The sequence below is a fragment of the Sinomonas gamaensis genome, assembly GCF_005876955.1.
Lineage (GTDB): Bacteria > Actinomycetota > Actinomycetes > Actinomycetales > Micrococcaceae > Sinomonas > Sinomonas gamaensis.
In genome coordinates this window covers 1-56,147 of record NZ_SSCL01000004.1, presented here as the reverse complement: position 1 = coordinate 56,147, position 56,147 = coordinate 1, and the positions used below count along the sequence as shown (strand labels likewise).

Sequence of the window (56,147 nt, the reverse complement as noted above, 5' to 3'; positions counted from 1 at the left end):
CGACGCGGCCCGCACCCGCGGAGCGATCACATACCTCCCCGGCCGCTCTGTGTGGATGGCACAGAAGCACGACGACGGCTTCACCCTCCGCACGACCCCCACCCTGGCGTCCCCCACCCCCGTAGCGACCCCCACCCTGGCGTCCCCCACCCCTGTTGCAGTGAGGGGTCGCCGCCTCGTGCTGTGCACGGGCGGCTATGACCGCCAGCTCCCCGTCCCCGGTTGGGATCTGCCCGGGGTCATGGCGGCCGGCGGAATTCAGGCATTCATCAAGGCCAATGGTTCACTGCCGGGGCGGCGCTTCGTCATCGCCGGCACTGGCCCGTTCCTGCTCCCCGTGGCCGCGGGCATCGCCGAGGCGGGCGGCACGGTTGTCGCCGTACTCGAGGCCTCGGCGCCGTCGGCGTGGCTGCCGCATCTTCGAGCGGCAGTTGGCGTACCCGAGAAGGCACTCGAAGGGGCGGGATACGCGGCGACGTTCGCCCGGCACCGCATCCCGTATCGCACGAGGAGCGTTGTCACTGAAGTCCTGGGCGAAAATCGGGCCCACGCCGTGCGCACCGCCCGCGTGGACTCGGCCGGCCGCGTGCGGCCCGGGTCGGAAAGGGTCTACGACGACGTCGACGTGGTGGGATTCGGCTGGGGCTTCACGCCGCAGCTCGAGCTTCCCGTGTCATTGGGCGTCGCGACCCGGATCGACGCCGACGGCTCGCTGGTCGGCGTCGTCGACTCGCGCCAGGAGTCGAGCGTCCCCGGGCTCTTCCTCGCCGGCGAGGTCACCGGTGTCGGTGGGGCCGCACTCGCCGTGCTCGAAGGGCTCGCCGCGGGAGGCGCGGCTGCGGACGGCACGGGAGCTCCGCCGTCGTCCGCCATCCTGCCGCCCAAGGCAGCTGCCCGCGCGGAGCGCCACCGCCGTTTCGCCCGCGCGATGCACCAGGCCCACCCGGTCCCCGCGGCGTGGTCCGAATGGCTCACGCCCGAGACCACCGTCTGCCGGTGCGAAGAGGTGACGGCGGGCGAGATCACCGCCGCGCGGAGCGAGCTCGGTGCCGCGGATTCACGGAGCCTCAAGTCGTTCACGCGTGCCGGCATGGGGTGGTGCCAGGGGCGCGTGTGCGGCTTCGCGGCGTCCTGCCTTGCCGCCGGCAACTCGCACCCCTCAGAGCCCTCCCTTGCGGCCTCGGCCAAGCGGCCCCTCGCCGCGCCCGTGAGTATCGGCGAACTCGCCGCGCTCAACGATGCCGACTACTGACCCCGTCGAAAGGAATGCACCATGACGGTCCTGTCCTCCGTCCTGCCCCCGACTGCCGAAACAGAGCTCGAGGCCGTCCTCAGCGCTGCCCACAGCGCGGCCGGGCCACTCGCCGCGCTCCGGCCCGGCGAGCGCGCCCGGCTCCTCGAAGCCGTCGCCGACGCCGTCGACGCCGCGGCCGACGACCTCGTGCCCGTGGCCCAGACCGAGACGCACCTCGCCGAGGGCCGGCTTCGCGGGGAACTCCAGCGGACCACCTTCCAGCTCCGCCTCTTCGCCGAGGTCCTGCGGGACGGCGGCTACCTCGACGCGCGGATCGACCACGCGGACCCCGAGTGGCCCATGGGAGCTCCCCGCCCCGACCTGCGCCGCGTGCGGATCCCGCTCGGGCCGGTCGTCGTCTTCGCGGCGAGCAACTTCCCGTTCGCCTTCTCGGTCGCGGGCGGGGACACAGCCTCGGCTCTCGCCGCAGGCTGCCCGGTGCTGCTCAAGGCGCACTCGGGCCACCTCCGGCTCTCCAAGCTCACGGCCGACGTCGTCTCCTCTGCCCTCGCCGAAGCCGGCGCGCCCCAAGGGACTTTCGCGCTCCTCGTGGGCACGGCCGCGGGTTCGGCGGCGCTCAAGGATCCTCGGGTCAAGGCGGGCTCGTTCACCGGCTCGATCCCCGGCGGCCGCGCCCTGTTCGACATCGCGAGCTCGCGCCCTGAGCCCATCCCGTTCTACGGCGAGCTCGGCAGCAACAACCCGGTTTTCGTGACCGAGGCCGCGGCCGCCGCGCGCGGCGGGGAGATCGCGAAGGGGTTCGTCTCGTCGTTCACGCTCGGCGCCGGACAGTTCTGCACGAAGCCCGGGACGCTGTTCGTCCCTGCGGGCTCGGGCCTCGTCGGGGCTCTCCGCCAGGCCGCCCTGCCCGACGCCGCGCCGCTGCTCAACGACCGAATCCAGAACGGTTACGTCGAGGTGCTCGGGGCCCTTGAGCGCAACCCTCGTCTGAGCGTTCTCGCCCAAGGCAGCGCGCCCCTTGCCGACCCGCCGACGCCGACACTTCTCCTGACCACCGCCGCGGACATGCTTGCCGAGCCCCACGCGCTGCAGACGGAGTGCTTCGGTCCCACCGCCGTCGTGGTGGAGTACGACGGCGAGTCCCAGCTCGTGCCGCTCGCCGAGTCCTTCGAGGGGCAGCTCACGGCGACAATTCAGGGGACCGACACCTGCGACGTGGCCGCCCTGGTCGAGGTGCTCTCGCGCAAGGCCGGCCGGGTGCTGTGGAATCAGTGGCCCACCGGCGTCTCGGTGACGTACGCGCAGCAGCACGGCGGGCCGTACCCTGCGACGACCGCCGTGGGCTCGACCTCGGTGGGCACGGCGGCGATCGAGCGCTTCCTCCGTCCCGTCGCGTATCAGGGCTTCCCGCAGCATCTCCTTCCGGAGGCTCTGCGCGACGACAACCCGCTCGGGGTGAGCCGCCTCGTCGACGGCCGGCGGGCGGACGCCTAGGGCTCCTCCCGCTAGAGTTGCGCGAATTCCGACCCGCCGGGGTTACGGCGAGGGCTTCACCACCATCGCCGAACCGCCGCCCCTCCTCACGGGCTCTGCCGCGGCGAGAGTCCGGCCGTCGGGCAGGAACTCGATCGCGGTCGCCGCGCCGATCTCGGCCGCTGAGGTGAACGCGTCGCCCGAAGGTTGGAACACATGCCCGTACGGCGTCAGCAGACTCCCGTACTTCGCGATGAAGTCGGGCTCAGCCGTGACCTTCGCGGTGTTCCTTTGTGACGCACGCGGTGCCGCGATCGCCTGCTCGATCCCCATCCCGCGGTCGATCCGGTTGAAGATGGTCTGCAGAACCGTTGTGATGATCGTCGAGCCGCCCGGCGAGCCGAGCGCGAGGAACGGCTTGCCGTCCTGGAGCAGGATGGTGGGCGACATCGACGAGCGCGGGCGCTTGAGCGGCTCGATCCGGTTGGGATCCGTCGCGCTCCACACGGCCGAGAAGTCGGTGAGCTCGTTGTTGAGGAGGAATCCGCGCCCTGGCACCACCTGGCCGGATCCACCCGTCTGCTCGATCGTCAGCGTGTATTCCACCACGTTGCCCCACTTGTCAGCGACGGTCAGGTTCGTCGTCGAAATGTTCTCGGTGTCGAGATCGCGCGCCGAAGCCGCCGTTGAAACCGGGCAAACGCCGTCGTAATTCTGCACGTCGCCCGGCGGGACGGGCTTCGTGGCCGCCTGTGTCGGATTGATGGAGCACGCGCGCTCCTTGCCGAAGATCGGGTCGAGCAGCGCCGCGGTCGGGACGTTGACGAAGGCGGGGTCGCCCACGTACTTGCTGCGGTCCGCGAACGCGAGGGCGCTCGCCTCGAGGTAGTGGTGGAGGGCGTCGGCGTCGTTCATCTCGGCAAGGTTGAAGGTGTCGAGGATGTTGAGCGATTCCCCGACCGTCGTGCCGCCGCTGCTGGACGGGGGCATGCCGTAGACGTCATAGCCGCGGTAGTTCACGTGGGTCGGAGCGCGATCGATGGTGGTGTAACCCGCGAGGTCGGCCGCCGTCATGTGGCCGGGAGGGACGGGCAGCGTGGTGGTCGGCGAGGTCCGCGGATTCTGGACGACGCTCGCGATCTCCTGCGCGAGGGGACCTTTGTAGAACGCGGCAATGCCGTCCTTGGCGAGCAGCCGGTACGTTGCGGCGAGGTCGTGGTTCTGGAAGATCGATCCGACCTTCGGGGCGTCGCCGCCGGGCAGGTACAGACTCGCGGTGGCCGGGAACGCCTCGAACCGGAGCTTGTTGTCGAGGGTCTGCTGACGGAACGTGTCGTCGACGACGAAGCCACGGTCCGCCACTTGGATCGCCGGCTTGAGCGCGTCGCCGAGCTTCAGGGTGCCCCAGCGTTCAAGGGCCCGCTGCCACGTCGCCGCGGTTCCAGGAACGCCCACGGAGATCCCGCTCGTCACAAGCTGGGGCGTGAAGTTGTACGGTTGGCCCGTCTTCGGGTCGATGAACGCGTCATGGGGCATGATCGCGGGCGCCGTTTCGCGGCCGTCAATCGTCCCCACGGTTCGGGTCTTCGCGTCGTAGTAGACGAAGTAGCCGCCACCGCCGATGCCGGCGCTGTACGGTTCGGTCACTCCGAGGGTCGCCGCGGCCGCAACCGCCGCGTCGACGGCGTTCCCCCCTTTCCGGAGCACCTCGAGCGCCGCGTTCGAGGCCTCGGGATCCACGGTGCTCACCGCACCCCCGAAGCCGACGGCGGTGGGCGTCTTGTTCGTTTGTCTCGGCTCCGCGAAGGCGGGGCTTGCGACGGCGCCGCCTGTCCCGGCGAGCGCGAGGACCGCCAGAATGGCGGCCATTCGACGTCTGAGGATGGTCATGGTCCCTCCAAGAATCCCAGCAGAATGCAAGCTGACAAGGGTGGACCCAACCTACGTCTGTCCCCTCGCAGCCGTCAGCCCCAGGAGCAATCGAGTTTCTGGCGCACCGCGGGGTGAACTGGACGCCTTTGCTGGTCGTTCTCTTCTCCGGGAGCGGAGGCAAGGCGATGAATGCCAGTCTGGACAGCATTGGCGTCACCACTCTTGACCGGAGGACGACGACGTTCGGCGAGTGGGCTGGCAAAGTCCGGCTTGTGGTGAACGTCGCGAGCCGCTGCGGCTTGGCGCCCCAGTATGAGCAGCTTGAGGCGCTGCAGAAGCGCTTCGTGGACCGCGGATTCACGGTTCTCGCCTTCCCCAGCCATCAATTCCTTCAGGAATTCCGGGACTCCGAGAAAATCGCCGAATACTGTGTGACGACCTGGGGAGTCACGTTTCCCGTGATGGAGAAGGTCCGCGTGAACGGCCGCGCCGCGCACCCCCTCTATCGGGAGCTCACGAAGACGCCCGACTCCGAGGGAAAGGCAGGCCGCATCACCTGGAATTTCGAGAAATTTCTGGTGCTCCCGGACGGAACGGTGTATCGATTCCGACCGAGGGTCCTCCCGGAGGATCCCGCCATCGTGGAGCTCATCGAAGGGGCGGTATCGGCCTGATGGCTGTCAGGCGAAGAGCCCTTCCCCGAGGTACCCGTTCGCGTCCCGGACGCCCGGAGGGACGAAGAAGTAGCCTCCGCCGAAGGGCTGGATGTAGTCGACCATGGGCTCGTTGGCCAAGCGGGTCTGCGTGGCTTCGAATTGGTCCTGGATGCTCTGCTGGAACGAGGTGAAGATGAGCCCGGCCTGCAGGTTGCCGTTGAGGTCCACCCCGAGCTCGTAGTTGTATCCGCGCCGGAGCATACGGGAGCCCGCCGTTTCCTTGGTGCGCGGGTTCGCCAGGCGGATGTGAGCATCGAGGGGAATAGTGGTGCCCTCAGGGTCGGAGGAGTAGTCCGGCGTATCGGTTTCCTTGGCCATGCCGAGCGGGGCACCGGATGCACGGTGGCGGCCGATCATGTTGTCCTGTTCGCCCAAGCCCACGCGGTCCCAGAATTCGACGAGCATGCGGATGATTCGCACGACCATGAAGGTTCCGCCCTCAGTCCACGCGGGCTGGCTGGACTCTTTGCCGATCCAGACGAGCTGTTCGGCCTCGTCGGGGTTGACGACGCCGTCCTTGTAGCCGAAGAGGTTTCTTGGGGCGCCCTCGGGGCGCGGAGCGTTGTGGAACCCATTGATCTTCCACTGGAGCTGAAGCTGACCGCGAGTGGCCTTCATGATGTCCCGGAGCGCGTAGTGCACCATGTCGCTCGAGTCCGCGCACAGCTGCAGGATGAGGTCTCCACCGATCCATGCTTCGTCGATCTGGTCATTCGGGAAGACCTTCATGTCGGTGAGGCCCCTGGGCTTCTTGGCGGCGAGCCCGTACGCAGGGTTGTCGAAGAGGCTCCCGGCCAGCCCGAGGGTCATAGTGAAGCCCGCGGCGGGAACGTCCTCGCCCATCACCCCCGAGTTCACCGGCGGGGCTCCGGTGACGCCACTGAGCTCGACGGCGGGGAGCGCATCGGAGGCTTTGTGGCCGCCCCCGAGGAGGGAAGCCTTGACGGTGAGCCGCTGCAGGAGCGATTTCAGGTCGGCGGCATCGCTGCAGAGGACCTTGAAAGCGGCGAAGCACGCAGCCTGCTGCTGGGGGGCGGGGCGATAGATGCCGGCTTGGTTCGCCCCACGGAAGGGCACCGCTGCGTCGGAGGCGAGCTTGGCCGCGGGCGGCTCGGTGGCATTGGAGGCGCAGGAAGCGAGGAGGCCAGTGGCGGCGGCGCCACCGGCGCCGACAATGAAGGAGCGTCGTTGGATTTCCACGGTGTGCTTTCGGTCAGGGGCGGCGAGGGCGGGCGCTGGATCAGTCATCGGTCGAGAAGAGAGCAGGGGCAAGCGCGAGTGACTCGAGGGCCCGCCCGATTGCCGCATTGACGCGCTGTCGCTGCGCGAGCGGGACCTCCGGATAGGCGACCCACCCCTCAGTGGTCTTCGTCGCGTCGATCGCAGCTGCCAGCTGCGAGAGTTGGGCGTCGAGGGCTGCGGGATAGCCGGCCTTGAGGCTCTCAAGCAGACCCGCGAGCATCGCCAAGACCTCCTGGGTAGCCTCAACATCCGCACGGGTGAGTGCCAAGGCCATTCCGGATCCTTGATCACCGACCCCTGAGAGGTGATCGCGCTGAGCGTCCTCGAGGATTTCATGGAGGCGCAAGGGCATATCAGCCGGGTCTACGGCGAGCTCCGGCAGCTTCGCGTCGAGGGCGTCGAGGTCGGCCAGGAGCTTCTCGACCACCGGGACAAGTTCTCCCGGCCCCTGACCGTGCCAGAGGCCGTATTCGATCCTGCGGAGTCCGGAGAACTCGGGGTCAGCCGATCCGGCCTGCAGCCCGCGGGAGCCGGGGGCGATCGCGTCGCCGAGATCGCCGAAGCTCCCATAGGCCGCGCCCACCCTCTGCCAGCACTGCTGTGCGGCGAGCCAAGCCTGGCGGGCTGAGGCGACGTCGGCATTCCCCACCGCAGCCTTGAGCGTCAGGGCATGCTGGCGGAGCTCACCCAAGCGGGCGGTGACGTAGACGTGGTAGGCGGAGACGGCGTCGTCCATGGTGGCGGGGGGTGCGGCAGTGATGAGCATGGGGCACTCCGGGGGTGGCGGGCGGACCCGAGGGGCTCGGGGCAAGGTAACCCTAACCTAAGCCATAATTAGGATGCAAAAACCTTTCGTAATCGCCCGCACGATCCCCTTCGAGCGCCTTCGGCCCGAAGCGCAGTCACCCGCCTCGCTGGCCGAGGACGCAGAACTCGTTCCCCTCCGGATCGGTGAGCACCACCCAGGATTGTTCGCCCTGACCGATATCCGCCCGCTGGGCACCGTGGGCCATCAAGCGGGCCACCTCAGCATCTTGATCATCTGGCCTGAAATCGAGGTGCAGTCGGCTCTTGCATTTCTTGGGCTCGTCAACACGGACGAAGTCCAGTCCTGGCAGCCGATCCGGCTCAGGGCGGATCTCGAACTCGTCCTCCGAGGAATAGACCACTACCCATCCAAGCGCCTCGGCCCACCATCGTCCCAAGGCCGCTGGATCCACAGAGTGAACAATCACCTGTTCCCATTCCAACGTCATCTGCCGAGCCTAGGGGACTCTGCTGGCGAGCGGCGTGAGCTGGATCTGCTGCGCGAGCCGATATGCCGCGGGAAGGTCGTTTTCGTCCTCAACGAATACCCGCCCGATAACCAGCGCAGAATCGCTCGGCGACGGAATCAAAGCCATGCCAGCGGGCATTTCTCCCTTCCGCCCGGGACCACCCAGCACATAGTCACCGGCCTTGGTTCCCGTGGCGCGTGTGCCCACGTAGGCGAAGTTCGCACTGTCCGAGGGATCGGTGAATTGCACGCTGAAATAGCGCTTGCCCATCTCCGGAACGTGGAGCACCTGCGGGCCCTCGCGCAAGTCGAGCCAACCCGCGATGTAGAGCAGGTCATCCGTACCGGTGGCCAAAAGGCTCCCCGGCGGCGCCGACGGAGAGGAAGTATTGGGCGCTGCGTAGAGGGTGTTGACCGGAATGGGGCCGCCTCCCAGCCCATGCCTCAGAATTGCACGCTTGAAGCCGTTCACGGTGAGTCGCGGCCAGAGGTAGATGAAAGTCGGGACGCCGATCACCCAGACAATGATCGCGGCGACGGCAAGGGGAGCCATATCGCTGCCCCTCGAAATGCGCTGATAGACGACCCATCCGAAAACGGCGAGGATCACGGCGGTCAGGGGGTACGCGTACTTCAAGATCAGGCGATTCATGTCAGGACGCCCTCACCACAGGGGGAACGCGATATGTCCCGTCCAGAACCGCAGCGCCCGGCAAGTAGGCGCGCAGCATGAGCTTGAAGCTGCCGGAGGGGGTTGGCAGCCAGTTCTGTTCATGCCCTGCCGGGGCGGTGTGCTGGAGGTAGATATCGACCGATCCGTCGGGGTTCTTGGCGAGATCCGACCGATCGTCGAAGCTATTGCGATTGATCGGACTGTTCACCATGTAGCCCACGACGTCCGTCACGGTGAGCGACCAGAACGCATTGTTGGGCGGGAAATGGCCCGGGGGAAAGTTCAGGACGTAATGGTTCGTGCCATTGAGCTTCTGCCCCGACCCATCCTTCGCTGCGGTCCAATACGCGGCCTCTTCGAAGACATTCACCGCGGGGAGAGCTTTGGCGCAGGCAGCCCTGAGGAGGACCCCGTTTTCGGGTTGGCCGCAGGCGCGGATCGAACTCCAGCCGTTGACCGTTATCGTGGCCGATCTGGCCACGGAGTTCATGATGAGAATGGCCGACAGGAATGCGAGGGTCGCACCGATAATGACACCCTGCACCACCCCGGATTGCGCGGCCCACGAAAGGAAACCTCCCATGCCCGCACACTAGCGCCGTCGTCTTAGAATCGCCCAGATGAACCGCGATCTCTTCCCCGGCGCCGCCGAACACTGCGCACGGGTTGTCCTCGACAACCTGCGCCGCCCCTTCCCGTATTCGGCCCATCACACGCAGCGCTCCCCGGAGGAACGGCCAACTCCGGCAGAAATCCACCCGGCGTTCCACACGTCCTTCGATTGGCACTCATGCGTCCACATGCACTGGCTCGGCGTCAGCGTTCTGTCAGAGGCGGGGATCGAGGAGCTGCGTGGACCGCTCGCCAAGAATCTGACGGCTGAGAAGCTCGCTGAAGAGGCCGAGTACCTCGCCGCGAATTCCTCCTGGGAGCGGCCCTACGGGTGGGCGTGGCTCATGCGCCTCGCAGCGACGTGCAGCGCCTCGAAAGACCGCGAGATCCGTGATTGGGGCGCGAACCTCGAAAGGTGCGTGGACGTCGTCGCCGATCTGGTGCCAGCGTGGCTCGCCAAGGTCGAATACCCCGTGCGGCATGGCGCCCACGCAAACTCGGCGTTCGGCGTCGCGCTCCTGCTTGATGCATTCCGGGCTCTCGGCCGGAGCGCCGCTGCGGAGGCGTGCGAGAGTGCCGCCCGCCGCTGGTTCGAGGGCGATGCCGGCTGGCCGGCGGAGTGGGAGCTCAGCGGGCAGGACTTCCTCTCGGCAGGGCTCAGTGAGGCCGACCTCATGCAGCGCGTGCTGCCCCCTGACGCGTTCGCGGCCTGGTTCGACCGCTTCCTGCCCGGCCTGGGCGGCGAGTCCCGCATCCTCACCCCGGTCGGGGTCACGGACGAGTCCGACGGGTACATGGTCCATCTGCACGGCCTCAACCTGAGCCGCGCCGGCCAGCTCGCGCGGGTCGCCCACGCGCTGAGGCGAGCGCCGTCGTCGTCCGCGGAGCCCGTGCTCGCTGCCGCCGTCGAGCCGCTCCTCCGGGCGGGCCTCTCCGCTCTGGACAGCGAGGACTTCATGTCCACACACTGGCTCGCGAGTTTCGCCTGGGACGCGATCAGCTCCCTTTAGCCGCGGTCAGCTCCCTCGCCAGGCCCGTGCTCCGCGGCCCAGACGGCGAGGGCGGCCCGGCTATGCAGGCCCAGTTTCATGAGGGTGTGGGCGATGTGGTTCTCGACCGTGCGGGTTGAGAGGGTCAGCCGGGCCGCGATCGAGGCATTGCCCAGACCCGCGCGCACGAGTTCGGCGATCTCAAGTTCGCGCGGCGTCAGCGCGCCCAGCTCGAGTCCTCCTCGTGCGCTACGAAGCTCGGCGGCGGCGTCGGCGAAGGAGAGCTTCTCGCCCGCCTTCCACGCGGCAGCGAACTCGAGCGGACCGAGAAGCAGCTCCCCCGTTGAACGCACTCCGGCCAGATCCGTCAGGGCGATCCGGTGGAACCTGCCCCCTGCGCCCTCCCGCCGAGTGGTTGCGGCGGCTGCCCGTACCGCCGTGACCGGGTCGCGTCTCACCGTCAGCGCCGCGAGGCGCGCGAGCGAGACGGCCCGAATGGCAATGTCGCCCACTCGTGCGAAGGCATCGATCGCTTCGATCAGCCGTGCCCGTCCGACAGCCACCCGCCCGAGATTGGACTCGGCGATGCCGAGGTAGCCGAGAATCTGTCCTTGAGCCCATGCGTCGTCGGCGTCCCTCGCGAGGGTGAGGGCCTCGCGGAAAATCCCGATGGCCTCCTCGTCGCGATGCGCCCACACAGCCGCCATGCCCAAGAGGCCCATCGACCGGCTGCGCCCGGCGGCGTCCCCCAGCTTCGTGTAGACGTCGAAAGCTGCCCGGGACGACTCGGCGGAGCCGTCGGTGTCCTCGCCGAGGCATTGCGCGATCGCCAGGTAGAAGAGCGCGGTCGCCTGCCCGGCCGAATCCTCCTCGAAGAGCCCAAGGGCCTCGGTGGCGAGGCGCTCCCCGTCCTTGGTCTCCTGTCGCGCGGTGTGGCAGTTCGACGCGGTGATGAGCCCCCACGCTCGGGCTTCATCGCCTTCGGGATGGCGCTCAAGCAGCTCAAGGCAACGCGACAGCCCCTCGTCCTGGGCATTCCAGAACCACAGCTCGCGAGTGGCCCCCATGATCCGGAGGCCTTCCGCCGGTGCGGAAGCGACCGCGAAGTCAAGGGCGGCCCGGAGATCGGGCAGGCGGGCGACCGCCTGCCCGTTGCGCGACTGCTCTATGACGGTCAACGACCTGTCCGCGCCGAATTCCTCGACCATCCACGCGAGGTGGCGTCGCTGCACATCGCGGAGCCGGCCGGCGTCGAGACCCTCGCGCGCGTACTCGCGAAGGCTTTCGAGCATCCGGAAGACCGTGTGGCCCGTAGGGTCGAGGGTGGGCTGGAGCAGGGAACGGGCGACCAGATCTTCGAGATCTTCGAGGGACGCACCGACAACGGACGCGGCGGCCCGAGCGTCGAAGGGACTCGCGAAGACCGAGCAGGCCTCGAACATCGCCCGCCCGCGGTCGTCCAACGCGTCCACGCTCGCCGCGATACAGGCTCGCAGGCTGCGATGCCGTACTGGGCCACTTGCCGGACCCGATGCGAGCGCACGGAGCCGGCGGTCCAGCATCGGCAGGATCTCGGCGGGCGTCATCACGGACATGCGCGCGGCGGCCAGTTCGACGGCCAGAGGCAGCCGGTCCAAGCGGGCGCACAATTCGCGAGAGGCGGAGCGGGAGTCGGCGGAGACGGCGAGCGACGGCCGGACCGCGAGCGCGCGCTGCCAGAAGAGAGTCTCGGCGTCGTCGTCGAGCATCGGTCCCACCGGCACGATCCGCTCGCCCAGCAGATGGAGGGGCTGGCGGGTGGTCACCAGGACAGTGCAGTCCTCGGTTCCTTCGAGCAGCTCGGCAACCACGGAGGTTGTCTCCTCGATGACGTGCTCGGCGTTGTCCAACACCAAGAGGACTCGGTCGCGGCCGTCCAGCCACCAGAGGATGACGTCGACGGCGGTCTCCCGCTTGGCGTCCCTGAGGCCAGCGGCCTCGGCCACGGCCACCGCGACCGACGCCCCCTCTGGGATACGGGTCAGGTCGACGAACACTGGGTGACCGAAGCGATCCCCGGCAGAACGCACCGCGGCCAGCGCAATGCGCGTCTTCCCGATGCCTCCCGGCCCGGTGAGCGTGACGAGGCGGTTCGAGCGGAGCGCCTCGTCGACTGCGGCCAGCTCCGCTGCCCGCCCCACGAAGCTGCTCACCGACGCGGGCAGACGCGTCCCCGTGGCCATGCCATCAGTATCGGGAATGAGTAGCGCCATGAGTAGTCCCCCGGATGTGCCGGGTCACCCCGAAACCTACCGTAGAGGACATGAACACCGCAGCACCCGCGCCCGTCCGCACCCCCGCCCCGTCGGTCCATGAGCGGGCCTTCATCACCTGGACGGCGATCTTCCCGCTCGTCGTCCTCGCCCAGCTGGCCCTAGCGCCATTCATCGACGCGTGGCCGCCAATACTCCGGACGCTCGCGATGACCCTCGTCGTCGTGCCGACCGCCGTCTACCTCGTGGTCCCGCGCCTGATGGCCGCCTACCTGCTGGTCATTCGCCCACGTCGATGAGGACCTTCCCGACCGTGCCCTGCTGCACCTCGTCGTGGGCCTGAGCCGTGTCCTCGAGCCGGAACCTCGTCAGCGGAAGGCCGTGCTCCTCGCCGACGCCCAGCGCGTCGTCGGCCAGCGCCGCGGTGACCGCGGAGATCGCCGCCGTCTTCTGCTCATCGGTGACCGTGTACGTGAGGATGAACTGAAGCCGGGCGTTCTTCGCCATGCATTGGCGCACCGGGACTGTGAGCTTCTCGTCGGAGGAATTCGCCGCGTAGATCGCGATCGTCCCTCCGGTCTTGAGCACCTTGAGATCCGCCTCGAGGTTGGCCGCCGCGTTGACGTCCACAATGAGGTCCACCCCGTCTGGCGCGAGGCGGCGCACCTCCTCGGCGACGTCTTGGCTCTTGTAATTCACGACGACGTCGGCCCCCGCCTTGCGCGCAAGCTCTGCCTTCGCGTCGCCGCTCACCGTGGCAATGACTGTGGCTCCGGCCCACTTCGCAAGCTGGATCGCGGCGTGGCCCACTGCGCCCGCTCCCCCGGTGACCAAGATGACCTGGTCGCCGAGCGTGCCGGGCGCGAGGCGAGCCGCGGCGCCGTCGTGCACTGTGAGCGCCCGATGCGCGGTGAGCGCGGGGATGCCGACGGATGCGCCGACGTCGAAGGGCACGCCCTCGGGCAGCGGGACCACCTTGTGCAGCGGCACGACGGCGTACTCCTGCGCCGTCCCCTCCGAGCTTCCGTGCGCGACGTCCCAGAGCCACACCCGCTGCCCAGGCTCGAGACCCGTTCCCTCCGCGGACGCCCCCGGGGCAGCTGGTCCGAGAGCGTCGATGATCCCGGCCCCGTCCTGGTTGGGCACATGCCACCCGTCCAGGGCACCATAGGTGCCTCCGGCGCGGGCCTTCCAGTCGGTCGGATTCACTCCCGACACCACGACCTTGACCCGAACCTCGCCCTCGCCGGGCTCGGGAAGGGGCTTCTCGCGAAGCTCCAAGACGGAGGAATCGCCCGTGCGGTTGTACATGATGGCCTTCACGAGGGCGATTCTCCCCCGGTGGCGGTCCACCAAACACCTTGCGCCTTCACCTCCGGGACGGGGCGTCAGTCCTGGAAGTACTGGATCTTCGCGCCGATGGAGTTGAGCCGCTCGGCGAGGTCCTGATACCCGCGCTCGATCACGTAGATGTTCCGCAGCTCGCTCGTGCCGCGGGCGGCAAGCATCGCGAGCAGGATGCACGCCGCGGGACGGAGGGCAGGAGGGCAGCCGACCTCGGCCGCGCGCCACCGAGTGGGTCCATTGACGTAGATGCGGTGCGGGTCGAGCAGCTGCACCTGAGCGCCGAGGCGATTGAGCTCGGTCAGATAGATCGCCCGGTTCTCGTACACCCAGTCGTGGATGAGCGTCTGGCCCATGGCACACGCAGCAATGACGGCGAAGAACGGGAGGTTGTCGATGTTGAGGCCCGGGAACGGCATCGGGTGGATCTTGTCCGTGGGCGCCTCGAGGTCCGAGGGGAGCGTCGTGACGTCCACGAGGCGAGTGCGTCCGTTGCGGGCCCGGTATTCGCCGGAAATCTCGAGCTTCTGGCCCATCTGCATGAGGGTGGCCAGCTCGATCTCCATGAACTCGATCGGCACGCGGCGAACCGTGACCTCGGAGTTCGTGACGATCGCCGCGGTGATGAGGCTCATGGCCTCGATCGGATCCTCGGAGGGCCAGTAGTCGATGTCCTGCTCGATGCGGGACTTGCCACGGATCCGCAGGGTCGTGGTGCCGATGCCCTCGATCTCGACGCCGAGGCCCTGGAGGTAGAAGCACAGGTCCTGGACCATGTAGTTCGGCGAGGCGTTGCGGATCACGGTCAGGCCCTCCCGGTGGGTGGCTGCCATGATGGCGTTCTCGGTGACGGTGTCGCCGCGCTCGGTGAGCACGAAGGTGCGGTCCTCGCGGTCGGCCTCGGGGGCCCGGACGGAGTAGAAGCCGTTTGTCGCCTCGACGGCGAGGCCGAACGTGCGCAGAGCCTGCATGTGCGGCTCGACGGTGCGGGTGCCGAGGTCGCAGCCGCCGGCGTATGGAAGCTTGTACTCGCTGCGCTCGTCCAGCAGCGGTCCGAGCAGCATGATGACGCTGCGGGTGCGTCGGGCCGCCTCGACGTCCATGGATTCGAGGCTCAGCTCCGCGGGCCGCCGGATCTGGAGATCACGCGGCTGCTGGCCGGGCGCGCCGGGGAGCCACGTGCACTCGACGCCGATGGAGGTGAGGACCTCGACGATCCGGTTGACCTCCTCGATGCGGGCGAGGTTGCGCAGCGTCGTGGTGCCGCGGTTGATCAGGCTCGCGCACAGGAGCGCGACGCCGGCGTTCTTGGACGTGTTGACGTCAACGGCGCCGGAGAGCTGGTGGCCGCCCTCGACCCGCAGGTGGGTCATCTTGGACGGCCCAATGTTGAGGATGCGCTGCCCCAGAATGTCCTCGATGCGCTGGAGCATCTTCAGACTCAGGTTCTGCTTCCCCTGCTCCATGCGCGCGACGGCGCTCTGGCTTGTCCCCAGTTCGGCAGCCAACTGCCCCTGCGTCCAGCCCCTCTCGCTGCGCACCCCGCGCAGGATCGCTCCGACGGTCTCAGCAGTCTGTTGTGCCATGCCGCGAAAATATCACACATGCGATAGGGGACCGCAAATCGACACGCGGAACGGTCTCATTCAGGTCTAGACCAACCCATAGCACAAAACCATGAGATAAAGAAGCGGTCACGAAGGGGTCACAACAGAGAGCACATTCCCCGCAGGATCCTTGAACCAAGCGATTCCGAACCCCTCGGCTCCAGCGTCGGGATCGCGGAGGATCCCGTTCTCGTCGAGCGGCATCTGTTCACTGCTCGCGTAATGGTCCGTCCGGATCCCCTGCTCGTTGAGCGAGCGGACGGCGTCGTCGACATTAGGGACCACGAGGTTGAGCACTGTGTGACTTGCGGGCACGTGGTCCGGCTTCGGGTAGACGAAAACCTGGGCTCCGCCGGGGAGGGTCAACCGCAGGCCGCCCATCTCCTCCTGCGCCTCCAGCCCCAGAGTGCCGACATAGAACTCGCGCGCCTTCGGCACATCGTCCACGCTGAAGCTCGAGAATGCGCCGACGATCTCGACCATTACTGACTCCTTCGTTCTCCGGTCCTCCCCGCGGACCACGATCGCACCCGATCGCCTCATCCGCCAGAGGCGGCGCTCTCCGCTTGCGCCGTCAGATCCGCGGGGCGCACCCTGCGGATCTGACGGTGCAACACTTAGCCCCAGACCACGTTCCAGGTCCGAAGGACGACGGCGGCCCCCACCGCGAGCGCGGCGATGGCCACCCCGCCAGCGGCCACCCAGAAATCCAAGCGGGAGAAGCTGGATTCGCGCGCCCACGTCCGAGGGGCAGGCCGGCCATCGATCATGACACCGAACCCGCGGGCCTCCATCGCCACGGCCAGTCGGGTGGCCCGGCGGATGGCCTGCACGAGGAGCGCGAACGACTGGCCCATGAACGCCTTGAAGCGTGCGACCGGATTGTGCCCGGTGCCGACGCCTCTGGCCCGCCGGGCGAGCCCGAGGGTACGCCACTCGTCCACGAGCAGCCCCACGAGCCGCATCCCGGCGAGCGCCCCGAGCACGAATCGCGCCGGAAGCCGCAGCTTCTGGGCCAGCCCGTCGGCAAGATCGGTGGGATCGGTGGAGAAAAGGAGGAAGACGCCGGGGAGCGCGATCGCGAGCCCACGGAGCCCGATGGCGATCCCGGTCAGCACGGAGCCCTGCGTGAACACCGCGGGCCCGAGCTGCAGCCAGACCGGTCCAGTCTTGGCGCCGAGCAGCGCCGTCGAGTACGCGGCCACCACCGCCGCGGCGGCCAGCGGCCACGTCCGGCGCACGAGCGTCAGCGGGCGGACACCGAGGAGTGGGACGAGGCACAGCTCGCACGCGAGGGCCACGGACGCCGAAACCCAGTCGACGCTCAGCAGCAGCGTGAGCGTGATGCACAGCGCCGCCGCGAGCTTCGCGACCGGGTTGGCCCGCGCGAGGGTGGAGTTCGCGAGCTCCGGCGTCAGGACGTCGACGCTCACGCAGCAGCACCCACTCGCGCCGCACGGCCGCCCTCGACCCTGTAGATCGAGTCGGACAGCGCCGCCGTGAAGTCCTCGTCATGCGTCACGGAGACGAGCGAGGTGCCCTGCTCGAGCAGTTCCGCGAGGAGCCGCACGAGCTCGGCCCACGTGAGCGCGTCCTGGCCGAACGTCGGCTCATCGAGCACGAGGAGCCGCGGGGTGGTGGCCAGCATCGTTGCGACAGAGAGCCGCCGCTTCTCCCCTCCGGAAAGCGTGAACGGATTCGCTTCCGCGAGCCTGTCGAGGCGCAGCCGCTGCAGGAGCCCGTCCACGAGGAGCCGGACCTCTTTCTCGGGCCGCCGCGCCACCCGCCGCGGGCCGAACTCGAGCTCGTCGAGGACGCGCGGCGTGAGGAACTGGTGCTCGGGCTCCTGGAACACCGTCCCGATCCGGCTCACGAGCTCGCTCGACCGCCACCGAGCGGGATTCTTCCCCGCCCCCCGCGCGAGCGGGGGCAGCGCCTCGAGTCGGCCCCCGACGGCGGGCAGGAGCCCCGCGAGGGTGAGGGCCAGCGTGGACTTCCCGGCACCGTTGGGTCCCGTCACACTCGCGGAGTGGCCTTCCCGGAGCACCAGATCGATGCCGCCCACCACCGGTCCGGCCTTGGGAGAGCGGCCGACGGCGAGCGCCTCCGCGGCGAGCAGCTCGCCCTCGCGCTGTGGGCGCCCGGTGCGGAGCGGTTGAGAAGCGGCCTCGCCGGTGAGCGGATGCCATCCCGGAACCCAGACGCCGGCGCCGGCCAGCCGTCGTCGTACGTCGCCATCGACGAGCACCTGCTCCGGCGGGCCGTCCGCGAGGAGGCCGCCACCGGAGTCGAGGACGACCACCCGGTCCACGAGCTCCGCCCACACCGAGACGCGGTGCTCGACCACGACGAGCGTCGCCCCGGTCCTGTCCAGGCTGCGCCGCACCGCCTCGCGCACCTCCTGGACGCCCTCGGGGTCGAGGTTCGCGGTCGGTTCGTCGAGCAGCACGAGGCCGGGCTCCATCGCGAGGATCCCCGCAAGGGCGAGTCGTTGCTTCTGGCCGCCCGAGAGCGCGGCGGTGGAGCGGTCGAGCGGGATGTCGAGGCCGACGTCGTCAAGCGCGCGGTGGACTCGCGGCCAGATCTCGCCCCGGGGGACGGCGAGGTTCTCGCAGCCGAAGGCCACCTCGTCGCCCACCCGGGCCATCGCGATCTGGCTGTCGGGGTCTTGGAGGACCAGTCCGGCGCGGCCCCGCGCGGTGGGGGCGGGAACGCCGTCGACCGTCAGCTCGCCGCGCTCCTCGCCTTCCTCTGCGGCGCCGAGGACGCCCGCGAGGGCGTGAAGGAGCGTCGACTTGCCCGCACCGGACGCGCCCAAGAGGAGGACGCGCTCGCCAGGGGCGATCTCGAGGTCGAGGCCGCTCACGGCGAAGGCCTTGCGCCCCGCGTGCCGCCACCCCCACCCGCGGGCGCGGACGCCAGCGGGCGCCGATGCCGGCATGGTCAGACGTCCGCGGCGCGTCCTGCGGCGAACGCGGACAGCGCGCCCGTCTTGGCGAGGGCCTTCACCGCGAGCCAGCTCAGAAGGCCCGCGATCACGACACCCGAGATGACGGCGAAGACGGTGTAGGCCACCTGCCAGCCGAACTCCCACTCGACGAAGAACTGCAGGCACTCGCTCACGCCGAGGGCGAGGCCGGAGACCGCCCCGGCGAGCAGAGCGACGCCGAGGTTCCACCGGCGGTAGCGGAAGGCGGCGAAGACGAGCTCGGCGCCCGCGCCCTGGACGAGGCCCGAGAGCAGCACGGTGACGCCGAACTGGGAACCCAGCAGCGCCTCCACGACGGCGGCCAGGATCTCGCAGAAGAGGGCCGCGCCCGGCTTGCGCACGATGAGCCCGCCGAGGACGCCCGCGAGGAGCCATCCGCCGGAGTACAGGCCGCTGAGCGGGGCGAAGGCGGCGGTGGCGGCGGTGACCCCCACGTACGCCTGGTCCCACAGCCAGAAGATCACGCCGCAGGCGACGGCGACGACGGCGGCAACGACAATGTCGACAACCCGCCACGTATAGGTGGGCTTCTTGATGGTAGTGCTCATGGTCTTTCTCCCCCTGGGATCAGGAGGGGCGGCAGCGCACGCTGCCTGAGAACTCGACTCCCTTCGCCGGTATTAGCCGGAGCAGGTTCGAGGGTCTGCGGTGATCCGCACTCTCAGCGCCCCTGTGCCACGGGCTCCCGATTCGGTCTCCCGCGCCACGGCGCTCCCCTGTCGTATGAAACGCAGCCAGTCTACCGCTAGGCTGGGCCGAAAGAGTCTGGCCAACTGACGCCGAACGCGAAGGAGACGGACGTGACGGTCCTCATCAAAATGCTCGGAACGGTCATCGGCATCGGATCCGGCTTCGTAGCGACCAAAGTCCTCGACAAGGTCTGGGAGAAGGGCACCGGCCACAAGCCGCCGAAGGACCCCACGAACCTTGAGGCCAGCCTGCGGGACACGCTCGTCTTCGCCCTCGTCGCCTCCGCCGTCGGCGCGATCGTCCAGGTCTTCACCCAGCGGTACACCCAGAAGGCCGTGGCGCACTTCAACAGCACGCCCGAGAAGGTCTAGGCACTTCTGCCGGCCCCTTTTTCCGCCGGCTTCCCCAGCTTCAGTTCCGGCTTCCCCACTTATGAGAGGCCCGACGGCGGCCCTCCCCTGAGTTTCCGCGGTTCCGTATCTCCGGGGCCGCCGAGAGTTGGGGAATTCGGCGCAGAAGCTGGGGAACATAGTGATGTTTCAGCGCGGCGGAGGCGGGAGCCGAAGGCTTCGACGTCGCGCAACCACCCGCTCGACCTCCGCCACCATCGCCTCCGGATGGTCCACGACGTCGCTGTACGTGTAGCGCAGCACCTCATACCCGCGAAGCTGCAATGAGCGATCGCGTCGGTAGTCTTTGGCCCTCTGCACCGGCTCGTTGTGCAGCTGGCCGTCAGTCTCCACGTCGAGGAAATCCTCGATCAGGAGGTCCATCCACCCCACGCCTTCCACCTCAACTTGAGGCCGGACGCGAAAGCCCGCCCGGCGGAGGTGTTCGCGGGCAAGGATCTCGATGAGGGAATCAGCTCCAGTGCCGACCGAATCTATGACATGGCGTGCCGGCGCATTTCGGCGGCCGGGAAGGAGCTCGAGCAGAAAGTCACGCGAGAAGCCCTGCTGGATTGCCGATTCGACGATGACCAACGCCTCGAGTTCAGGCAGGCATCTGAGCGAGTGGAGGAGGACGTCGGCCTGCGATGCGATGTGGCTTCGGGCGGGTGGTTCCACCCACGACTGCCGATGAACCACTGCCCGGTCGGAACTGAAGCGTCCGTCCGACCGCAGGATGTGGATCTCCTGCGGTTCGCGGACCACCCACAGTCCGTGCGCCCTCGCCGCCGAGACGCACGTCAAGAGTGAATCCGTCGAGGCGCAGCGGACGAGAACGGGGTCGGCGTCGGGAAGGGCATAAATCCCGCGGCGTGTTCGGACGATCAGGCCGGATTTAAGGCCTTCCTCGAGGTCGCCGCGCGACACACCGTCATGGAAGAGATCAGCGCGTCGGGCCACGCCTCCCCACCGAGCAAGCACCTTGAGAACCTTCGTCACCCCACCATCCTGCCGACGGCCAGACGGCAGACGACGGCGGAAGCCGCCTATGTGGATAACTATCGAGAGGCCATACCCGGCTTCCCCAGTTTCTCCGCCGGTCTCCCCAGCTCTCGGCGGCCCCAGCCCCGCGGAAGTGCGGAAACTCAGGCGAGGGCCGCCGTCGTACCCTCAAAAGCTGGGGAAGGGGGAAGTGAACCTGGGGAACCCGGCAGAGGAGGGCTCAGTCGTCGACGTCCTCGGCCCGCTCCACCCGCGCCACGACGTCCTCGAGCTCATCGACGGTCAGCCGGTCCTTGTCGACGTGCTTGGTCCGGTAGCCGGCACGGCCGACCATGTGGGCCGAGACCGGCACGGTCAGGAGCTGGAAGATCCAGGCCACCACGAGCAGCGGCACAAGCGCCCAGGAACGCAGCGCGAGCCCGAGGGCCGTCAGGAGCAGCAACGACCCCAGGACCTGCGGCTTCGTCGCGGCGTGCATGCGTGTGAGCAGGTCTGGGAACCGCAGCAGCCCGATCGCGGCGGCGAGGGACAGGAGGCCGCCCAGCACCAGCAGCACGCCGACCACGACGTCGAGGAACGAGTTCATGGCCGCCTCCGGTCCTGCACGAACCGGGCAACGGTCACAGACCCCACGAACCCGATCAGCGTGATGGCTACGACGAGCGCGAGGTGGTCCGTGGACCGGCTCGCCACCATGTACGCGATGAGCGCCGATGCGAGGACCACGAGCAGAACGTCCGCCGCGAGGACGCGATCGAGCAGCGCGGGGCCCTTGATCATACGGATCACCGCCCCGAAGGCCGCGAGCGCCAGGAGGATGCTGCAGATCAGGAGCGCCCCGTCGAGGAAGGTCATTGCGCCTCCTCCACGCGCAAGGCCCGCAGGTCCTCCGCGGCTCCCATGACCCGGATCAGCTCGGCCTCTGCCGCGAGGACGGACCGTCTCAGCCTCTCCGCTGCCGCGGCATCGGGCACATCGATGCCGTGGACGTAGAGGGTCGCGTTGGCCCGATCCACGTCCACGATGAGCGAGCCCGGGATGAGCGACACGACGTGCCCCGTGGCGGTGACGATGAGGTCGGCGTGGCTCCGGAGCGGCACCGCAATGACGGCGCTCGTCACGGCTGGCCCGGTCCGAACGGCGAGCCAGAGGAGCTTCACGCTCGCCACGATGACCTGCCATACGAAGACGAAGGCAAACCGTACCGCGTGGAGCACGTTGAAGCGGCCGCTCAGCTCCACGGGCGGCAGGTACAGGAACCGTGTCACGAGCAGGGCCAGCAGGAGCCCGAAGACCAGATTTCCCGGGCTGAAGTCCTGCCAGAGGGCGCCCCAGACGATGACGAGCCAGGCCAGCAGGGGCAGCTCGGTGCGGAGCGAGATGCGTGGGGCGCTCATCGCTGAGCCACCCCCGGATGCGGGGCCTGCTGGCCGAGCACGGCGGTGATGTACGGGGTGCGGTCGAGCATCTCTTTCGCGGCCTGTTCGCTCACAGTGAACAGCGGTCCGGCGAACACGGTGAGCGCGAGGCCGAGCGCCACGAGCCCGGCGGTTGCGCCGACCATCGCGCCCGGCATCGAACCTCGGTGGGTGGGGGCGAGAAGGGCGGCGTCGGGATTCTCGGCGTCGTCCGTGGATCGCCAGAAGGCGCGCGCCCACACACGGGCGAGGGCCAGCAGGGTCAGCAGGCTGACGGCGACCCCGGCGATGACGACGGCGATCGCCATCGGCGTGCCGAGCGTCACCCCCGCCTGGACGAGGCCGAGCTTCCCGAGGAAGCCCGAGAACGGCGGAATCCCGGCGAGGTTCATCGCGGGAATGAAATACAGCAGCGCGAGCAGCGGCGAGAGCTTCGCGAGGCCCCCGAGCCGATCGATCGACGCCGAGCCCGCGCGGCGCTCGATGAGCCCGGCGACGAGGAACAGCGACGTCTGGACCGTGATGTGGTGCATCACGTAGAAGACGGCTGAGGCCAGGCCGATCACCGAACTCATCGCGAGCCCGAACACCATGTAGCCGATATGGCTCACCAAGGTGAAGGACAGGAGTCGCTTGATGTCCGTCTGGGCGAGCGCACCCAGGATTCCCACGACCATGGTGAGCAGCGCCACGGTCATGAGCGGGACGTTGAGGTCCTCGCCCGGGAAGAGGAGCGTCTCGGTGCGCACCATCGCGTACACACCGACCTTCGTGAGGAGTCCCGCGAACACGGCAGTGACAGGCGCGGGCGCGGTGGGGTACGAGTCCGGGAGCCAGAACGAGAGCGGGAACACCGCGGCCTTGATCCCGAAACCGATGAGCAGCATGGTGTGCAGGAGCGTCTGCGTGCCGGGGTCGAGCTGGCCGAGCTTCACGGCGAGGTCCGCGATGTTCACGGTGCCGGTCGCGGCGTAGACCATCGCGATCGCGATGAGGAACAGGAGCGACGAGACCACGCTCACGACGACGTAGGTCACCCCGGCGCGGATCCTCGCCGTCGTGCCTCCGAGCGTGAGGAGGACGTAGCTCGCGGTGAGCAGCATCTCGAAGCCGACGTACAGGTTGAACAGGTCCCCCGCAAGGAAGGCGTCGGAGACGCCGGCGATCAGGATCAGGAAGCTCGGGTGGAACACCGAGATGGGGCCGTCCTTGTCGCCGTCGGCCATGCCCTGCGACACCGCATAGATGAGGACGGAGAGGCTCACCGCGCTCGAGACCACCAGCATGAGGGACGAGAACTGGTCCACGACGAGCGTGATCCCCCACGGCGGAATCCACTGGCCGATCGGCACCGCGATCGTCCCGCCGCCCCAGACCGAGGCCAGCAGCAGGATCTCGAGGGCGAGCGTCACCGCGACCACGCTGATGCTCACGATTCGCTGGGCGCGCTCCTGGCGCAGGAGCAGGAACGTCACCGCGGCGCCGATGATCGGGAGGACGACGGCGAGCGGAGCCAGGCTTGCCAGATTCACTCGAGCTCCCCTTCCCCAAGGGACTCCTGCCCGAGGGATTCCTGCGCGTGCACCTTCTGACGCCCACTGTGCAGGGCCGCGCGGTCGGCGGCTGCGGCTTCTTCGCGGTTCACGAATTCGCTGAGGTCCTCGGGGACGTCGGCGTCGTCCTCGGGCACCCAGCCGCTCTGGGCGGCGACGCGGCGGTCCTCGAGGTCGTCGGCCACCTCGTCGGCCCGGCCGAGCTGCCACGTGCGATAGATGAGCGCGAGCATGAAGCCGGTGACCGCGAAGGAGATCACGATGGAGGTGAGCACGAACGCCTGCGGAAGCGGGTCGCTGTAGGCCTTCGGGTCTGTCCCTTTGGCGAAGAAGGGCGCGAGGCCGGCGTAGCCGCCCGTGGTGAGCAGGAGGAGGTTGGCCCCGTTCGTCAGCATGAGCAGCCCGAGGAGCACGCGGGTGAGGCTCCGTTCGAGCAGGAGGTAGACGCCGCACGCGAACAGCACGCCCGAGATGATGAGCAGGGTCATGTTGGGGTTCATGCGCGCTCCCTCTCCCGCTGGCGGTTCTCGCGGAGAGACTGCAGGCCACGTCGGGCCTCGGTCCGTGACTGGTCCTCGATCTGCTCGTCGATATGGGAGCCGAGGCTTCGGAGGACATCGATCACGAGCCCGACGACGATGAGGTATACCCCCACGTCGAACAGCGTCGAGGTCACGAACTTCACGTCGCCGAAGACGGGCAGCCAGAGGGCGATGGTCGCGCTCTGGAGCACCTGTCCGCCCACGAGCAGCGGCACGGCACCGGCGAGCGCCGCGACCGCGAGGCCGACCCCGAGCAGCACGCCGGGGTTGAAGGGCGCGGCCTCGTGGAGCTCGAACCGGCCGCCGGCAAGGTAGCGGATGGTGAGCGCGATGCCGGCCACCAGCCCGCCGGCGAACCCTCCGCCCGGCGCGTTGTGCCCGGCGAGCAGGAGGTAGAGCGAGAACAGCACCATGCTGTGGAAGATGAGCCGGGTGATGACCTCGAAGATGATCGAACGGCGTTCGGGCGCGAGGGTGCGGCCGGCCACGAGCCAGGGGTCGCGCTCCACGCTCTGGAACGTCCGGGCGACGGCGAGCTCCGCACCGCCGCGCGAGCTCGGGTCCACGCCGCGGACGCGGCCGACGCTCCCCGTCTCGACCTCGTGCACCGGTCCTGGGCGGCGCCCCCTGTGGCTGATGTAGATGAGGCTTGCGATGCCCGTGGCCGCGAGGACCAGCACGGAGATCTCGCCGAACGTGTCCCACGCGCGGATGTCCACGAGCGTGACGTTCACGATGTTGTTCCCGCCGCCCTCCGAATAGGCGAGCTCGGGGAACTGCAGTGAGATCGGCGCGGCGTGCCGGGCACCCATCGTGAACATCCCGGCCACCACGACCATGCCGCCGAACAGCACGGCGATGATGATCCGCGCCACGCGGTATGCCCCTCCCGTCCTGTCGCGCAGCTGGGCCGGGAGGCGGCGCATGCCGAGGACGAACGCGACGAGCACGATGGTCTCGACGAGCAGCTGCGTCATGGCGAGATCGGGCGCGCCCTGGAGCGCGAAGATGAGCGCGATGCCGTAGCCCGTGACGGAGACCATGAGCACCGCGAGGAATCGCTTGTTCGCTCGGACGGCAGCGAGCGCACCGATGGCGATGGCGATGCCGACGACGGCCTGCAGCGGCGAGTTCGGGTCCAGGAAGTAGGCGCCGCCCGGGATGGCCGGGCGCGTGAGGAGGATGACGGCGAGAGGCAGGAGCGTCGCCACCGAGAGGATGACGGCGAGGTAGAAGAACAGGGACCCGCGCTGGGTTCGGCCAGTGACCCAGATCGCGGTGTCGTCGATCGCGCCGATCAGTCCGCGGTAGATTCGTTCGGCCGCTGGGAAGCCGGAGAGGGCCATCTGCGCCCGGAATACGGCGTCCCGGCGCCGGAACAGCAGCGCGCCCCCAGCCCACGCGGCCGCCGAGAGGGCCAGCGGAAGGCCGAAGCCGTGCCACGCGGACAGATGCGCGGTTAGTTCACCCGTCACTTTGGCCGCGGGAGCTGCCCACGCATCCACGGCCGCGGGCCACACGCCGTAGACGAGCCCGAGGATGGCGAGCAGCGCGGGCGGCCCCACGAAGACGGCGGTCACCGGCTTGAACGGCGTATTGGGGCGACCGGGCTTGCGGGCGAAGGCGCCCCAGATGAATCGGGCACTGTACGCGACCGTGAGCGCCGACCCCACCACGAAGACGGCGAGGATCACCACGCCCCAGACAGCCGAAAGCGGACCGTGGGCACCGAGGGCGTCCGCGAACGCGGCGAAGATGCTCTCCTTCGCCACGAAGCCTCCGAAGAGCGGGAGCCCCGCCATCGACGCCGCCGCGAGGACCGCCACAATGCCGAGCGCCCGCGCCTGACCGAAGACCCCGGACAGGCGCCGCACGTCACGCGTCCCCGTCTGATGGTCCACGACGCCGACCACCAGGAAGAGCGTGGCTTTGAAGAGCGCATGCGCCACGACCAGGGCGAGCCCGGCGAGCGCGGCCTCCGGCGTTCCAAGGCCGACGACAGCCACCATGAACCCGAGCTGGCTCACCGTGCCGAACGCCAACAGGAGCTTGATGTCCGTCTGCCGGAGGGCCCGATATCCGCCCACGAGCAGCGTCACCGCGCCGAACCCCAGGACGACAGGCCGCCAGAACGGCGTGTCCGCGAACCCTGGGGCCAGCCGGGCCACGAGGTAGACGCCCGCTTTGACCATCGCGGCGGCGTGCAGATACGCCGAGACGGGCGCGGGAGCAGCCATCGCCGCGGGGAGCCAGAAGTGGAACGGCACCAGCGCCGACTTGCTGAGCGCGCCGACGAGGACGAGGAGCGCGCCCGCAGCGACGGCGCCCGAAGTGTTCTCCGCCGCAGGTGTAGAGCCGCTGAGCTCCCCAGCCTGCCCGAGGATCTCCGAGATCCGATATGTTCCCGCGGCGTTGCCGATCAGCACGAGGCCGACGAGCATCGCCAGACCGCCCGCAGTCGTGACCACGAGGGCCTGGACGGCGGAGCGCCGGGCCGCCAGGCGGGCCCGCGCGTAGCCGATGAGGAGGAAGGAGAGGACGCTCGTGATCTCCCAGAAGACGTAGAGGGAGATGAGGTCGTCGGACGCGACGAGGCCGAGCATGGTTCCCGCGAACGCGAGGAGCTGGCCCCCGAATCCGCCCAGGCCGTCGTCGTCGTCCTTGAAGTACCGCGCGCAATAGGCGAGGACGAGCGCGCCGACGCCAAGAACGAGCAGGCCCATGACCCACGCGAGCGGATCGATCCGGAACGCGACGTCGAAATGAAGCGCGGGGACGAAGGCGTAGGTCTCCTCGAGTCCGCCGCCATAGGCGGCGTCGTGCTGGAGGATGAGCCACACGAGCGAGACGGCGGGAACTGCCGCGAGGAGGAAGAACGAGGCCCGGCCCCAGCGGCGGAAGATCCAGGGCGCACCAGCGGCCACTGCATAGTGCAGGGCCAAGACTGGTATCACGGGGCGCCTCCGCTACGTCTGTAGGCTGCGAATCACGAAAGTTGGGGTCGGGCGATCACAAGTTGGGTTCGGGAGAACAGGCGATGCGACATGGCATCATTCCCACCCTATCAAGCGCTAGCATGCGGACTATGACGACTGCCGCGCCGCAGCCATCGGAGCTCGAGCTCCATACCGCCCCCGTCAGACGCGGCCAGGTCCTTGCCTGGGCCGCGTGGGATTGGGGCTCGGCCGCCTTCAACGCGGTCATGACGACGTTCGTGTTCACGGTCTACCTGACCTCATCCGCGTTCGGCGGCGCGGACCACGCCTCCTCCGTGCTGGGCGCTGCGCTGGGGATCGGCGGGCTGCTCATCGCGCTCCTCGCGCCCGTCTCCGGGCAGCGTTCCGACGCGGGCGGCAGGCGGAAGCTCTGGCTCGGGATCCACACCGGCGTCGTCGCGCTGCTCACCGGCCTGTGCTTCTTCGCCTACCCGCGGCCCGAGCTGCTCTGGTACGGCGCGTCCCTCATCGCCGCCGGCCATGTGTTCTCCGAGCTCGCCGGCGTCAACTACAACGCGATGCTCGAGCAGATCGCGACCCCCCGCACCATCGGCCGCGTGTCGGGCCTCGGCTGGTCCGCGGGCTACTTCGGGGGCATCGTCGCGCTGCTGCTCGTGCTGGCCCTGTTCGTCCAGCCCGCGTTCCCATGGTTCGGTGCCTCCACCGCGGAGAGCCTGAACATCCGGCTCGTCGCCGTGTTCTCGATGCTGTGGATCGTGGTGTTCTCGCTCCCCGTCATGGTCGCCGTACCGGAAGTACGACGGCGGGAGGCGGCGCGGCTGGGCTTCCTCGCTTCCTATGGGCTGCTCTGGCGACGCATCGTGGCGATCTGGCGCACGAGCCCCCACACCTTGTACTTCCTTGTCGCGAGCGCGGTCTTCCGCGACGGTCTCGCGGCCGTCTTCACCTTCGGCGGCGTGATCGCCGCCGGCACGTTCGGCTTCTCGCTCAGCCAGGTCATCTTCTTCGCGATCTTCGGCAACGTCGTTGCTGCCGTGGGCGCGATCCTCGGTGGGATCCTTGATGACCGCCTGGGGCCGAAACGGGTCATCATCGGCTCGCTCGTGGGGCTGCTCATCGCGGGCGGGGCGGTCCTCGTGCTCGGCAACGCGACGTATTCGCTCGGCGGCATGACGTGGCCGGGTGCCGCGACGTTCTGGGTGTTCGGCCTCTTCCTGTGCCTGTTCGTGGGACCGGCCCAGGCGTCGTCGCGCGCCTACCTCGCCCGGCTGGCGCCAGACGGCACGTCCGGGGAGCTCTTCGGACTGTACGCCACGACCGGCCGAGCGGTGAGCTTCCTCGCGCCATCGCTCTTCAGCCTCTGCATCGCCCTCGCGACGCCGCTCGTCGCCGAGGGGCAGGCGCAGCGGTGGGGCATCCTTGGCATCCTCGTGGTGCTGCTCGCGGGGCTCCTCGTCCTGCTCCCGGTGCGGCCGCCGTCGAAGGTCGCGACCGCCGTCGTACCTGAAAGCTAGCTGAATGCGGCGGGACTAAAGTTGTTCCATGAACGTTGACGAGACCGAGCTGCCCGGTTTTGGGGTGCGCAAGGACTTCATGACGAAGTCGGGCCGCCGGATCGGGGTCGTGACCCACCGCGACGGGGAAACCGAGCTCATCATCTCAGCCTGGGACGATCCAGACACCTGCCAGGCCTCGATCCCGCTCACCGGCGACGAGGCGTCCGCCCTCGGGAACCTGCTCGGCAGCCAGCGGATCGTGATGCAGCTGACCGAGGAGCACAAGGAAGTCCCCGGGATCGTCACCCGGCAGTTCAACATCCTCCCCGAGTCCCCCTACCGCGACCAGCCCATGGGCCGCGCCGCGATCCGCACGCGGACGAGCGTCTCGATCGTCGCCATCATGCGCGAGGGCGAGGTGATCCCCTCGCCCGGCCCGGACGCGATCCTCCACGCCGGCGACCTCCTGGTTGCCGTCGGCACCCAGGAAGGCCTCGACGCCGCCGCCAAGATCCTCCGCAACGGGTGAGCATGAACCCGGTCGCGCTCACGCTCATCGAACTCGGGGCCGTCATCTTCGTCCTCGGGTTCCTCGCGCGCCTCGCCGGGCGCATCAGCATGTCCCCCATCCCGCTGTACCTCATCGGAGGCCTCGTCTTCGGGGCAGGGGGGATCGTGGACCTGGGCGGGGTGCGGGAGTTCTCCCACCTGGCAGGCGAAATCGGTGTCATCCTGCTCCTGCTGCTGCTGGGCCTCGAATACACCGCCAAGGAGCTCTTCACCGGGCTGCGGCGGTCCTGGCAGGCAGGCGTGGTGGATGCGGTGCTCAACTTCATCCCCGGCGCCGCCGTGGCCCTGCTACTCGGCTGGGGGGCGCTCGGGGCGATCGTCATGGGCGGCGTCACGTACATCTCGTCGTCCGGCATCGTCGCGAAGGTCATCACCGACCTCGGGCGGCTCGGCAACCGCGAGACGCCGACGATCCTGTCGATTCTCGTCTTCGAGGACCTCGCCATGGCCATCTACCTGCCGATCCTCACCGCCATGCTCGCTGGCGTGAGCTGGTTCGGCGGGCTTCAGACCGTGGGCATCTCGTTGGCCGTCATCACCGTGGTGCTGGTGATGGCGCTCCGGTACGGGCACCACGTGTCGAAGGCCGTGCACAGCGAGAACTCCGAGGTGTTCCTGCTGAACGTCATGGGCCTCGCCCTGCTCGTGGCGGGTCTCGCGTCCGCGATGCAGGTCTCGGCCGCCGTCGGCGCCTTCATGCTCGGGATCGCCATCTCCGGGACCACAGCTCACTTGGCTTCCCGGCTCCTGGAGCCGCTGCGGGACCTGTTCGCCGCAATCTTCTTCGTGGCGTTCGGCCTGAACACCGACCCGGCGTCCATTCCGCCCGTGCTCGGGTGGGCGCTGCTGCTCGCCGTCGTCACTGCGGTCACCAAGATCGTGACCGGCTGGTGGGCCGCGGCCCGCGCCGGCGTTGCCGTGCCCGGGCGTGCCCGCGCCGGGACCTCGCTCATTGCGCGCGGCGAGTTCTCGATCGTCATTGCCGGGCTCGCCGTCACGTCCGGGGCGGTCGCGGGCGAGCTCGCCGCCCTCGCCACGGCGTATGTGCTGATCATGGCCGTCCTCGGGCCGCTTGCTGCGCGGTTCACCGAGCCTGCGGTCAAAGCGCTCCGCGGAAGGTACTCCCGGCAGAAGGCCCCCGCCCCGGTCGCCTAGCGCCGCCGAAATCGGGTCCCCTGCCGCCGAAGTCGGGTCCCCTGCCGCCGAAGTCGGGTCCCCTGACGCCGAAGTCGGGCCGCAGCTTAAACAGCCGTGCAACCCAGCGGAAACGTCGGCCGATGAGCATGGAGCCATGGATGCCCCACGCAGCGCCACCCACCGTCACCTCGCCTGCGAAGTGTGCGGCCGCTACCCCGAACCGCCCAAGGTCCGCCTGACGATTGCCAACGTGGTCGCGATGCTGCCGATCGAGCTCGCGGTGCATGCCGCCGTCGTCGGTACCGGTTGGCCGCTCCTGCTCAAGGTGCTGCTCCTCGCGGCGACGGCCACCGCCCTCGTCATCTGGGTCGCCGAGCCGGGCGTCCGCCACCTGCTGCGCTCGTGGCTCCATGCGCCGGCACTTCGCCGGCGCCGGGCACTCGAGGTTGCCCCGGCGCTGTGGCGCGCCCGCGTCACCCTGCCCGACACACCCGGCGCCCTCGAACGGCTCAGCCGCGCGCTCGCCAAGCTGGGCGTCAACGTCCTGTCCATCCAGTCGCAGCCCGTCACGGGAGGCGTAGTCGATGCGCTGGTCCTCTCGGCGCCGGGCGGCCTCACCGACGACGACCTCCTCGACGCGATGGCGACCGGCGGCGGAGCAGCCCCCAAGGTGTGGACGACGACGCCGCTCGCCCTTGTCGACGCCCCGACCCTGGCGCTGAGCCTGGCCACCCGGGTGGTCGCCAATCCTGCCGAGCTCCCCTACGCCGCGGCCGAGCTCCTCGGTGCAGAGCGCGGCTTCGCTCACCACCCAGTGGACCCGGCCGCCGTCGCCCGCGGAACCGTGCTCAAGGTGCCGGGGAGTCCCGAGCCCCTCGTGCTCCTCCGCCCGGACGAGCCGTTCACTCCCGCCGACGTCGCACGTGTGAGCCGTCTGGCCGAACTCGCGGAGGCCGCGATGCTGCGCGCTGCTAGCGGGCGATGATGACGTCGAGCGTTCGCGGCCCGTGGACGCCCTCGACGCGCTCAAGCTCGATGTCGCTCGTCGCGGACGGGCCCGAGATGAGAGTCAGCGGGCGCGTGGGATCGAGCCGCGCGAAGCCCTCCGGCACAATCCCGACGATCGTCTGAACCGGCACCACGCACACGTGATGATCGGGCACGAGCGAGATCGCTCGCCGACCTTGGTCAGGTGAGCCATCGAGCACAATCGTCCCCGTCTCCGCGATGCTCACCGCGGACGACGTCACCACCGCGTCGAGTTCATCCAAACGTACGACGTCGACCGGCGCCTCGCGCGAGTCCGTCACCCTGCCCTCGGCGAGGCTCGGGTGGAGCCAGCTGGTGGGGAGCCCGTCGGGGGCGACGAACCGCTTGCCCTCGAGTCGGGTGCGGATCGCCTCGGCCAGTCCGTCGGACGTCACGACCTCGACCCGTGCCCTGTAGTCCAGCAAGCGGTCGACGAGGAGTTCCACGAGGGCGTCCTCGTCCAGACCCGAGGCCGTCCGGTAGCCGGGCCCGACTTCGGCGCCACCGGACCCGACTTCGGCGGCAGGGGACCCGACTTCGGCGGGGGCGAGCGCCTCTCGGACGCGGGCCAGAATCTCGTCGCGCGCGCTCATTCGTGCGTCCCCTTCTCAGCTTCCTTCTCGCGCTTCCTCCACCAGTTCCGGAACGACTCGCTCGGCGGTGCAGGAACGTCCCGGCTCTGAGTCCATCCCGCGCCGAGACCCGGGAGCCGCGAGATCTTCTCGTCGCGCCCGGCGAGCGCCCGCGCCACCGGAAGCCCCTTCTCGAGGAGCCCCAGCCGGTCGCCGGATGACAGCGCCCAAGACGCCGCGCCCAAGGCGAGGTCCATCTGCGACGGGAGGCTCCGCCGTCGTCGGCCAGTCGTCCCACCCGAGACGTCCTCGCCGCGGAGGTACACCAGGATCTCGGGGATGTTGATCTTGACGGGGCACGCGTCGAAGCACGCCCCGCACAACGACGACGCGTACGGGAGCGAGGAGTTTTCCTCCGCCTCGACTCCGGTGAGCAGCGGCGAGAGGATCGCGCCGATCGGCCCGGGGTAGGTGGAGCCGTACGCGTGACCGCCCGTGCGCTCGTACACGGGGCACACGTTCATGCAGGCCGAGCAGCGGATGCAGTGCAGGGCGCTGCGGCCGTGCTGGTCGGCGAGTGCGCGGGTGCGGCCGTTGTCGAGCAGCACCACGTGGACGTTCTGGGGCCCGTCTCCCGGGGTGGCGCCGGTCCACAAGGACGTGTATGGATTCATGCGCTCGCCCGTCGACGACCGGGGAAGCAGCTGCATGAACACCTCGAGGTCCTGGGCGCGCGGGAGCACCTTCTCGATGCCCATGACCGTGATGAGCGTTTCGGGCAGGGTGAGGCACATGCGCCCGTTGCCTTCGGACTCGACGACCCCGAGTGTCCCGGTCTCGGCGATGCCGAAGTTCGCCCCGGAGATCGCGACCTTGGCGGAGAGGAACTTCTTCCGCAGGTGGGCGCGGGCGGCCATCGCGAGGCGGCGCGGCTCGTCCGTCAGCTCGGGGTCGACGTCGGGCATCTCCTCCAGGAAGATGTCGCGGATCTCGGTACGGTTCTTGTGGATCGCTGGGACGAGGATGTGGCTTGGCTTGTCGTGGCCGAGCTGGACGATGAGCTCGGCCAGGTCCGTCTCGAACGCAGCAATGCCGCGCTCGTCGAGGTACTCGTTGAGGCCGATCTCCTGTGTCGCCATCGACTTGACCTTGACGACCTCGGTCTCGCCGGTCGCCCGGATGAGCTCTTCGACGATACGGTTCGCCTCCGCCGCGTCCCGCGCCCAATGCACCGTGCCGCCGCGCGCGGTGAACTGCTCCTCGAACTGGGTCAGGAGTTCGGGGAGCCGCGTCATGGCCTCGGTCTTGATCGCGGACCCGGCCTCGCGTAGAGCTTCCCAGTCCGGGAGCTCCGAGACCACGCGGAGGCGCTTGTCACGGATCGTGTGGGTCGCGTGACCGAGGTTCGCGCGAAGCTGGGCGTTGCCGAGCTCGCGGTGGGCCGCCTTCGGGAAGGGCTCAGTTGCTGAGATGTTGCCGAAGCCGCGGGGCGGACCCCCGGAGGGAAAACGCGGCAGTCCGAGGTTCACCGTGCTCATCGGGCACCGCCCGCCAGCGCAAGCTCCCCGTCGAAGCGGAGCGGATTTTCGTGCGTGGACGCGAGCACCTCCGCGAGGTGGACGGTCCGCACGGGGGTGCCGGCCGTCGTCGTCCGCCCTTCGCGGGAAAGCCCGCCGCCGATGTGCATGAGGCATGAGACGTCGCCGCCCGCGCACGCGCCGGCGCCGGTCCCGCAGATGTTCGCGACCTTGTCGGCGAGCATCGCCGAGGAGACGTCGGCATTCTTGATCGAGAACGTGCCGCCGAAGCCACAGCACTGGTCGGCTTCGGGGAGCGCGACGACGTCGAGCGCCTCCACGGTGCGCAGCAGGCTGAGCGGGCGGTCGCCGAGGCGAAGGAGCCGCATGCCGTGGCAGGACGGGTGGTAGGTGATGGTGCCGGGGAGGTAGGAGCCGAGTTGGGCGGCCGCGTCGGTGACGCCGAGGACGTCGGTGAGGAGCTGCGAGAGCTCGTAGGTCCGCTCGCCGACTGCCTCCGCGCGGGCTTCGAGAGTGGGATCCGCCCTCTTCTCGCCGCGTTCCAAGGCCCATCGCGCGACCATCGCGTGCTGGTGCTTCACGGAGGCGACGCAAGATCCGGAGGGGGCGACCGCGACGTCGTAATCGCCCGAGTCGAAGCCTGCCTCGAAGGCCCTCACATGGTTCTCGACCACGGGCAGCGCCTCGCGGAAGTACCCCGAGTTCAGGTGCATCTGGCCGCAGCAGGCCTGGCCGGCCGGGAACACGACCTTGTGCCCGAGCCGCTCCAGGATCTGCACCGTGGCCTGCGCGACGCGGGGGTACATCGCGTCGACGATGCAGGTCGCGAAGAGCGCGATCTTCATGGGAGTCCTCTCCGGCCCTTCGGAGCATCCGGGCCATGTGGTCTGACCATAGTGGCAGGGATTCCAGAGGACCGCAATCCCGGCTCGACGCGCGCTCCAGCCCGCCCTGCGCGTGCGGCAAGATGGACCCATGCCTGAACGCCCGAGCGAGCGCGCCCACGACGCGGTGCTGCAGCACATCGAGGACAGCCTGAGATCCGGCGAGATCAAGCTCGGGGATCGGCTCCCGGGCGAGCGGGCCCTCGCGGAGCAGTTCGGGATTTCGCGGGCTTCGGTGCGGGACGCCATCCGTGCGCTCGAGGTCATGGGCGTGGTGCGGTCGGCCACAGGCTCCGGACCGAACGCGGGCACGATCGTGGTCTCGGACCCCTCGTCGGCGCTTGGGTCCGCGCTCAGGCTGCACGTCGCAAGCCAGCGGCTTCCGGTCAAGGACATCGTCGAGGCGCGGGTGATGATGGAGACGTGGTCGCTCGCGCACGCCGCGGACGCGAACTGGGAGCCCGTACAGCTCGAAGAGGCGCGGAAACTCCTCGACGCGATGGACGATCCCGCGCTCCCCTCCCCCGCCTTCACAGCCCTCGACGCGCAGTTCCACGTCGCTTTGAGCGCTCTGGCAGGGAATGCCGTGGTGAGCACGATGATGGACTCATTGCGCGAGGCGATCCGTGAATATGTCGACGAGGCCGTGCGAACACGCGCCCAATGGGACGACATCGTGGCCGAGCTGCGACGCCAGCACCGCGAGATCCTTGAGGCCGTGGAGCGTCGAGACGGCGACGGCGCGGCGCACCTGGTCCGCGACCACATCGAGTGGTTCTACGCGAAAACCCTCTGAAGCAAGGGGCCTTTCTCCGCGAATTGTCGGTCTATGGCGAGTACTGGCCCCGTAGACCCACAGAAACCCGACAATCGGCGAACTCACCGCGACAGGTTGGACCTCCACAGCTGTGGATAACGCCTCCGCGTTGGCGCGCTTCGACAGCATGGGCTGATGAATGTGCGACGACAGCTCCCACCCGACTTGGCCCAAAGACCGTTCACGACACGCGAAGCCGCGGCACTGGGCATCTCGACGAGCAGGCTGAGAGCCTCGGACCTCGTTCTCCCGACGAGGGGAATCCGAGTTCCGTGGACGGCCGTCGAAACCGGTACTTCAGGCATCGTGCGCCCCCTGTTGGACCTCATGTCTGATGCGGTGGCCAGCTTCGCGACGGCAGCCGGAATTTGGGGCTTGCCGCTTCCCCCTCATTTCAGGGATGACTTTTCTCTGCACGTCACGAGGCCCGCGAAGACGCCGCTCAGCCTCCGGCCGGGGATCATCTGCCACCGCATGCACCTCTCGCCGCATGACGTGGTGGCCCTGCAGAACGGGATTCGCGTCACTTCGCCACTGCGCACCATGCTTGATCTTGCCGCGGTCCTACAGCGAGATGACATCGTCGCCATTGGGGACTACCTCGTGTGCGAACATCCTGAAGACTTTCCCGCTCCCCGCAACGCCTTGTATCGCTTAGACCAGATTGCGACCTACCTGGCGGCCAAGCGCCGCGTTCGCGGCCTGCCCGGGGCCAAGCGGGCACTCGAGCTCGTGCGCGTGGGAGCCGACTCGGTGCCCGAGACAAGGCTCCGGCTCGCAATCATCGACGCAGGGCTCCCGGAGCCGGTACTCAACTACGTCATCCGCGACAGCTTCGGCCGCGCCGTTGCCTGGCCCGATCAAGCCTTTGTTGAGGCGCGCCTCTCCGTCCAGTACGACGGCGAGCATCACCGAACCGCCGAACAGCAGGCTTCTGACAACTGGCGGAACCGTTTGGTCGCGGACGAGGAGTGGGACCAACTCATCGTGAGCAGCACCGACGTGAGGCGGCGGGGGTGGGATGGGGTGGCCCGACTGGTGGGCCAGCGCCTTTCTCGGCTCCGCCACAGAGCGGAATTGTCGGCCTGATGCGGGTCAGAGTCCTCACGACCCGCAGCAAACCGACAATTCGCGGTGGTAGGAGTGGGCCGGCGAGGGCTAGACCGTCGTGCGGTGGAAGTTGAGGTAGCTCCGCGAGGCCGTGGGGCCCCGCTGGCCCTGGTACCGGTTGCCGTAAGCCCCGGAACCGTAGGGATGCTCAGCGGCCGAGGAGAGCCTGAAGAAGCACAGCTGCCCGATCTTCATGCCCGGCCACAACTTGATGGGGAGCGTGGCGACGTTTGAGAGCTCGAGCGTCACGTGGCCCGAGAACCCCGGGTCGATGAACCCGGCGGTCGAGTGCGTGAGGAGCCCGAGGCGGCCGAGCGAGGACTTGCCTTCGAGGCGCGCGGCGATGTCGTCGGGCAGCGAGACGGTCTCGAACGTGGAGCCGAGCACGAACTCGCCGGGGTGCAGGATGAAGGGCTCGTCGGGGTCGACTTCTACGAGCCGTGTGAGCTCAGGCTGCTCGAGCGCCGGGTCGATGTGGGCGTATTTGTGGTTGTCGAACAGCCGGAAGAACCGGTCGATCCGCACGTCCACGCTGGACGGCTGGACCATGGCCGGGTCGAAGGGCTCGAGGGCGATCCGCTGGGCGTCGATCTCGGCTCGGATGTGGCGGTCGGAGAGCAGCACGCCTCCAAAAATACCGCCTCTACTGCTCGAGTACGGCCTTGAGCTTCGCCAGCTGCGCGACCTCAGAGTTCATCGTCTTCTGGACCATGCCGTTCATGAGCCTCATGAGCCCTTTCGTCTCCAAGGCGAGGCCGAAGGTCAGGTGCGTGCCGCCGTCGTCTGCTGGCCTCAGCGTGAAGGTGCCTTTCGGACGCGCGGGCCCGGCAATGACCTCGAAGTGCAGCGACGAGCTGGGCTGCGCCTCGGTGATGCGATAGTCGCCATCGATCTCGCGGCCGCCCGGCCCGGCAAGCCGCTGCGCGTACACGGCCCCGACTTGGCCCGCGCTGCCCGAGGCGAGGGACACCGACCGCACCGACGAGCGCCACCGAGGGTTGTTGAGCCCGTCCGCGAGGAAGGCGTAGACGTCCTCGGGCGTGCGGCGGACAGTGACGGAGTGTTCAGCGGCTGCCATGCGCTGAGACTAGGGCGATTCGCTGGATTTGGGCTGAGAGTCGTCACGGGTGCGACTTCGGGAGCGGCGTGGCGTGTGGCACACTTGCCGGTCGAAAGAGTGATCCTCTCGGGAAAGTACCCCATGTCGCAGCCACAGCCCGACCTCGACCATCTGACCGACCACGGCCACGCCCATTCCGCCGACCATGTGATCCATGCCGAAGACGCGGGCTACCACAAGAGCCTCAAAGCGCGGCAGATCCAAATGATCGCCATCGGCGGCGCGATCGGCACGGGCCTGTTCCTGGGGGCGGGCGGCCGCCTCGCAGCCGCGGGCCCCTCGCTGATCCTCGCTTACGCCGTCTGCGGATTCTTCGCCTTCCTCATCCTCCGGGCCCTCGGCGAGCTCGTGCTGCACCGGCCGTCGTCGGGCTCGTTCGTGTCGTATGCGCGTGAGTTCTTCGGCGAGAAGGCTGCGTTCGTCTCCGGTTGGTTCTACTGGATCAACTGGGCCATGACCACGATTGTGGACACCACTGCCGCAGCCCTCTACATGAACTTCTTCGGAAAGTACGTGCCTTGGATCGGCGCGGTTCCGCAATGGGCGTGGGCGCTCCTGGCCCTCCTGCTCGTGCTGGGGCTCAACCTCATCTCCGTCAAGGTCTTCGGCGAGATGGAATTCTGGTTCGCCCTCATCAAGGTCGCGGCCCTGCTGGTGTTCCTGGTGCTCGGCATCTATTTCGTCGTCTTCGGCACGCCCGCGGGCGGGACGGTCGGATTCAGCCTCATCGCCGACCACGGCGGCTTCTTCCCCACCGGAATCCTGCCGCTCATCCTGCTCATGCAGGGTGTGCTGTTCGCGTACGCGTCGATCGAGCTCGTGGGCACCGCGGCGGGCGAGACGCAGAACCCCGAGAAGATCATGCCCAAGGCCATCAACTCGGTGGTCCTCCGGATCGCGGTGTTCTACGTCGGATCGGTCGTGCTGCTCGCGCTGCTCCTGCCGTACACGTCGTATCAGAAGGGCGTGAGCCCGTTCGTGACGTTCTTCGGGCACATCGGCGTGGGCGGCGTGGACGTGATCATGAACCTCGTGGTCCTCACTGCGGCGCTCTCGTCGCTCAATGCCGGCCTCTACTCGACCGGCCGCATCCTCCGGTCCATGGCAGCCGCGGGTTCCGCCCCCAAGTTCGCCCTCCGCATGAACAAGGCCGGCGTTCCCTACGGCGGCATCGCGATCACGGCGGTGGTCTCGCTCCTGGGCGTCCCGCTGAACTACCTGGTGCCTTCCGACGCATTCGAGATCGTGCTCAACGTGGCGTCGGTGGGAATCGTCAGCACCTGGGCCACGATCGTCCTGTGCCAGCTCCAGCTCCAGCGCTGGGCCAGGAACGGCTGGACGGAGCGCCCCGCGTTCCGTATGCCCGGCGCCCCCTTCACCGGCTATCTCTCGCTCGCGTTCCTCGCGTTCGTGCTCGTCATGATCTTCATCGACTCGCCGTGGACCCTCGCGGTGACCGCCGGCGCCATCGCGGTCATGGTCGCGGGCTGGTACGCCTGCCGCAAGCGGATCCACGAGATCGCGGAGGCGCGCAGAGCACCCCGGAGGGTGTTGTAAGCTGGGTAATGCCCTCCGGGGCAACGCGGCCGTAGCTCAATGGCAGAGCGCACGCTTCCCAAGCCTGATACGCGGGTTCGATTCCCGTCGGCCGCTCCACTTGTCTCGAATTCGCCTACCGCCCTGCTGTCGGACGATATCCTCACGTCGTGGACGCTGACGATGAGCCCGCCCAGAGAAGCCGTGAAGGATGGTGGTGGAAGGCCCTCCTCTCGGGCCTTTCGCTCTGGGTGGCCACGATCGTCGTCACGATGACAACCCACAGCAACAATCTGATTCCCACGCTGATCCTCGTCGGCAGCTTCCTCGTGCCGTTCTGCGTGGTCCTCTTCGCCGTCGAACGAATCAGCGGCGCGGTCCGGTCCCTGGACGTGTTCATGGCGTTCCTCCTGGGAGGGGTCTTCGGCGTCCTCGGGGCGGCTCTCCTGGAGTCAGATCTGCACCCCTCGCCGTGGCTCGGCCTCCGCGTGGCGCTCGTCGAGGAATTCGTCAAGGCCGCGCTTCTGGTCCTTGTGGCCCGCTCGATCACGCCGAAGACGCGGATGCAGGGCGGGCTCCTCGGAGCCTGCGTCGGGGCCGGGTTCGCCGGGTTCGAGTCGGCGGGCTACGCCTTCAATGCCGCCGTGACGGCGCACGGCATCAGCTTGGGGCCGTTGCTCCAGAGCGAGGCCACGCGATCGATCCTCGCCCCGGTCTGCCATGTCCTGTGGACCGCGCTCCTCGGTGCCGTGATCTTCAGGGCGGCGGGCAGCGGGCGGTTTCGGGTGACGGCGGGCGTGCTCGGAGCCTTCGTGGGGGTCGTCGCGCTGCACACGCTCTGGGATTCTATGCAGGACCTCGCCGATGGGCTCGCGCGCGCCCTCTCTGCCGACGCATCCCTCTCGGGCGGCTTCTACGTCACGGGCCTGGTGCTCGTGGCCCTTGCGGGGCTCGCCTCGCTGGCCTTCACGCTGCGCCGAAGCCCAGCCTGATGTGACCCACCACTCTCCGGGGATTGACACGTGGATCACATCATGGTCTTCTGGAAAGCGCTTACCACCAGCGTTCCCGCGACTTTCAGTCACCGGTCGAGCGCGACAGCCACCATGACCTAGGAGGGTCTCATGCACGAAGAGGTGCGCGGGCGATCAGGCCGCGAACAGCAGCAGACGGCCGGGGGAATGCACAAGCGCGCGGCCCTGAGCGGCTTCTTCGGAAGCACGCTCGAGTACTACGACTTCTCGATCTACGCCTCCGCAGCTGCCCTCGTCTTCCCGGGGATCTTCTTCCCCAGCGGCAACGCGACAGTGGCCCTCGTGGCCTCTCTGGCGACCTACGCCGTCGGGTACGTGGCCCGCCCGATCGGCGCGTTCGTCCTCGGGAATTGGGGCGATCGGCACGGCCGCAAGAACGTCCTCGTGTTCGCGCTGCTCCTCATGGGCTTCTCGACCTTCGCGGTAGGCCTGCTTCCGACTTTCGGGCAGGTCGGCCTTCTCGCCCCGATCCTGCTCGTGGCGCTGCGGCTCATCCAGGGCTTCGCCGTGGCCGGGGAGCTGAGCGGCGCGAGCGCGCTCATCGCCGAGCACTCCCCCGCGGACCGCCGAGGCTTCTTCACGAGCTTCAGCCTCCAGGGCACGCAGGCCGGCAGCATCCTCGCCTCCGCCGCGTTCATCCCGCTCTCCGCAATGCTTCCCACCGAGGCCTTCCACTCGTGGGGCTGGCGGGTGCCGTTCCTGCTCAGCGCCTTCGTCGTCTTTGCCAGCTACCTGATCCGCCGGCGAGTCGCCGAGACCCCGGCCTTCCTCGAGGAGACCGAGCAGCAGGCCGTCCCAAAGGCCCCCGTGGTGCGGGTGCTCCGCGAGAGCGGCTGGACCGTCTTCCGCGCCATCCTCATGGGCCTGGCCAACGTCATCGGCACTACCGCCGCCGTCTTCGGCACCGCCTACGCCACCCAGCCGGCGTATGGGATCGGCATGAGCCCCGCCACGTACCTGTGGATGCCCGTCATGGCGAACATCGTCGCCGTCGTCCTGATCCCGATCTTCGGCCGGCTCTCCGACCGGATCGGCCGCCGCCCGCTCATGATCTTCGGGTCGCTCAGCGCCGGCGTGCTGTCCTTCGCCTACTTGTGGGCCATCAGCCAGAGGAACGTGGTCCTTACCGTGGTGCTCGCGATCCTCATGTGGGGCGTCCTGTACCAGATGTGGAACGCGACGTTCGCGAGCTTCTTCCAGGAGCTGTTCCCCACGCGCACCCGCGTCACGGGTTTCGCCATCTCCCAGAACCTCGGCCTGCTGATCGTCGCGTTCCTGCCGACCGTCTTCACGCTCATCGCCCCTCCGGGATCCACGGACGTCCCGCTCATCATCGGCGGCCTGACCCTCGCGCTGTCAGCAGTCTCCGCGATCGCCACGTGGATGACCCGCGAGACGTCGAAGCTGAGCCTCGACGCGCTGGACACCGCCGACCGTTCGGCTACCCGCGAGACCCACGCCGCGGCGAAGACCGTTTAGGCCCGTCCCGTCGCCTTGTGGCGCCCGTCCCCGCAAAGGGCGCCCCGACCCGCACTTCCGCGCCTGGTCCGGCGCGGATGTGCGGGGAACCCGCGGAGGTGCGGGCCAGCGCGGCGTACGTGTCAGCGCGGGGCGCCGGCCGCCGTCGTCATCCCTCCCGGCGCGTCCGCAGCCTCAGCACGAGCAAGCCACAGACGACGGCGGGCACCAGCCCCCCGAGGAACATCGCCCACGGCGTCCCGAGGGCCTGCGCAAGTCCGCCGAGCATGGGTCCCCCCAGCGCCTGGCCACCGATGAGCACCATGGTGTAGAGGCTCATGACTCGGCCACGGATAGCCATGTTCGCGCTCGTCTGCACGAGCTGGTTGGCGGACGTCATGAAGGTGAGCGCGAAGAACCCCGAGACGGCCATGAGCGCCGCGAACGCCGGGAGGGAGGGCACGAACGCGGCAAGCGCGAGCAGCGCGCCGTACAGCCCGGCGGCGACGACGACGGTCTCAAGCCTGAGCAGGCGACGGCGGGCGGAGGCAATGGCCCCGGCAAGCGAGCCGACCGCTACGAGGGCGTTGAGCAGGCCGTAGCCTCCCGCGCCGATTTTGAAGACGTGGTCCGCATAGCCCGCGAGGAGCACGGGGAGGCTCAGCGAGAAAACGGCGACGACGGCGGCCAGCGCCCACGGCCAGCGGATGGTCCGCTTGGCCATGGCGTAGCGGACGGCCTCACGCACCATGCCCTTCGACTTCGGCGTGGGGGGCGCCGTGTACAGCTCGTTGACGCGCAGCAGCGAGAGCATGATCACGGTGAGGGTGCAGGCGACGGCATTGAACACGAACGCCCAGCCACCGCCGACGGCCGTCAGCAGGGCTCCTGCGATTGCGGGCCCGATGAGCCCACCGAGCTGGAATGTCGTCGAGTTGACGCTGATCGCGTTCCGCAGGTAATTGGGCCCCACGAGCTCGTTGACGAAGACCTGCCGCGACGGCTGGTCGAGGACCGTCACGAGGCCAAGCACGGCGGCCACGGCATACACGTGCCAGACCTGCAGCGAGTGGGTGAGCGTGAGCACCCCGAGAATTGCCGCGCAGACGCCGGCGCTCGCCTGGCAGATCTGGAGCAGACGTCGCTTCGAGAAGCGGTCGGCCATGAGTCCGCCCCATGGACCCAGGATGAGCACGGGCAAGAACTGCATTGCCACGGTCACGCCGACGGCGGCGACCGACCCGGAAAGCTGGAGGACGATCCAGTCCTGGGCCACGCGCTGCATCCACACGGCGATGACCGCGATGAAATGCGACGCCGCGAAGAGCTTGAAATTGTGAACCCGGAGCGAGATGAACGTGTGGCGCCACGGGAGTCGTTCGCTGACGACGGCGATGGGACCCGTGGGAGGGATGGAAACGCTTCTGTTGTCGGACGGCGAAGAGGGCAGGGCTGAGCTGGGCGAGGTCACGTGAGGTCCTGAGTTTCGTTCTTGTGCGGCTGAGCGTTCGGTGATTCCACGCTAGACAGCAGGGAAAGCATTGCGGAAGCTTATTTGCCATATAAGAGCTATTGCATTTCGCAATTGGCTTCGGAAGGATCGGTGCCATGTTCGATCCTGTGCACCTCCGCAGCTTCCTCGCCGTAGCGGAGCATCTCAGCTTCACCCTCGCGGCGGAACGGCTGGGAATCGCCCAGCCGACGGTGAGCCAGCACGTCGCCAAGCTCGAAAAGTCCGCGGGGCGGGTGCTTCTGGTGCGCGACACCCATGGCGTGCGGCTCACCGACAATGGGGACGCCATGGCCGGCTTCGCACGGAGCATCCTGGCCGCACATGACGAAGCATTGCGCTACTTCCGTGGCTCCGCCATGCGCGGCCGTCTGCGCTTCGGCACCGCCGACGACCTCGCCATCACCGGACTGCCGAAGATCCTCCGGGAGTTCCGCCGCGCCTACCCGCAGCTCAATCTCGAGCTCACCGTGAGCCAGAGCGACGATCTGCACCGCCGTCTCAAGTCCGGCCAATTGGACCTCATCTTCATCAAATGGATCGCGGGCGCGCAGGAGGGAACGGTCGTGCGGCACGACGTCTTCTCTTGGGTCGGTGTCGAGCAGACCGTCCTCGAGCCGAACCAGCCGGTCCCCCTCGTCGTCTACCCGGCACCCAGCCTGAGTCGGACCCTCGCCATCGAGGCACTCGAGGCGAGCGGGCGGACCTGGAAGGTCACGTGCAGCACGAAGCAGATCGCCGGCGTGCTCGCGGCGGTGCGGGCGGGTCTCGGCATTGGCGTCATGCCTACCACGCTCGTACCAGAGGACCTCTCGATCATCACCCGCCGCTTCGACCTCCCGCCTGTCGGCGATGTGGACTTCACCCTGATCCGCAACCCGCTCGCCAACTCGGCGGCCGTGGACGCCCTCACTGACGCCATCATGGGACGCACTTTGAGCCGCACCTAGCAGAGCCTCTAGTGAGATGGGCCACGGCGCGCCGAGAAGGCCCGGCGTACACTGGTTTGCGATGAACCGCACAATGTTCAAGTCGAAGATCCACCGCGCCACGGTCACCCACGCCGACCTGCATTACATCGGCTCGGTGACGGTCGACCTGGACCTCCTCGAGGCCGCCGACATCCTGCCCGGCGAGCTCGTGTCCATCGTCGACGTCACGAACGGCGCCCGTCTCGAGACGTACACGATCGCGGGCGAGCGTGGCTCGGGCGTCATCGGGATCAACGGCGCAGCGGCGCACCTCGTCCACGAGGGCGACATCGTGATCCTCATCAGCTACGCGTCGATGAGCAACGAGGAGGCCCGCGAGTTCGTGCCGACCGTGGTGCACGTCAACGCGGAGAACAAGATCATCGAACTGGGGACAGACCCGGCCGAGGGCGTCACTCCTGGCCTCATGCGCCCGCCCTTCGCCATTCAGGCGCACCTCAACTAGAAAGCGGTTTCTTTCCCGCGGGTCCTCTGTTCTAGTCTGGACGCTGTGCAGCAGACTGACGTGGAACCCCGTGGAATCGTGACGTGCTAGGGGTCCTCGCCGGGTTCTTCGTGGTCTGGGCGATCATCGGCAGCGGCTGGTTCGTAGCCCGAAGGCGCCTCCTCGGAGACGGTGCCCAGACCGTGCTGAGCCGCCTTTCCTTCTTCGTCGCAAGCCCCGCGCTGCTTCTTGAAACCCTCAGCAAAGCGGACCTTCACTCGATCTTCTCCTCGCACCTGCTGGTCATCACCGTCAGTTCCACGCTGGTGGGGCTTCTTTCCATTGGGACTTTCAGGTGGCTGCGGCGCCGGAAACTCTCGGAAGCCCTCATCGCGTCGATGTGCTCCTCGGTCGCGAATTCGGCGAACCTGGGCATCCCCATCTCCGTCTTCGTCCTGGGCGACGCGAGCTATGTGGCGCCCCTGCTGATCTTCCAGCTCGCGCTGTTCACGCCGTCGTTCCTCCTCCTGCTGGACGGCACGACGGCGACCGCCAAGCCGGGCGCGGCCCGCGCCCTCCAATTCGTGCTCCCGGTGGTGACGAATCCGAACATCATCGGCTCCCTGATCGGGCTCGCGCTAGCCGCGACCGGTTGGCAGCTGCCGGAACTCATCATGCAGCCGATCCATCTCATCGGCGGCGCGGCGATCCCCGCGATGCTCATGGCGTTCGGCATCTCGCTGTACGGTTCGCGTCCGTTGAGGGCCGACGACGGACGTCGCTTCGACACCCTCCTCGCCACCTCCTTCAAGCTCGTGGTCCACCCGCTCATCGCGTTCACCTTCGCACGCTTCGCCCTCGGGCTCGACGGTCATGCGCTGTTCGCCGCCGTCGTCACCGCCGCCCTTCCCACCGCGCAGAATGTGTACGTCGCCGCGCAGCGTTATCAGCGCGGCCTGGTCGTCGCGAAGGACACAGTGCTCGTCACGACTGTCGTCGCCATCCCGGCGATGGCCGTGATGGCCGCCCTCCTCTCCTAACCCACTCCGTCTCGGGTACAAGGTAATCCCCTCCCTCAACGACTCGGGTACAGCTGGCCGCTAGGCTAGCCACATGCCTGAGCTGAGACTGACGGATGACCGCACGATCGCGCCGTGCGTGGCAGAGGCCACGACCAGCCACCGGTGAGCGTGTCCGCGCAGGAGGCCCCTCCCCAGGCTCCGAGCCTCACCAAGGCGGCGCTGCTCTGGGCCCTCGCCCTCGTTCTCGCGATCGCGGCAGCAGTCGCTGCGGTCATAGCGGTCCGCTCCGCGAGCGGGCCCGCCCAACCCGTGCGCGCGTACCTCGCCGCGCTTCAAGCGGGCGACGGCGGCCGGGCCCTGGGTGCGTTGCACGCCCAGGTGCCTGCCGGCAGCACGTCCCTGCTCGACGGCGCGCCGCTGCGCGATTCGATGGCTCGCATCCGCGACCTGACGGTAGGAACTCCCTCGGCAGCGGCGAATGGACGTGAAAATGTCCCGGTGACTTTCTCTTCCGGCGGCTCGAATTTCACCACGGACTTCCTGGTCGAGCAGACCGGGACCGATTGGCTGTTCTTTCCGCGGTGGAGCATCGTTCCGGCGGCACTGCCCAGCATTCAGGCCTCAGTGGTCAACTCCTCGCGGGCAACGATCAACGGCGTTGAAGTGAACATGCCCTCGGGCCGGAATTCGTTCCCCGTGTTCTACCCGGGCAGCTACGTCGGAGCCCTTCCCGGACAGTATTTCGCCGCCGACCCCACGACGGCCGTGGTCTCCCAGAAGTCCGGCCTCGTTCCCCTCACCCTCGCGACAAAAGCCACGCCCGCACTCGTTGCCGCGATCAATGAGAAGGCGAAGGACTTCCTCGACCAGTGCGCCAAGACCGCCTCAACGCAGCAGCGACTCCAGCCTGACTGCCCGTTTGCCTACCAAACCGACAATCGGATCGTCGACGGGACCATCGCTTGGTCGATCCCTCAATACCCAAGCGCGAGCGTCACGCCTTTCAATGGGCAGTGGACCGTTTCCCCGCTGTCCGGAAAGGCCCGGCTCACCGCTCGGCAGATTGACCTTTTCACCGGCCGGGTGAGCCAGCTGAATGTCGAACGGGATTTTCAGTTCACGGTGAACCTCTCCGTTTCAGGCTCGACCATCACCATCACGCCGGTCTTCGGCTGACGGACAGCGCCACGAGCCTCCGTGGGCTGGCAGCTCGAGCTGTCCGAGAGGCAATTAGTGCACAAACGCGCCAAGTTTGGAGCATATCGCGACCAGGGCGTTGACCGGCCCTCCGTTCCCTCAGTAGCGTCCGCGACGGGGGACGGTTCATCGTGTTCCCCGCACCCGCATCGAGGAAAGAGGGACGGGACGATGAGAGGAAAGATGGTGACGCTTGCCAGTTCCGCGGCAATTTGCGTCGCACTGGCACTGACGGCCGCACCGGCCGAAGCCTACAGTTCGCAACTATTCAGGAACGCACCATCGGGATGTTGGGGTGCGGCCCAATGGAGCGGTAGCTCTTATCGCGATGGAGCGTTGTCGTTCGCCTCAACAAGCGAGCGAAGCAATCCCTGTTGGATCCAGCAGGTAAGCGCGGCCGTGACAAACAACCACCTTCGGCCCGGAGCAGTAGTGGGCCCGAGGTTCTCCGGCTTCAATTTCGTCAGGTCATGGTATGGCGCCGCCAACCCGTACGACTGGAGCCAATTCGGAGGATCTCATTCCTTCGGGAATGCGTGGGGAAACTCCTGATGAAGAGGCGTCTGGGCCACATCGTCCAAGGGATTGCAATCATCTCAATCTTAACGGCCTGCGCCTCTGGCTCAGGCGCCTCCACAGGCCGCGCGATCACGTCTGAAGATCTCAAGGCGTCCGCTCGGCAAGAACGCAGTAGAGGGCACAGCGAATCTGCTGAAATGCTTGCGGACGGCATCGCCGACAAGGCTGATTATGACAAGGCCTTCGGCAACCTCGTGCGCTGCATGCGCGAAGGCGGATATGGCGTGTCAGACCCGGTGATGAGCCCCGCGGATGGCCTCTCCTTCACCTACGAATACGATCCTCAAGGTCGGGACCTCCAAGAGATGAGCGAGCATTCTCTTGCGTGCGAAGAGAAGTATTGGTCCGCGGTTTCCGCAGGCTATATGGCGACCAATCAGCAGCGGATGGAGGAACCACTGCGCGCCTCCATGCAGTCCTGCATGAAGGCTGCCGGGTACGATGTGCCGGACGGCGCCAATACCTTTAGGGCCATCGCCGGAGATCCCGTCGAGGAGGGGACGAGAGACCGTCACGCCACAAGTTGCTTCAGTGAAGCAATGACGCGGCTTTATCCGGCGATCAAGTCGGGTGCACTTTACGGAGGAAGGCAGTTGGGTACGCCCGTCGAATCATCACCGGCGCAGGCGCCGTCCTCTGGATCGCAGCACCGATCTTGGCCCTGACAGGCTTGCTCTTCGCAAACACCCAACTGCGGCTGTCCGAGCCCGTGGACATCTGGGTCACCGCTGAGACGGCTTCAAGCACGAGTTCAACGCCCGTAGAGCTCGCCCTCAAGTGGAGCTCTCCTTCAGCTGTTGTCGCCCCTGTCTGGGATGGGATAGTCCAGAACGTCTACGTAACGCCGGGCGGCGAGATCTCGAGCGGTCAGAAGATCGTGCGGATCAACGGAGTTGATCGCATTGCCTTCGCGGGGAAAGCCCCATTCTGGAGACCCATTGGATCGGGCATGGCCGGAGACGACGTCGAGGATCTCAATCGGCTCCTCGCTACCCTTGGCTTCCGCCACGGACCAGCGGCGACCGTGACCGCGGAAACGATGGCAGGCATCGAGCAGCTTCGCCGCTATCTGGGAGCGACAGATCATGGAGTCTTCCGACCCGATTGGAGCATCCACCTCAGCAATAGGCAACTCACAGTCGAGCAGACTGAGGTCACGGTTGCTTCCCCGGCTCCCGCGGCTGGCGCGAAGCTCTTCACGGCGGCGGCCCGCCTCACAGAAGCGCGCCTGGTCGTCAAGGGCACGCTGCCCCTGCAGAATCGGCAGCCGAAGGAGCAACCGGACAAGGCATCGCCCACAGAAGTCAGCAACACTGGCGGCAGGGCCTATAGCGTCCCAGTGCAGGGGCGCGTCCTCTCGGCGGGCACCCCCTTGCCCGTAGACGCTTCCCGTCAACGGATTGGGGCCGAAGGTCTCCCTGCGCTTCAAGCCCAGCTCGAGAGTGGTGCCTCATCCGCGTCGGCGTTCGTCGAGACGCCGGTCCCGGCGGGCTCGATCGTTCTCCCCGCCGCCGCCGTGCGCAGCGGAATCTCGGGAAACCATTGCGTCATCCGCGCGCTGGACGACGGCACAGCAAAGGTTCGTGTTGACGTCATCGGCGAAGCTCTGGGGCGGGTCATCGTCGCGGGCGAGATCCTCCCCGGCCAACCAGTTCTTGCCTCCTCTGGCAAGGCGGGGCCATGCGAGTAGAAGTTCACGACGTCACCTATTCGGTGCCGGGCCGCCAGCTCTTCTCAAGGCTGACCCACACCTTTGCGGGAACCGCAACTGTCGCAATAATGGGTCCCTCTGGGAGCGGCAAGTCTACGCTGCTGGGGCTCGTGTCGGGCCAGCTCACGCCCCAATCGGGCCTAGTGCGCATCTGCGCTGACGGAGATGGTCAGCTCAAGCCGCTGATCCCTGCCTGGATCTTCCAGAGCTCGCCGCTGCTGTCACAGCGAACAGCCCTCGATAATGCGATGACGGCCTCGCTCATGGCGGGCCACGACCCCGAGGAGTCACGACTACGAGCGAGGGAGGCACTCCATTGTCTTGGCCTCGGAGAGCTCAGGGTCGCGCGTGTGTCGGGTCTCTCAGGCGGCGAACGTCAGCGAGTGGCGGTTGCCCGGGCCATCACTGCCCGCTCGAGTCTTATTCTGGCCGACGAGCCCACCGCGTCCCTCGATCCAGACGCGCGCAGGAAGGTGATCGAGGCCCTCAAGCACGCTTCCGAGCTCGGGGCGCTCACTCTCATTGCAACGCACGACCCGTGGGTAGCCCAGCAGTGCGATGACCGGTTCTGGATCGAGGAGGGGCAGCTCGTTGGCGACGAGAAGCGCCGTCTGGGGTGAGGTCTTCGCGACCATTCGTTCGACACCGGTCGCCTCCATTTCAGTCGCCCTCCTCTCTTCCGTCCTCGGGTTCCTCGCGATCTTCGCAAGCGTCGCCGACGTCCAGCGCATCACCGATTCGTGGAATACGAAGATCGCCTCGGGGTCCAGTGTCCTGACCGTCACGACAGCGACTCCGGCCGGGCTGTCCGCAGCTCGTTGTGAGCTCCTCAACGATCTCGACTCAGTTGTGGCTGCTGGTGGGCGGACGGCGAGCTCTTCAGCCACCTCGCTGCTGCTGCCCTCTCGACGTCTCCAGATCGAGCATGTGACCCCCGGCTATCCGCGAGTTGTGTGGCCGGGTCTGGACGCCGGAACCAACCTGAGTGTCGTCGCCAGCAGCCTGCTGGCCAAGGACTTCGGGCTCGCCGCGGGACTCGTGTTCGGCATCCAGGATCAACCGCAGCCCCTCGTCGTCACCGCGGTAGCCTCGGCGGAGCCACGGATCCCGCAGCTCCAGAACTCCCTGACAGTGGCGGTCGCAGACTCCTCGACCGTCGAGGCATGCCTCGTCGAAGCAGCGCCATCAGCCGTCCGCGATGTCGAAGCGCTGTTAACCGGCTGGTTCGGCGGCCCGGATCCGGTCAACGTGTTCAGGATGGTCCCGCCGAAAGAAACCGATCAGGATCCACAGAGGGACTTGTCGCAGCGCCTGAGCATGTCAACGCCGGCCGCAGCCGGTTGCGCTGTGGCGGCCCTCGCATTCCTGCTCGTGTGGGCGCGCAGAAAGGACTTTGCGACGTACCGACTCGCAGGGGCGACACGTCGAGAGACGTGCGATCTCTTTGCCCTCGAGTTCGCCCTCCTGTACTGCGTCCCCCTGGCGGGCGGTGTCCTCGCGCAGCTCATCATCAGCGCCCGGGAACTGGGCGAGACGACGGTGGGAGTCCAAGCGATCCTCATTGACGCTGCGTCGCTGCTCGCCGCCGCCACGACAGCGATACCGGTCACGACGCTCTATCTCAGTCGCCTGGACCCAATGAGAACCCTCAAGGGTGAATAGGGGTCACCTCGAGAGCGTCAGTTCATCCCGCGGAGGTCGAGGACGAGCTCGGACTCCGCCCCCTCCTGCAGCAGCACCGGGATACCCCAGTCCTGCTGGTAGAGATGGCATGCGGCATGGTCCGGGATTTCCTCCCCAGGGGCACCATCACACGCCGCCGCTCGCGCAGTGATGTGCAGAACGCCCTCGCCCACCTCGGGATTCAGCTCGAGCGTGCGCAGGAGCCCCTGCGACGTGCCGGAGCCGGCGAGAAGCAGCTCGGGCGGAGTCGACGAGATCTTCAACTGGGTCGGATCGCCCCATCGGTTGTCGAGCTTCTGACCCGTGGGGGCCTTGAAGCGGACCGTGAGCCCGAGGGCGCCGGGCGCGAGCGGCGACTTGGGACGCTGCGTCTGGCTCGCGCCCTCGTCAACCTCCTGCGCGTCCTTCGGAATCGGCACGAGCGAGAGCTCGTGCCGATTGCTCTCCGTTACCAGCAGGAGCGGCTCGCCGTCTTCCGGCCTCATGACGACGACGTCGCTCGGCTCTGCGAGTCCGCGCGCCAGTGTCGACACCGACTGCGCCGCCGGATCGTAGCGACGCACGGCGCCGTTGTAGGTATCCGCAATCGCGACCGAGCCGTCCGGAAGAACCGTGACGCCCAGCGGGTGCTGGAACCGAGCGTTGTCTGCAGCGCCATCGCGGAAGCCGAAGTCGAAGAGTCCCTTGCCGACTGCGGTCTCCACGTGCACAGCGCTGGGGTTCGAAGCCGTATCATCCAGCACGATCTTTCGCAGGGCCGAGGTCTCGGAGTCGGCTACCCAGAGGTTGCCCTCAGCGTCGACCGCAAGACCTGACGGCTGGGCGAACCAGGCCTCCGGCCCTGCCCCGTCGAGCAGCCCCTCAAGGCCGGAGCCCGCCAGGATCGCGACCTCGTTCGTGAGCGGGTCGAACGTGAAGATCTGATGCGTGCCAGCCATCGCGACGACGACCTTGCGCAGCTTCTCGCTCCACACGACGTCCCAGGGCGAAGAGAGCGAAACGTTCGTTCCATGCCCGACCACGCCGATGTCGAGCGCATCTCCTGCATAGTCGGCGGGATGCGGACTCGTGGAGGCTCCGCCGTCATGATCTGCAGGCGACCCAGCTACGGGCCCAGCCTTCTCACTCGAGGCAGCGGCCCACATACCTGCGCCATCTCCGTCCACACGGGCCGGCCCGGCGTCGAGCAGGCGCTGGATGCCGTTCCCCGCGATCGTCTGCACGTGGCCGGAACTCAGGGTGACGCCGCGGAGACGGTGATTCACGGTGTCGGCGACGATCGCGTCATAACCCGTCTGCCACGAGATGTCTGCTGGGAGAATGGCGGCTCCCTGCGGCTCGTTGAACTGGGCCTTCTCCGCACCGCCGTCCGCGTAGCCCTTTGTACCCGACCCGATGACCCGCTGCACCGTCTCGAGGTCAGGACGCAGCTCGACCAGCCGGTGGTGGCCCGTGTCGACGACCAGGTAGTTCCCGTTTTCGAGCTGAATCGTCTGGCCTGGGAAGCGCAAGGTGCGTGCCACCGGCTCCGGGGCCACGTACGGCCCGTCACCACGATGCAGCGTTCCCTTCTCGGTGTGCTCCTGGATCAGTTCCTCGATCAGCACTCCGAGACCGGCGGCATGTCCCTCCCCGGAGAGGTGCGCCACGATGTAGCCCTCGGGGTCAACCACGACGAGCGTAGGCCATGCGCGAGCCGTGTACGCCTGCCACGTCAGAAGCTCGGGGTCGTCGAGGACGGGGTGATGGATCTCGTAGCGCTCCACAGCCGACGCAAGGGCAACAGGATCGGCCTCATGCTCGAATTTCGGAGAGTGAACGCCGACGGTCACGAGGACGTCGTTGTACTTCTCCTCGAGCGGACGCAGCTCATCCAGAACGTGCAGGCAGTTGATGCAGCAGAAGGTCCAGAAGTCGAGGATGACGATCTTCCCGCGAAGCGCCGAGAGGTTCAGCTCCGTGCCGCCCGTGTTGAGCCAGCCCCGACCCGCGAGCTCGCTCGCCCGCACCCGGTGCGTGGCTCTCAGGGCTGAAGCGCTGATGGCGCTCACGATGTCGGCAGACTCGGCGGTCACGGGCACTCCTGACGTGTCGCTGGTGGAAGGTCTCTTTTGGCCAACCCCATTATCGGGGCCTTTGTTCCGCGTCCCGTTCGACGGGCGGACTCGCGAGGTCACAATCCGCGGGCCCGGTCCTGGTCACCCAGCCGGTTGAACATAGCGTTGTACGCCTCGAGCTCCGCTTCGTTGTCCCGATCGGCAGCCCGATCACGTCGCTTCGTCTCGCGGGCATCGGATCTCGACCACATGACGGCGACGCCGATCGCTACCACCAGCGTCGGTATCTCGCCGATTCCCCAGGCCACCGCGCCGCCCGTTTGCTGGTCCGAGATTGCCGACGGGCCCCAAGGCCGCCCGAGGTTCCCGAAATAGGTCGGCTCGAGGAGGATGTTCGAGCCCATGATCGCGACGCCAAAGAATGCATGGAACGCCATCGTTGCAAAGAGGAGCAAGAGCCTGAGCGGGTATGGCGCGCGTCTGGGCAGCGGGTCCGAGCCGATCATCGTGAGCACGAAGATGTAGCCGGTCAGGGTGAAATGGAGGTTCATGAGCTCGTGGCCGATATGGTCCCGCATCGCATACCCGAAGAGATCCGAGTAGTAGAAGAGGATGATCGAGCCGGCGAAGTTGGCGGCGGCGAACAGCGGATGCGTGATCAGCTGCGACCACTTCGAATGCACGAAGACGAGCGTCCATTCCCGGAGCCCACGGCTGCCGTCCTGCCGGGGCCGAAGTGCCTTGAGTGCGAGCGTGACGGGCGACCCGAGCACCAGGAACAACGGAGCCACCATGGTCAGCATCATGTGGTCCACCATGTGTGCCGAGAAGAGAACCCTGCCATACACCGCTGGCGGCCCGCTGGTGATGTAGGTAAGGACGACAAGACCCACGAACCATGAAACGCTTCGGGCCCACGACCACGAGTCACCGCGGCGGAGCAGCTTGATGATGCCGAGGCCGTAGGCCACCGCGCCGAAAACGGCCACCGCGACCCAGAGCCAGTCAGGGCGCCATTCGGTCAGCCAGCGAACCGGCGTCAGCTCGGGGGGAAGGTTGTAGCCGGAAAGGATGAAGGCCGGCGTGGCGTCCGGCGCGAGAGTCGTGGGCTCGGGCGGAGCCGATCGGCTGAGCGCCACGGCTAACCCGCTGACGCCGCCCATCACGACCGTCTCGACGCCGATGAGCTGCCAGAGGACTCGTTTGGCAGATGCCCCGCGCGCGATCTGCGGTATGACCCACCGGCGATGCATGAAGCCGATTCCGCCGAGAACCAGGGCAAAGACGACCTTGCCGATCACCAGCTGTCCATAGGACGTGCCGAACAGGGCGCTCCACCCCGGGACGCGCAGCGATGCGTTGATGATGCCCGAAGCGACGACGAGAACGAAGCAGAACAAGGCGAGAGCCGAGTAGCGTCGAAGCACCGATTCGGTGAGGTCACCCCCGTGGGAGCCGGCCGAGGTCCGCAACCGGCCCGTCAGAGTTCCTCCGAGAAGAGCCAGCATCGCGACACCCCCAACCCACAGCCCGGCACCCAGCAGATGGAGCCCCAAAGAGTTGACGGCGGCCTCGTGGTCCCCCGCGCTCGCGGAATGCCCGATCAGCGCCATGGGCATGAGGCCTACTACGGCCAGCAGAAACGTGAGTGCGAGGGCGGTCAGGGACCGAACGGCGAAGAGAAGTGTGGCGACCGTGGCGGCGATGATGACCGTGACGAGCCACGCCCGGCCCACATCGAGCTGCGTCATGTAGAAGACGAGCTGCTTGGTGTAGTCCGAGGTTCCCGAGATCGGCTGTCCGATGAGATCGGAATGTGTGAAGACGAGTACGGCGACGGAGCTGGCTGTCCAGACAAGGGATGCGATGCTCGCAACCTTCAATGCACGGGCAAAGGCCGGGTGTTCATCGACGGTCCCGTCCGTAGAGGACGCCAACGCGTTTCGCTCGGGACGTCGACGGTACGGCAGGATCGCGACGGCAAACACGAGTCCGCCAAGAACGAGAGCGACCGAAAGATTGAGCACCGTCTGAGCAACGGGAAGGCCCCAGCGCACAATCGCGCCGGGATCCAGGATCTGGCGGGCAGCAACCGCTCCGGAGAACACCAAGGCCGCAGTCAGGACGACCAAAGCGGCCCCTGCCGCCCCATAGACGTAGCCCTTCGGGGTCCCGCGATCTTCGACTCCGGACGAAGACGTGGGGTGAACGGTACGCGTGGAGCTCGGCACCCCACCATTCTTCCAGACGCGGAACGCACGAGCGTCCGGAATGCGGGCTATGTGGATAACACCACGGGGGCGGCGGCTCCCGCCGGCGCCCCCGTGTGGCGGTTCCCAGGCTCTACTTGGAAGCAGCAGCCTTGAGCTTGGAGCCCGCGGTCAGCTTGACGCCGAAGCCAGCCGGGATCTGAATCTCCTCGCCGGTCTGCGGGTTACGGCCCGTACGAGCAGCACGTTCGGTGCGCTCGACGGCGAGCCAGCCCGGGATGCTGACCTTCTCGCCAGCGGCGACGGAGCTCTCGAAGACCTCGAACAGTGCGTCGAGCACACCGTTGACGGCGGTCTGGCTGAGGTTGGTCTTGCCGGCGACCTCGGCAACAAGCTCGCTGCGGTTCTTAGCCATGTGTCCTCCTGGACGTCGGTTTGTTTCGTCAGCCCTGGACCTTCGCCCGGGACTGCTGCTGACGAACCTACCAGCTAATGCCCGCCGCGCCAGCAGATTTCCGCGTGTTTTCAGGGATTTTGGCCCATTTTTGGCTCTCGGGGCCCGCTTTCGGAGCGTAGCGTGGTCTCGTGGCACTCTCCGCTTCCCAGCTGTTGAAGTCCGAGCAGCTGCGCCTCCTCGATCAGTGGCTTGGCGAGTGGGAGCTCGAGGCAGACCTGTCGTGGGGCGTTCAGGGAATCCTCGTCCTGAGGCTGGCTGCTCCCGCAGGGCCCGTCGTGATCAAAGCGAGTGACGTCCCACATCACATCCAACGTGAAATCCGCGCCTACCGGCAGATGACGGCCCCTCTCGGCGACCATGCACCCCGGCTCCTCCACGCCGATTCCCGGGCTGGCGTCGTCGTCATCTCGTGGCTGCCGGGGGCGCTCGTGGAAGGCGGGCTCTTCGAGCACTCACCGATGTCGTTTCACCAGGCCGGCGCCCTCCTCGCACGATTCCACGTGCCTCGGCACGAAACCCGAAGCTACGATCCGGCGGCGCTCAGCAAGATCGACGACTTCGTCCGACGCTCCGAGCCGCTCGTCCCAGCTCCCCTTCTTCGTGCCGTGCGCAGCATTGCTGCCGCGCACACCGCGGCGCCCCGTGTCCTCTATGCCACTCACGGGGACTACCAGCCGAGAAATTGGATTCACGACGACGGACGGCTTTCAGTGATCGATTTCGGCCGTGCGGGCTACCGCCCATGGGTCACCGATTTCGTGCGGCTCGAACACTCCTATTTTGCGGATCATCCAGACCTTCGGGTTGCTTTCCTGCACGGCTATGGCAGGGACCCGGCCGAAGAACCAGACTCTTGGCGGCTCGACAACGTCCTCCAGTCGCTGGGCACCGTGGTCTGGGCGCACGACGTCGGCGATCGCCTTTTCGAGGCTGCTGGCCTGAGGATGGTCGAACGAGTGGCGGAGCGCTTCGCCTGACCCTGCGGCCGCCTGCGTCTCTGCTGTGGGTGTGGGGGTTTGGTGGGTGTGTTAAATGGGGGTGGGCCCCACTGCGTTGTGGGGCCCACCCGTGTGGTGTGTTCCGGCGGTGTCCTACTCTCCCACACCCTGGCGGGTGCAGTACCATCGGCGCTGTGGGGCTTAGCTTCCGGGTT

At 67.8% G+C, this 56,147-nt stretch carries 53 protein-coding genes, 1 tRNA gene, 1 rRNA gene and 1 riboswitch (1 of these 56 running past the window's edge); of the genes, 25 read left to right on the top strand and 30 right to left on the bottom strand.

The genetic code is table 11. The annotated features are described in order from the left end of the window. Both E5679_RS07095 and E5679_RS07090 read left to right on the top strand, forming a co-directional pair. A protein-coding gene (locus E5679_RS07095) for an FAD/NAD(P)-dependent oxidoreductase (protein ID WP_275092546.1) crosses the window boundary here: on the top strand, nt 1-1,252 show its 3' portion. It extends 242 nt beyond the left edge of the window; 1,252 of the gene's 1,494 nt are visible here — the last part of the coding sequence; the start codon falls outside the window, past its left edge; its stop codon occupies nt 1,250-1,252. Nucleotides 1,253-1,273: 21 nt separating this feature from the next. Further along, nucleotides 1,274-2,749: an aldehyde dehydrogenase (NADP(+)) gene (locus E5679_RS07090; RefSeq protein ID WP_138414384.1), complete on the top strand. Its 1,476-nt coding sequence runs from the start codon at nt 1,274-1,276 to the stop codon at nt 2,747-2,749. A 42-nt stretch (nt 2,750-2,791) separates the two neighbouring features. Here E5679_RS07090 and ggt read toward each other — a convergent pair whose 3' ends face one another. Continuing rightward, nucleotides 2,792-4,618 carry a gamma-glutamyltransferase gene (ggt, locus tag E5679_RS07085; protein WP_138414383.1) on the bottom strand — a complete coding sequence of 609 codons (1,827 nt, stop codon included), beginning with the start codon at nt 4,616-4,618 and terminating at the stop codon, nt 2,792-2,794. 167 nt (nt 4,619-4,785) lie between these two features. On the opposite strand from ggt, the gene E5679_RS07080 reads away from it, so the two are divergent. Beyond that, complete coding sequence (locus E5679_RS07080; RefSeq protein ID WP_138414382.1) at nt 4,786-5,274, top strand: glutathione peroxidase; 489 nt, start codon at nt 4,786-4,788, stop codon at nt 5,272-5,274. A 6-nt stretch (nt 5,275-5,280) separates the two neighbouring features. Here E5679_RS07080 and E5679_RS07075 read toward each other — a convergent pair whose 3' ends face one another. The 5 genes from E5679_RS07075 to E5679_RS07055 form a co-directional block, all read right to left on the bottom strand. Beyond that, a complete protein-coding gene (locus E5679_RS07075) occupies nt 5,281-6,564 on the bottom strand; it encodes a Dyp-type peroxidase (RefSeq protein ID WP_138414381.1) in 1,284 nt (427 codons plus the stop codon). Beyond that, entirely contained in the window at nt 6,557-7,324 is a 768-nt protein-coding gene (locus E5679_RS07070; RefSeq protein WP_138414380.1) for an EfeM/EfeO family lipoprotein, read from the bottom strand. Before E5679_RS07070 ends, E5679_RS07075 begins: the two co-directional genes overlap by 8 nt. A gap of 136 nt (nt 7,325-7,460) precedes the next feature. Continuing rightward, nucleotides 7,461-7,814, bottom strand: a complete 354-nt coding sequence (locus tag E5679_RS07065) for a VOC family protein (RefSeq protein WP_138414379.1) — start codon at nt 7,812-7,814, stop codon at nt 7,461-7,463. 9 nt (nt 7,815-7,823) lie between these two features. Then, entirely contained in the window at nt 7,824-8,486 is a 663-nt protein-coding gene (locus E5679_RS07060) for a DUF1254 domain-containing protein (RefSeq protein WP_212746912.1), read from the bottom strand. A gap of 1 nt (nt 8,487) precedes the next feature. Beyond that, nucleotides 8,488-9,090 (bottom strand): DUF1214 domain-containing protein, encoded by a 603-nt coding sequence (locus E5679_RS07055; protein ID WP_138414378.1) that lies wholly within the window; start codon nt 9,088-9,090, stop codon nt 8,488-8,490. A gap of 37 nt (nt 9,091-9,127) precedes the next feature. Here E5679_RS07055 and E5679_RS07050 point away from each other — a divergent pair, with 37 nt between their 5' ends. Further along, complete coding sequence (locus E5679_RS07050) at nt 9,128-10,129, top strand: DUF2891 family protein (protein ID WP_138414377.1); 1,002 nt, start codon at nt 9,128-9,130, stop codon at nt 10,127-10,129. Here the strand turns inward: E5679_RS07050 and E5679_RS07045 are convergent. Next, nucleotides 10,126-12,360: an ATP-binding protein gene (locus tag E5679_RS07045; protein ID WP_138414376.1), complete on the bottom strand. Its 2,235-nt coding sequence runs from the start codon at nt 12,358-12,360 to the stop codon at nt 10,126-10,128. The two genes, E5679_RS07050 and E5679_RS07045, sit on opposite strands and share 4 nt — an antisense overlap. Before the next feature lie 50 nt (nt 12,361-12,410). Between E5679_RS07045 and E5679_RS07040 the strand changes: the two genes are divergently transcribed. Continuing rightward, nucleotides 12,411-12,659, top strand: coding sequence for a putative antibiotic biosynthesis monooxygenase (locus tag E5679_RS07040; protein WP_138414375.1), 249 nt, complete (start codon nt 12,411-12,413; stop codon nt 12,657-12,659). Here the strand turns inward: E5679_RS07040 and E5679_RS07035 are convergent. The 6 genes from E5679_RS07035 to E5679_RS21035 form a co-directional block, all read right to left on the bottom strand. Beyond that, nucleotides 12,640-13,683: an NADPH:quinone reductase gene (locus E5679_RS07035; RefSeq protein ID WP_138414374.1), complete on the bottom strand. Its 1,044-nt coding sequence runs from the start codon at nt 13,681-13,683 to the stop codon at nt 12,640-12,642. The two genes, E5679_RS07040 and E5679_RS07035, sit on opposite strands and share 20 nt — an antisense overlap. Nucleotides 13,684-13,748: 65 nt before the next feature. Continuing rightward, entirely contained in the window at nt 13,749-15,290 is a 1,542-nt protein-coding gene (locus E5679_RS07030) for a UDP-N-acetylglucosamine 1-carboxyvinyltransferase (protein WP_138414373.1), read from the bottom strand. 108 nt (nt 15,291-15,398) lie between these two features. After that, the gene (locus E5679_RS07025) at nt 15,399-15,794 is read right to left on the bottom strand and encodes a VOC family protein (protein ID WP_138414372.1); all 396 of its coding nucleotides are present in this window, start codon (nt 15,792-15,794) and stop codon (nt 15,399-15,401) included. A 134-nt stretch (nt 15,795-15,928) separates the two neighbouring features. Further along, complete coding sequence (locus E5679_RS07020; protein ID WP_138414371.1) at nt 15,929-16,744, bottom strand: energy-coupling factor transporter transmembrane component T family protein; 816 nt, start codon at nt 16,742-16,744, stop codon at nt 15,929-15,931. Beyond that, nucleotides 16,741-18,252: an ABC transporter ATP-binding protein gene (locus E5679_RS07015; protein WP_138414370.1), complete on the bottom strand. Its 1,512-nt coding sequence runs from the start codon at nt 18,250-18,252 to the stop codon at nt 16,741-16,743. Before E5679_RS07015 ends, E5679_RS07020 begins: the two co-directional genes overlap by 4 nt. Nucleotides 18,253-18,254: 2 nt before the next feature. Beyond that, nucleotides 18,255-18,848 carry an ECF transporter S component gene (locus E5679_RS21035; protein ID WP_138414369.1) on the bottom strand — a complete coding sequence of 198 codons (594 nt, stop codon included), beginning with the start codon at nt 18,846-18,848 and terminating at the stop codon, nt 18,255-18,257. A 41-nt stretch (nt 18,849-18,889) separates the two neighbouring features. Next, nucleotides 18,890-19,028, bottom strand: a riboswitch (TPP riboswitch). Nucleotides 19,029-19,100: 72 nt separating this feature from the next. Between E5679_RS21035 and E5679_RS07005 the strand changes: the two genes are divergently transcribed. Next, on the top strand, nt 19,101-19,361 hold the full coding sequence (locus tag E5679_RS07005; protein ID WP_249336008.1) for a DUF4235 domain-containing protein: 261 nt from the start codon (nt 19,101-19,103) through the stop codon (nt 19,359-19,361). A 168-nt stretch (nt 19,362-19,529) separates the two neighbouring features. Here the strand turns inward: E5679_RS07005 and E5679_RS07000 are convergent, their stop codons facing one another. The 7 genes from E5679_RS07000 to E5679_RS06970 all read right to left on the bottom strand — a co-directional run bounded on the left by E5679_RS07000 (nt 19,530) and on the right by E5679_RS06970 (nt 26,848). Further along, nucleotides 19,530-20,378, bottom strand: coding sequence for a type IV toxin-antitoxin system AbiEi family antitoxin domain-containing protein (locus E5679_RS07000; protein ID WP_138414368.1), 849 nt, complete (start codon nt 20,376-20,378; stop codon nt 19,530-19,532). Between the two features lie 223 nt (nt 20,379-20,601). Continuing rightward, nucleotides 20,602-20,967: a monovalent cation/H(+) antiporter subunit G gene (gene mnhG, locus E5679_RS06995; protein ID WP_138414367.1), complete on the bottom strand. Its 366-nt coding sequence runs from the start codon at nt 20,965-20,967 to the stop codon at nt 20,602-20,604. After that, nucleotides 20,964-21,236 carry an MrpF/PhaF family protein gene (locus E5679_RS06990; protein WP_138414366.1) on the bottom strand — a complete coding sequence of 91 codons (273 nt, stop codon included), beginning with the start codon at nt 21,234-21,236 and terminating at the stop codon, nt 20,964-20,966. Before E5679_RS06990 ends, mnhG begins: the two co-directional genes overlap by 4 nt. Further along, on the bottom strand, nt 21,233-21,778 hold the full coding sequence (locus E5679_RS06985; RefSeq protein WP_138414365.1) for a Na+/H+ antiporter subunit E: 546 nt from the start codon (nt 21,776-21,778) through the stop codon (nt 21,233-21,235). Before E5679_RS06985 ends, E5679_RS06990 begins: the two co-directional genes overlap by 4 nt. Further along, nucleotides 21,775-23,331, bottom strand: coding sequence for a Na+/H+ antiporter subunit D (locus E5679_RS06980; protein WP_138414364.1), 1,557 nt, complete (start codon nt 23,329-23,331; stop codon nt 21,775-21,777). Before E5679_RS06980 ends, E5679_RS06985 begins: the two co-directional genes overlap by 4 nt. Next, nucleotides 23,328-23,852, bottom strand: coding sequence for a Na(+)/H(+) antiporter subunit C (locus E5679_RS06975; RefSeq protein WP_138414363.1), 525 nt, complete (start codon nt 23,850-23,852; stop codon nt 23,328-23,330). The genes E5679_RS06980 and E5679_RS06975 overlap by 4 nt, the downstream gene beginning before the upstream one ends. Further along, complete coding sequence (locus E5679_RS06970) at nt 23,849-26,848, bottom strand: Na+/H+ antiporter subunit A (protein WP_138414362.1); 3,000 nt, start codon at nt 26,846-26,848, stop codon at nt 23,849-23,851. The genes E5679_RS06975 and E5679_RS06970 overlap by 4 nt, the downstream gene beginning before the upstream one ends. 131 nt (nt 26,849-26,979) lie before the next feature. On the opposite strand from E5679_RS06970, the gene E5679_RS06965 reads away from it, so the two are divergent. The 4 genes from E5679_RS06965 to E5679_RS06950 all read left to right on the top strand — a co-directional run bounded on the left by E5679_RS06965 (nt 26,980) and on the right by E5679_RS06950 (nt 31,039). Next, entirely contained in the window at nt 26,980-28,365 is a 1,386-nt protein-coding gene (locus tag E5679_RS06965) for an MFS transporter (protein WP_249336007.1), read from the top strand. A 28-nt stretch (nt 28,366-28,393) separates the two neighbouring features. After that, nucleotides 28,394-28,876 carry a cation:proton antiporter regulatory subunit gene (locus E5679_RS06960; protein ID WP_138414360.1) on the top strand — a complete coding sequence of 161 codons (483 nt, stop codon included), beginning with the start codon at nt 28,394-28,396 and terminating at the stop codon, nt 28,874-28,876. 2 nt (nt 28,877-28,878) lie between these two features. Continuing rightward, entirely contained in the window at nt 28,879-30,072 is a 1,194-nt protein-coding gene (locus tag E5679_RS06955) for a cation:proton antiporter (RefSeq protein ID WP_138414696.1), read from the top strand. 136 nt (nt 30,073-30,208) lie between these two features. Further along, on the top strand, nt 30,209-31,039 hold the full coding sequence (locus E5679_RS06950; protein WP_138414359.1) for an ACT domain-containing protein: 831 nt from the start codon (nt 30,209-30,211) through the stop codon (nt 31,037-31,039). Here E5679_RS06950 and E5679_RS06945 read toward each other — a convergent pair. The 3 genes from E5679_RS06945 to E5679_RS06935 are packed head-to-tail and all read right to left on the bottom strand — an operon-like array spanning nt 31,026 to nt 34,038. Next, a complete protein-coding gene (locus E5679_RS06945) occupies nt 31,026-31,676 on the bottom strand; it encodes a LutC/YkgG family protein (RefSeq protein ID WP_138414358.1) in 651 nt (216 codons plus the stop codon). The two genes, E5679_RS06950 and E5679_RS06945, sit on opposite strands and share 14 nt — an antisense overlap. Then, nucleotides 31,673-33,193 (bottom strand): lactate utilization protein B, encoded by a 1,521-nt coding sequence (locus E5679_RS06940; RefSeq protein ID WP_138414357.1) that lies wholly within the window; start codon nt 33,191-33,193, stop codon nt 31,673-31,675. The genes E5679_RS06945 and E5679_RS06940 overlap by 4 nt, the downstream gene beginning before the upstream one ends. Further along, nucleotides 33,190-34,038, bottom strand: coding sequence for a (Fe-S)-binding protein (locus E5679_RS06935; protein WP_138414356.1), 849 nt, complete (start codon nt 34,036-34,038; stop codon nt 33,190-33,192). Before E5679_RS06935 ends, E5679_RS06940 begins: the two co-directional genes overlap by 4 nt. 130 nt (nt 34,039-34,168) lie before the next feature. Between E5679_RS06935 and E5679_RS06930 the strand changes: the two genes are divergently transcribed. Both E5679_RS06930 and E5679_RS06925 read left to right on the top strand, forming a co-directional pair. Then, nucleotides 34,169-34,873 carry a FadR/GntR family transcriptional regulator gene (locus tag E5679_RS06930; RefSeq protein WP_138414355.1) on the top strand — a complete coding sequence of 235 codons (705 nt, stop codon included), beginning with the start codon at nt 34,169-34,171 and terminating at the stop codon, nt 34,871-34,873. A gap of 348 nt (nt 34,874-35,221) precedes the next feature. After that, nucleotides 35,222-35,983 carry a hypothetical protein gene (locus E5679_RS06925; RefSeq protein ID WP_138414354.1) on the top strand — a complete coding sequence of 254 codons (762 nt, stop codon included), beginning with the start codon at nt 35,222-35,224 and terminating at the stop codon, nt 35,981-35,983. Nucleotides 35,984-36,052: 69 nt separating this feature from the next. Here E5679_RS06925 and dcd read toward each other — a convergent pair whose 3' ends face one another. Together dcd and E5679_RS06915 are read right to left on the bottom strand one after the other, a co-directional pair. After that, nucleotides 36,053-36,628, bottom strand: a complete 576-nt coding sequence (gene dcd, locus E5679_RS06920; RefSeq protein ID WP_138414353.1) for a dCTP deaminase — start codon at nt 36,626-36,628, stop codon at nt 36,053-36,055. A 19-nt stretch (nt 36,629-36,647) separates the two neighbouring features. After that, nucleotides 36,648-37,082 carry an SRPBCC family protein gene (locus tag E5679_RS06915; RefSeq protein ID WP_138414352.1) on the bottom strand — a complete coding sequence of 145 codons (435 nt, stop codon included), beginning with the start codon at nt 37,080-37,082 and terminating at the stop codon, nt 36,648-36,650. A 123-nt stretch (nt 37,083-37,205) separates the two neighbouring features. Here E5679_RS06915 and E5679_RS06910 point away from each other — a divergent pair, with 123 nt between their 5' ends. From E5679_RS06910 to E5679_RS06895, 4 genes are all read left to right on the top strand, one after another. Further along, on the top strand, nt 37,206-38,681 hold the full coding sequence (locus E5679_RS06910; protein ID WP_138414351.1) for an amino acid permease: 1,476 nt from the start codon (nt 37,206-37,208) through the stop codon (nt 38,679-38,681). A gap of 25 nt (nt 38,682-38,706) precedes the next feature. Next, nucleotides 38,707-38,780, top strand: a tRNA-Gly gene (locus E5679_RS06905). Nucleotides 38,781-38,830: 50 nt separating this feature from the next. Beyond that, nucleotides 38,831-39,652 (top strand): PrsW family glutamic-type intramembrane protease, encoded by an 822-nt coding sequence (locus E5679_RS06900; RefSeq protein WP_249336006.1) that lies wholly within the window; start codon nt 38,831-38,833, stop codon nt 39,650-39,652. 132 nt (nt 39,653-39,784) lie between these two features. After that, on the top strand, nt 39,785-41,173 hold the full coding sequence (locus tag E5679_RS06895) for an MFS transporter (RefSeq protein WP_138414350.1): 1,389 nt from the start codon (nt 39,785-39,787) through the stop codon (nt 41,171-41,173). 148 nt (nt 41,174-41,321) lie between these two features. Here E5679_RS06895 and E5679_RS06890 read toward each other — a convergent pair whose 3' ends face one another. Then, entirely contained in the window at nt 41,322-42,623 is a 1,302-nt protein-coding gene (locus E5679_RS06890; RefSeq protein ID WP_138414349.1) for an MFS transporter, read from the bottom strand. A gap of 137 nt (nt 42,624-42,760) precedes the next feature. Between E5679_RS06890 and E5679_RS06885 the strand changes: the two genes are divergently transcribed. From E5679_RS06885 to E5679_RS06850, 8 genes are all read left to right on the top strand, one after another. Then, nucleotides 42,761-43,612, top strand: coding sequence for a LysR family transcriptional regulator (locus E5679_RS06885; protein WP_138414348.1), 852 nt, complete (start codon nt 42,761-42,763; stop codon nt 43,610-43,612). A gap of 61 nt (nt 43,613-43,673) precedes the next feature. Further along, nucleotides 43,674-44,099, top strand: a complete 426-nt coding sequence (panD, locus tag E5679_RS06880) for an aspartate 1-decarboxylase (protein WP_171042273.1) — start codon at nt 43,674-43,676, stop codon at nt 44,097-44,099. An 83-nt stretch (nt 44,100-44,182) separates the two neighbouring features. Continuing rightward, the gene (locus E5679_RS06875; RefSeq protein WP_138414347.1) at nt 44,183-45,118 is read left to right on the top strand and encodes an AEC family transporter; all 936 of its coding nucleotides are present in this window, start codon (nt 44,183-44,185) and stop codon (nt 45,116-45,118) included. A gap of 144 nt (nt 45,119-45,262) precedes the next feature. Next, nucleotides 45,263-46,276, top strand: coding sequence for a hypothetical protein (locus tag E5679_RS06870; protein WP_249336005.1), 1,014 nt, complete (start codon nt 45,263-45,265; stop codon nt 46,274-46,276). Nucleotides 46,277-46,848: 572 nt separating this feature from the next. After that, entirely contained in the window at nt 46,849-47,541 is a 693-nt protein-coding gene (locus E5679_RS06865) for a hypothetical protein (protein ID WP_138414346.1), read from the top strand. A gap of 284 nt (nt 47,542-47,825) precedes the next feature. Then, complete coding sequence (locus tag E5679_RS06860) at nt 47,826-48,566, top strand: hypothetical protein (RefSeq protein ID WP_171042272.1); 741 nt, start codon at nt 47,826-47,828, stop codon at nt 48,564-48,566. Then, nucleotides 48,557-49,207, top strand: coding sequence for an ABC transporter ATP-binding protein (locus E5679_RS06855; protein ID WP_138414344.1), 651 nt, complete (start codon nt 48,557-48,559; stop codon nt 49,205-49,207). The genes E5679_RS06860 and E5679_RS06855 overlap by 10 nt, the downstream gene beginning before the upstream one ends. Then, nucleotides 49,179-50,249, top strand: coding sequence for a hypothetical protein (locus E5679_RS06850; RefSeq protein ID WP_138414343.1), 1,071 nt, complete (start codon nt 49,179-49,181; stop codon nt 50,247-50,249). Before E5679_RS06855 ends, E5679_RS06850 begins: the two co-directional genes overlap by 29 nt. 17 nt (nt 50,250-50,266) lie before the next feature. Here the strand turns inward: E5679_RS06850 and E5679_RS06845 are convergent, their stop codons facing one another. The 3 genes from E5679_RS06845 to E5679_RS06835 form a co-directional block, all read right to left on the bottom strand. Further along, nucleotides 50,267-52,345, bottom strand: a complete 2,079-nt coding sequence (locus E5679_RS06845; RefSeq protein ID WP_420821056.1) for an NHL domain-containing thioredoxin family protein — start codon at nt 52,343-52,345, stop codon at nt 50,267-50,269. A 98-nt stretch (nt 52,346-52,443) separates the two neighbouring features. After that, on the bottom strand, nt 52,444-54,558 hold the full coding sequence (locus tag E5679_RS06840) for a bifunctional copper resistance protein CopD/cytochrome c oxidase assembly protein (protein WP_420821055.1): 2,115 nt from the start codon (nt 54,556-54,558) through the stop codon (nt 52,444-52,446). Nucleotides 54,559-54,670: 112 nt separating this feature from the next. After that, nucleotides 54,671-54,952, bottom strand: a complete 282-nt coding sequence (locus E5679_RS06835; RefSeq protein ID WP_138414342.1) for an HU family DNA-binding protein — start codon at nt 54,950-54,952, stop codon at nt 54,671-54,673. A 170-nt stretch (nt 54,953-55,122) separates the two neighbouring features. On the opposite strand from E5679_RS06835, the gene E5679_RS06830 reads away from it, so the two are divergent. Next, entirely contained in the window at nt 55,123-55,971 is an 849-nt protein-coding gene (locus E5679_RS06830) for an aminoglycoside phosphotransferase family protein (RefSeq protein WP_138414341.1), read from the top strand. 101 nt (nt 55,972-56,072) lie between these two features. Here E5679_RS06830 and rrf read toward each other — a convergent pair. Beyond that, nucleotides 56,073-56,147 (bottom strand): 5S ribosomal RNA (rrf, locus tag E5679_RS21685); the annotation flags it as partial.

What these genes read in the sequence shown, in the direction of transcription:
- E5679_RS07090 (WP_138414384.1), top strand. Translation starts at nt 1,274, where the DNA reads ATGACGGTCCTGTCCTCCGTCCTGCCCCCGACTGCCGAAACAGAGCTC.
- ggt (WP_138414383.1), bottom strand. Translation starts at nt 4,618, where the DNA reads ATGACCATCCTCAGACGTCGAATGGCCGCCATTCTGGCGGTCCTCGCG.
- E5679_RS07080 (WP_138414382.1), top strand. Translation starts at nt 4,786, where the DNA reads ATGAATGCCAGTCTGGACAGCATTGGCGTCACCACTCTTGACCGGAGG.
- E5679_RS07075 (WP_138414381.1), bottom strand. Translation starts at nt 6,564, where the DNA reads ATGACTGATCCAGCGCCCGCCCTCGCCGCCCCTGACCGAAAGCACACC.
- E5679_RS07070 (WP_138414380.1), bottom strand. Translation starts at nt 7,324, where the DNA reads ATGCTCATCACTGCCGCACCCCCCGCCACCATGGACGACGCCGTCTCC.
- E5679_RS07065 (WP_138414379.1), bottom strand. Translation starts at nt 7,814, where the DNA reads ATGACGTTGGAATGGGAACAGGTGATTGTTCACTCTGTGGATCCAGCG.
- E5679_RS07060 (WP_212746912.1), bottom strand. Translation starts at nt 8,486, where the DNA reads ATGAATCGCCTGATCTTGAAGTACGCGTACCCCCTGACCGCCGTGATC.
- E5679_RS07055 (WP_138414378.1), bottom strand. Translation starts at nt 9,090, where the DNA reads ATGGGAGGTTTCCTTTCGTGGGCCGCGCAATCCGGGGTGGTGCAGGGT.
- E5679_RS07050 (WP_138414377.1), top strand. Translation starts at nt 9,128, where the DNA reads ATGAACCGCGATCTCTTCCCCGGCGCCGCCGAACACTGCGCACGGGTT.
- E5679_RS07045 (WP_138414376.1), bottom strand. Translation starts at nt 12,360, where the DNA reads ATGGCGCTACTCATTCCCGATACTGATGGCATGGCCACGGGGACGCGT.
- E5679_RS07040 (WP_138414375.1), top strand. Translation starts at nt 12,411, where the DNA reads ATGAACACCGCAGCACCCGCGCCCGTCCGCACCCCCGCCCCGTCGGTC.
- E5679_RS07030 (WP_138414373.1), bottom strand. Translation starts at nt 15,290, where the DNA reads ATGGCACAACAGACTGCTGAGACCGTCGGAGCGATCCTGCGCGGGGTG.
- E5679_RS07025 (WP_138414372.1), bottom strand. Translation starts at nt 15,794, where the DNA reads ATGGTCGAGATCGTCGGCGCATTCTCGAGCTTCAGCGTGGACGATGTG.
- E5679_RS07015 (WP_138414370.1), bottom strand. Translation starts at nt 18,252, where the DNA reads ATGCCGGCATCGGCGCCCGCTGGCGTCCGCGCCCGCGGGTGGGGGTGG.
- E5679_RS21035 (WP_138414369.1), bottom strand. Translation starts at nt 18,848, where the DNA reads ATGAGCACTACCATCAAGAAGCCCACCTATACGTGGCGGGTTGTCGAC.
- mnhG (WP_138414367.1), bottom strand. Translation starts at nt 20,967, where the DNA reads ATGAACTCGTTCCTCGACGTCGTGGTCGGCGTGCTGCTGGTGCTGGGC.
- E5679_RS06990 (WP_138414366.1), bottom strand. Translation starts at nt 21,236, where the DNA reads ATGACCTTCCTCGACGGGGCGCTCCTGATCTGCAGCATCCTCCTGGCG.
- E5679_RS06985 (WP_138414365.1), bottom strand. Translation starts at nt 21,778, where the DNA reads ATGAGCGCCCCACGCATCTCGCTCCGCACCGAGCTGCCCCTGCTGGCC.
- E5679_RS06975 (WP_138414363.1), bottom strand. Translation starts at nt 23,852, where the DNA reads ATGAACCCCAACATGACCCTGCTCATCATCTCGGGCGTGCTGTTCGCG.
- E5679_RS06965 (WP_249336007.1), top strand. Translation starts at nt 26,980, where the DNA reads ATGACGACTGCCGCGCCGCAGCCATCGGAGCTCGAGCTCCATACCGCC.
- E5679_RS06960 (WP_138414360.1), top strand. Translation starts at nt 28,394, where the DNA reads ATGAACGTTGACGAGACCGAGCTGCCCGGTTTTGGGGTGCGCAAGGAC.
- E5679_RS06955 (WP_138414696.1), top strand. Translation starts at nt 28,879, where the DNA reads ATGAACCCGGTCGCGCTCACGCTCATCGAACTCGGGGCCGTCATCTTC.
- E5679_RS06950 (WP_138414359.1), top strand. Translation starts at nt 30,209, where the DNA reads ATGGATGCCCCACGCAGCGCCACCCACCGTCACCTCGCCTGCGAAGTG.
- E5679_RS06945 (WP_138414358.1), bottom strand. Translation starts at nt 31,676, where the DNA reads ATGAGCGCGCGCGACGAGATTCTGGCCCGCGTCCGAGAGGCGCTCGCC.
- E5679_RS06940 (WP_138414357.1), bottom strand. Translation starts at nt 33,193, where the DNA reads ATGAGCACGGTGAACCTCGGACTGCCGCGTTTTCCCTCCGGGGGTCCG.
- E5679_RS06935 (WP_138414356.1), bottom strand. Translation starts at nt 34,038, where the DNA reads ATGAAGATCGCGCTCTTCGCGACCTGCATCGTCGACGCGATGTACCCC.
- E5679_RS06930 (WP_138414355.1), top strand. Translation starts at nt 34,169, where the DNA reads ATGCCTGAACGCCCGAGCGAGCGCGCCCACGACGCGGTGCTGCAGCAC.
- E5679_RS06925 (WP_138414354.1), top strand. Translation starts at nt 35,222, where the DNA reads ATGTCTGATGCGGTGGCCAGCTTCGCGACGGCAGCCGGAATTTGGGGC.
- E5679_RS06915 (WP_138414352.1), bottom strand. Translation starts at nt 37,082, where the DNA reads ATGGCAGCCGCTGAACACTCCGTCACTGTCCGCCGCACGCCCGAGGAC.
- E5679_RS06910 (WP_138414351.1), top strand. Translation starts at nt 37,206, where the DNA reads ATGTCGCAGCCACAGCCCGACCTCGACCATCTGACCGACCACGGCCAC.
- E5679_RS06895 (WP_138414350.1), top strand. Translation starts at nt 39,785, where the DNA reads ATGCACGAAGAGGTGCGCGGGCGATCAGGCCGCGAACAGCAGCAGACG.
- E5679_RS06885 (WP_138414348.1), top strand. Translation starts at nt 42,761, where the DNA reads ATGTTCGATCCTGTGCACCTCCGCAGCTTCCTCGCCGTAGCGGAGCAT.
- panD (WP_171042273.1), top strand. Translation starts at nt 43,674, where the DNA reads ATGAACCGCACAATGTTCAAGTCGAAGATCCACCGCGCCACGGTCACC.
- E5679_RS06865 (WP_138414346.1), top strand. Translation starts at nt 46,849, where the DNA reads ATGAAGAGGCGTCTGGGCCACATCGTCCAAGGGATTGCAATCATCTCA.
- E5679_RS06860 (WP_171042272.1), top strand. Translation starts at nt 47,826, where the DNA reads ATGGCCGGAGACGACGTCGAGGATCTCAATCGGCTCCTCGCTACCCTT.
- E5679_RS06855 (WP_138414344.1), top strand. Translation starts at nt 48,557, where the DNA reads ATGCGAGTAGAAGTTCACGACGTCACCTATTCGGTGCCGGGCCGCCAG.
- E5679_RS06835 (WP_138414342.1), bottom strand. Translation starts at nt 54,952, where the DNA reads ATGGCTAAGAACCGCAGCGAGCTTGTTGCCGAGGTCGCCGGCAAGACC.